The organism is Actinosynnema pretiosum, from assembly GCF_024171695.1.
Taxonomy (GTDB): Bacteria; Actinomycetota; Actinomycetes; order Mycobacteriales; family Pseudonocardiaceae; genus Actinosynnema; species Actinosynnema pretiosum.
The window spans coordinates 1-57,027 of record NZ_JAMTCF010000016.1 but is presented as its reverse complement, the minus strand read 5'-3'; the positions used below and the strand labels follow the sequence as shown (position 1 = coordinate 57,027).

Below are 57,027 nucleotides of genomic sequence, written 5' to 3'. Positions count from 1 at the left end.
GATGCAGGGGACGGCTCCGGGTCCGATCGGCGCGGGGCGCGTCGCGGTGGTGGCCAAGCACCTGGCGGCCCAGGGCGCGGGGATCGGCGGGCGCAACGGTTCCGGCGCGCCGATCGGGCCGAGGGAGCTCGGGGAGGTCCACCTGCGGCCGGCGCACGCGGCGGCGCGGGCCGGGGTCGCCGGGTTCATGGCCGCGTACAACGACGTCGACGGCGTGCCGTGCACCGGCAACCGGGAGCTGCTGACGGGCGTGCTGCGGGAGGACTGGGGCTGGGACGGGATCGTCATGGCCGACGGCACCGCGATCGACCGGCTCCGCGACAGCACCCCCGATCCCGCGGCGGCGGCGGCGCTGGCCCTGCGCGCCGGGGTCGACCTGAGCCTGTGGGACGAGGCGTTCACGCACCTCGGGGAGGCGCTGGACCGGGGGCTGGTGGCGGAGGCCGAGCTGGACCGCGCGGTCGACCGGGTGCTCGCGCTCAAGCGGCGGGTCGGTCTGCTGGACGGGCCCGTGCCGGTGGAGTCCGTGCCGGTGGAGTCCGCGTCGGTCGCGCGTGACGTGGCCCGGCTGGTCGACCGGGCCGCCCGGCAGGCCGTGGTCCTGGTGCGGGACGACGGGGTGCTGCCGCTCGACCCGTCCGGCGTGGTCGCGCTGATCGGCCCGAACGCCGACGACCTCGACTCGCAGCTCGGCGACTACACCCCGCCCCGGCCCGCCGACGACCCCGGCGCGTCGACCGTGCGCTCGGCGCTCGTGGCGCGGCTCGGCGAGGAGCGGGTGCTGCACGCGCCCGGATCTCGGGTGCGCAGCGCGCTCGGACCGGACGCGCTCGCGGCGGTGGAAAACGCGATCGACCGCGCCGACGTCTGCGTGCTGGTGCTCGGCGGCACGAGCAGGCGCAGCTACGGCGACGAGTTCGCCGACAACGGCGCGGTCGCGGAGTCGGCGGCGGACACGACCAACGGCGAGGGCGTCGACCTGGCCTCGATCGCGCTTCCCCTGCCGCAGCTGGAACTCGCGCGCGTGGCCCGGTCGAGCGGCAAGCCGGTCGTGGCCGTGGTGGTCGACGGCCGACCGCGCGCGCTCACCGAGCTGGCCGGGCTGGTGGACGCGCTGCTCGTCGTGCCCTTCCCCGGCCCCAGCGGGGGCGCGGCGGTCGTGGGCGCGCTGCTCGACGGCGCCGCCTCGGGTCGGCTGCCCGCGTCGTTCCCGGTGGCGGACGGGGTCTTCCCGGTGGCGCACGACGAGCGCGTGGAGACCGCGCGCGGGTACGCCGACCAGCGGCGCCCGGTGGGCATCCCCTTCGGCAGCGGTTCGCCGCCCTCGGTCACCACGCGGGTCCGAGGGGGCGAGCACCGGATCTCCGCCGACGCGCTGGAGAACGGCGGTTCGCTGCGGGTCGCGGTGGAGGTGGTGAGCACCGGCGGGCCGCGATCCGTGGCCGTGCCGCTCTACGGCCGCCGCCACGAGCTCGGCGTGCGCCCGCGCCGCCGGACCCTGCTGGCCGTGCGGCGCGTGCTGTGCGAGCCGGGCGAATCCGTGGTGGAGTTCGTGCTGGGTTTGGACGAGCTGGGTTCGTGGGCCACCGGGCGGCCGGTCGCGCTCCCGGTCGAGGTCGGCGCGTGGAGCGGCGACGAGGTGGACGAACCGGCTGGCGCGGTGCGGATCAGCGTCACCGACGAGGGAGGGAGCACGCCGTGGCGACGGTGAGCGAGACGATCGGCGCGGCGGCGGACCGCGTGCGGGCGACGTCCGGCGAGCGGATCGGCGCGATGGTGGAGGCCGCGCTGCTGCGCACGCTGCGGGACACGATCACGATCGGCGCGGACGGCAGCGCGTTCGTCATCACCGGCGACATCCCCGCCATGTGGATGCGCGACTCCACCACGCAGCTGACGCCGTACCTGCGGTTCCTCGCCGACTGCCCGCCGCTGGCCGAGCTGGTGACCGCCGTGGTGCGCAGGCAGTTCGCGTGCCTGGAGCACGACCCGTACGCGAACGCGTTCAACGACGGCCCGACCGGCGCCCGCTACGAGCCGGAGGACCTGTGCGCGGACCCGCGCGTGTGGGAGCAGAAGTACGAGATCGACAGCCTGGCCTACCCGGTGACCCTGGCGCACGCGCTGTGGCGGGCGACCGGGGAGGCCGGGGTGTTCGACGAGCGCGCGCGCCACGTGCTGCGCACGATCGTCGCGCAGCTGCGTCTTGAGCAGCGGCACGACGAGTCCCCGTACCGCTTCGAGCGGCCGGGCGCGAAGTCGACCGAGACCCTGGCGCGCGGCGGTCGCGGCACGCCGGTGGCCGTGACGGGCCTGACGTGGAGCGGTTTCCGGCCGTCGGACGACGCTTGCACCTACGGGTACAACATCCCGGCGAACCTGTTCGCGGCGCAGGCGCTGCGGGCGATCGCCGAGATCGCCGAGGAGGTCTGGGCCGACGCCGACCTGGCCGCCGACGCCCGCGCCCTCTGCGCCGAGCTGGTCGCCGCCGTGGAGGCGCACGGGATCGTCGAGCACGGCGGCGAGCGGATCTACGCGTACGAGGTCGACGGCCTCGGCGGGGTGCTGCTGATGGACGACGCGAACACCCCGTCGCTGCTCTCGCTGCCCCTGCACGCGCCCGACGTGGTCGACGCGGGGGTGTGGCGGGCGACGCGGGCGTTCGCGCTGAGCGACGCGAACCCGTACTACTCCAGGGGTTCGGTGGCGAGCGGCATCGGCAGCCCGCACACCAGAGCGGGCCGGGTGTGGCCGATCGCGCTGGCCGTGGAGGGCCTGACCGGCACGGCGGCGGACCGGCGACGGCTGCTCCGGCTGATCGCCGACACCGACGCGGGCACCGGCCACGTGCACGAGAGCTTCGACCCGTCCGACCCGACGGCGTTCTCCCGGCCGTGGTTCTCCTGGGCGGACTCGATGTTCTGCGAGCTGGCGCTGGCGGTGGCGGACGACGGGGCGCGGGGCGACGGGGCGCCCGCCTGACCGGTCAGCCCGCGTCCTCGCGGGGTTCCAGCGCGGGCAGCCAGTTCTCGACGACGGCGTCCAGCTCGGGCCTGGTGAGCGGGTCGCCGAGCGGGGTCGTGGCCGGGGCGCGGAGGCCGTCGAGGACGAGGGTGAGGTAGCGGGTGTGCAGGCCGGGGCGGACCGGGTCGGTGTGCAGGCCCAGTTCGCTGATCATGGCCATGACGACCGGCAGGTCCTCGGCGGTGACGTCGGGGCGCAGGCTGCCCTCGGTCCTGGCCCGCTCGACCAGGTCGCGCAGCAGGGGCTCCATGCGGTCGCCGAACTCGCGGAACGCCTCGGGGCGGTGGCCGCGCGCCAGGGCGACGTCGCGCAGGCCCTGGTCGGAGGCGTGCAGGCGGGCGGCGGTGGTCAGGACGTCGACCAGGCCGTCCCAGCCGGTCGGGGCGCGCAGGGCGGCCTCGACGGTGGCGACCAGGCCAGCCAGGTGCCGCTGGTAGACGGCCTCCACCAGCTGCTCCTTGGTCGGGAAGCGGCGGTAGACGGTGCCGAGGCCGACGCCCGCCTCGTCCGCGACGTTGTGGAACGTGCCCGCGAGGCCGCGCCGGGCGAAGACCTCCCCGGCCGCGCTGACGATGCGGTCCCGGTTGAGCTGCGCGTCTCGGCGCAGCGGTCGGTCCTGGGCGGTGGCCACGCCCGCGATCCTAGCGAAGTGGACCAGGGCGGTCAGCTTCTGTGATCAACTCCACCAAGTGGACCACGATGGTCCGCTTGTCCGTACGGTGAAAAAAGCGGACCTACCTGGTCCACTTTCCGGTGCGGGCAGAGGAGAACACCCATGACCAAGCGGGCTCTTGTCGTCGGACTCGGCATCACCGGCCTGGCCACCGCCGTGCGGCTCCGGCAGATCGGCTGGGAGCCGGTGATCGTGGAGCGGGCGGCGGACCGGCGCAGCGGCGGGTACTTCATCATGCTGTTCGGCGCGGGCAAGGCCGCCGCCGAGCGGCTCGGCGCGCTTGAGGAGATCGGCACCCGCAGCGGGCCGGAGGCCACGTCCTTCGCGGTCGACCGCGACGGCGCGCGCACGCCCGCGCTGATGCCGTCGAACCTGCCCGGCGAGCCCAGGATGCTGCTGCGCGGCGACATCGAGCGGGCGCTGTTCTCCGTGCTGCCGGACGACGTGGAGATCCGCTACTCGACCGTGCCCGAGGCCGTCGAGCAGGACGCCGACGGCGTGCGGGTCACCTTGCGCGACACCGCGGCGGGCACCACGGGGGTGGAGCGGTTCGACCTGGTCGTCGGGGCGGACGGGATGCGCTCGACGGTGCGGCGGCTGGTCTTCGGCGCGGACTTCCTGCACCCGCTGAACTTCATGATCGGCGCCTGCCTGCTGGACCGGCCGCTCACCGGCTTCACGATGTCCGAGGGCCTGTGGCTGACCGAGCCGGGGCGCTCGGCGATCGCGTTCTCCTTCACCGACCGCCCGTCGAGCCTGCTGTTCACGTACCGCGCCGACGACCCCGACACCGAGTTCACCCGCGCCCCGGTCGACGCCCTGCGCGCGGCGTTCGGCCCGGAGCCCGAGGGTCCCGTGCTGGGCGAGCTGCTCGACCGGTACGCGGAAGCGCCGGAGGCCCTGTTCGACTCGGTCCAGCAGGTGCGGATGCCCAGGTGGAGCGAGGGCCGGGTGGTGCTGGCCGGTGACGCGGCCTGGTGCCTGACGCTGTACTCCGGGATGGGCGCGTCCACCGGCATGGCGGGCGCGGACCTGCTCGGCACGCTGCTCCAGCGCCACCCGGACGACGTCGGCGCCGCGCTGGCCGAGTGGGAGGCGCGGCTGCGGCCGTACGTGGAGGGGCAGCAGGAGGCGGCGCTGGGCGACCGGCTGCTGTTCGTGGCCGGGGACGAGCGGGAGCACGCGCTGCGGGCGGGGATGATGAGCGGGGCGGCGGGCGGTTCCGGCGCGCCCGCGCAGGCGCTCGCCGGGTTCGCGGAGAAGAACCGCGACATCGCCGCGCCCTGAAAGCCAGGGTTCTCGCCGGGCAACCCCCAGCAGTGGTGCGCGTCTTCCTCTCCCGCGCTGGAGCGACAGCCGGGCGTGGTGACGGCCAGTCCGATGTGGACCCGACCCGTTCACACGGCGGAGGGCGAATGATCACCCGATGCGCTGCTGTTCCCCCGCTCCGGTTGCCGCTCCCCTCGGGACGTCTGGAGGGTTGGCGAGGACGACGTGGTCAGCGATCGGAAGGAAAACCCGTGGCAAGCATGGACCTGCTCGCGCAGAAGCTCGGCTCCGACTTCGACGCCCTCGACGCGAACGGCGACGGCTTCCTCTCCCCCGAGGACCTCACCCAGCGCGTGGAGGCGACCCGCATCGCCCTCGGCGACATGGCCGACCCGTCGAAGTACGGCGCACTGCAGTCGGCGACCATGCGGTGGTGGGACCAGATGTCCGGCATGAGCGGCGCGGTGCCCGGCCAGCGGGTCAGCCGCGAGGAGTACATCAGCGCCCACGTCGAGGCCGACCGGGACGTGATGGACGCCGTGCTGATCGAGTTCGTGGACGCGCTGTTCGACTACGTCGACCTCGACGGAAACCAGCAGCTCACCGCCGAGGAGTTCCACGCGTTCGCGAGCGCCTGGGGCATCGAGGACCCGCAGGGCGCGTTCGACGCGCTCGACGCGGACGGCTCCGGCTCGCTGACCAAGCAGGAGTTCCAGGGGTTCGTGCGGGACTTCTACACCAGCACCGACCCGAACGCGCGCGGCAACAACCTCATGGGCCCCATGTGACCGTCCAGGCAGGCCCACCGGCAGGCCCGCACCAGCGCGGAGGAGGGCAGCCGGTGGGCACTGCCCCCGAACGTCGTACTTGAAATTTCATCGATTTCCCCCATAGTGGGAAGCGCCGCCGCGGACGACATCCGACAGGAGTGTCATGCGGAACCGCTTCACCCGACTGCTGGCCGCCTCCGGCGCGGCGCTCGTGCTCTCCGCCCTGGCCACGGCCCCCGCGCACGCCCTGGTCGACTGCGCGCCCGACCCCTGGGAGGTCGACGACGTCCCAGGCGCGGCGGCGGCTCCGATCGCGCCCGGCGAGACCGCGCACCGCGCGATCTGCCAGGAGCGCGACCCGCTGCCCGGCAAGACCGGGGCGCGGGACGTCGACTGGTTCGAGTTCACCGCCACCGAGGGGCAGGCCTACACCGCGGAGGCGGTGGACGTCGGCGCGGGGCTGGTCAACAACGCCGACCGGGGCGGGCTCGGCGTCGGGTTCCACCGGGTCGAGGCGGACGGCTCGCTGTCCTCGGTCGAGCAGAACACGAGCCCCAACGGCGACCGCTCCACCAGCGTCCCGCTGAGCGCGGGAACCTACCGGATCGGGGCCGCCACCGCCGACCAGCAGGTGTACCCGAAGGACAACGTGCTCGCGACGAAGACCGTCCAGGGCGCGGACGGACTCTACGGCGTCCGCCTGACCGCGACCGCTCCCCCGCCGGTGCTGTCGTCGCTGACGATCACGCCGAACGCCGTCAAGGGCGGCGACACGGCCACCGCCACCCTGGTGTTCAGCGGCCCGGTGCTGAAGGGCGGCACGTACTTCTCCCTCTCCAGCGACGACCTGTACGTCGCGAACCCGATCGGCAGCCGGGTGGCGCCGGAGGGCACGACCACCGTGAAGGTCCCGGTGAACACCCGCCGCGTCTCGGCCGACACCCCGGTGACGTTCACCGGCCAGGTGGTGTGGGTCGGCGACCGGCTGACCGACGTGCTGACCGTGCACGGGGGCTGACCGGCTCGCTGCGGGCGCGGTCGCGCGCAGGCGCGCCCGCAGCGCGCTCGGTCCACAGAGGACTGTGTCAAGCCCGGACCACGAAGTCCCGACTCCCCTTGTGCCACTTCGGCGATCCCGCCCGTGCACCCCGTCGCGGGTCTGCCCCGCACGGGATCACGTGGGTAGCGTCAGACGCATGGCGACCACTTCCAAGCTGTGCTTCGTGTCGTGCGTCAACACCAACCGCCCCCTGGTGGAACTGCTGGTGCGCAACCTGCGGCAGGCCGCACCGGGGCACGACGTCGTGCTGTACAACGGCGGTGGACCGGAGTTCGACCTGTCGGGGATCGGCGTCGACGTCAACCCGCGCAGTCGGAAGATGCGGTACTCCTACCTGACCGGGATGCTGGCCGACACCGCGCGCTGGCTGGTCGAGACCTCTCGGGTGCCCGACTACCTCGTGCTGGTCGAACCCGACATGATGCTGATCAAGCCGGGACTCGCCGAGCACCTCGACCGGATCATGGGCGACGCGTCCTACCTCGGCGCGAACTTCCACAAGGTGCGGCCCGGCTGGGCCGACAACCCCATCGGGCGCCGGGCGCGGTGGAAGTGGGACGAGGGGTGGCGGGACCTGACCGGCAGCCCCGCGCCTTACCACAGCTTCAACCCCGGCCAGATCTTCGGGCGCGAGTACGTGGAGAAGCTGGCCGCGCTGCCGCACCTGGACCGGATCGTGGCGCGGGCCGAGGCGTCCCGGCTCGAGGTGCTGGAGGAGATCCTCTATCCGACGCTGGCGGTGAGCATGGGCTGCCGGGCGCTGTCCAACCCCGGTTCGCACGCGCTGACCCTGCGCTGGTACGCGCCCACCGAGCTGCAGGAGTTCCTGGAGGACGACAGCGTGTACCTGGTGCACCGCGTCTCGGGCGATCCGGGGGCGGGCGACCGGAGGATGATCCAGGACTCGCTGGACGGCAGGCTGCGGCCCGTGGCGGAGTACGACGACGCGCACGTGCCGTCGGACCTGAGGCGCAGGACGAAGATCCTGGCCGAGCGCTTCGTGCGGCGCAGGAAGCTCGACCTGATCGCCAAGTTCAGGAGCGAGGTGCCCAGGAGCTTCTCGACCAAGGGCGGCTGGTGAGCGCGACCGGTGTGCCGCGCGGTCGCGGGCGGACGCCGCTGCTGGGCGCGCTGCTGGTCGACTCGGTGGGCAGCGGGTTGTACGTGCCGCTCTCGCTGATCTACTTCGTCGAGCTGGCCGGGGTGCCGCAGACGACGCTGGGCGTGCTCGTCAGCGTCGCCGGGGTGGTCACCTTCCCGCTGCCGGTCCTGGTCGGGTACCTCGCCGACCGGTTCGGGGCGTTCCCGCTCGTGATCGGATCGCACGCGCTGCAGGCCGTCGGGTTCCTCGGGTACGGGGCGGCGACGGGGGCCTGGTCGGTGCTGCTCGTGGTGACGCTGGTGACCGCGGGCGTCCGGGTGTTCTGGTCGGTGGTGTTCACGGCGGTGGCGGACTTCGCCGACGGGAGCGGGTCCGCGGTGGGCAAGGACCAGTGGTTCGCGTGGGTGAGCACGTTCCGGCTGGTGGGGTTCGGGATCGGGGTGCTGATCAGCGGGGTCGCGCTGTCGGCGGGCACGAGTTCGGCCTACCTGCTGGTGTCCAACGGCGCGGCCGGTTGCTACGCGCTGTCCGCGCTGGCGCTGGCGCTGTTCGTGCGCGTGCCGAGGCGGGCGGGCGTGGCGGACGGCGGGCCCACCGGGTACGGGGGCGTGCTGCGGGACCGGCGGTTCCTCGGGTTCACCGCGCTGAACACGGTGTTCGCGCTGACCGGGCGGATGCTCGCGCTCGGTCTGCCGACCGCGGTGCTCTACCTGCTGCACCGGCCGGGTTGGCTCGCCTCGGCGGCGCTGCTGGGCAACGCGGTGCTGCTGGCGCTGTGCACGGCGCCGGTCACCGCGCTGGTGCGGCGGTGGCGCAGGGCGCGGGTGGTGGCGCTGGCCGGTGCGCTGTGGGCGGGGTGGGGGGTGCTGTTCGCGTTCCTGTCCCCCGGTCAGCCGGACTGGCTCGTGGTGGCGCTGGTCGGCGGCGGGACCCTGCTGTTCACGGTGGCGGGCGCGCTGCACGGGCCCTCGTCGACGGCGCTGGTGCACGATCTCGCGCCTCCCGCCGCGCGGGGACGCTACCTGGCGGCGTTCCAGTACTCGTTCGCGGCGTCGGGGATCGTGGCGCCGGTGTTCTTCACCGCGCTGTTCGACGTCGCGCCCGCACTTCCCTGGCTGGCGCTGGGGCTGCTGAACCTGGGCGCGGTCGTGGGCGCGCGGGTGGTGGGACGCGCGGCGGAGCCGGCTTCCCGATAGCGGTCCCGGTCCGGCGGGCGCGTCCCCCCGGACCGGGACGGGGCTCACTGCACCCAGGCGCTGTTGGCCGCGATGTTCAGCTCGGACTGGCTGGAGCCCGCGTCGACCGGGTACGGGTGGCCGGTGCAGTCGTCGGTGAGGAACAGCGCCATGGTCTTGGTGGAGGTGTTGACCGCCGAGCGGGCCCGCTCGCCCCAGCCGTGCTCGACCAGGTCGACGCAGGTGGCGGTGCCGGGAGGGAACGGGGAGACGGTGAAGCGGGCCCCGGTGAAGCCGGTCCGGTCCCACAGGCAGAGCGTGCTGGAGAACTCGCAGGTCGCCTCCGCCCGCACCTCCGCCGCGCCCGCAGTGGGAGCGGCGGCCAGCGCGAGCAGCGCGGCGGTCAGCGCGGTGATCCGCTTGGTCGTGGTCATGGCTTCTCCTCGTGGTCGGTGTGCGACACCGCTTGGTGGGCGCGGTGCTCGACGGCCTTGGCGAAGTCCTGCCACAGGCGCGCGTACTGGCGGGACAGCTCCGCGACCAGCGGGGCGCAGTGCGGCGGGACGGCGGAGGTCACGAGGTTGTCGGCGTCGAGGCTCAGCAGGTGGAAGTCGAGCCAGCGCAGGAGCTTTCGGCCGTCCTCGGTGAACCTGAGCGAGGGGTCCTTCTTCAGGGAGCCCAACGTGGAGGTGAGGTCCGTGAGCGTCGTGCGCCTGGTCTGCACCGGGATCGCACCCCTCGGCGCGGGCCGTCCCTCCCGGTCGGCCCGGCCGCACGATCCCGGCACGGCGTCCAGGCCTCTGCGCACGCGTTCACGCACGTCGCGAGCCGTGGCGACGGCGATCCCGGCTTCCCTGGCGATCTCGCGCAGCGAGGCGTCGGGACGCTCGGCCAGCACCGCCTCGGCGCGCCTGCGGCCCTGGCTGGGATCCACCGGTCGGACGCGGCCGTCCCTGCCCACCCGCGCGCCGGGCTCCGCGTCCTGGTCGAGGGCTCGGCACCGGACGGCCGCGACCGTGTCCGGGGACAGGCCGACCAGGCTCGCGATCACGCGGTCGGACCACTCGGGGCGTCGGGCGAGAACGCGCTGCGCGGCGGCCCTGCGGTCGTTCAGGGACAGCGGGAGTCCGTGGCGCAGGTTCGAGCGCACGGCGAGCAGGTATGCGCTTTCCTCGTCGCCGTCGAAGTACTGCACGGCGATCATCACCTGACCGCGCAGGGTGGCGGCGCGCAGGCGGTGCACGCCGTCGATGACGCGCATGGTGCTCCGGTGCACGAGGATCGGCGGCAGCGGCGCACCGACCTCGGCGAGCAGTCTGGTGTGCTCGGGGTTCTCGCCGCCCACGCGCGGCGAGTCCGCTACTTCGATGCGGTCGACGGGCACGAGTGCCGACTCCAGCGCTTCACCGCTCACGGGCATCGGCTAATCCGTGCGAATCGACCCCGATGTCGATGGGCATGTCATCCCCTTGACGCCGACGTGAATGCTCGGCAGTACGCGCGAACAAGCGCGCAGTCCGGCCCGCATTTGCAGGCTGAGGACGGCGCGCGATTTCGCTCCCCAGTTTTCAAGTTTTCCCGGAACCCAGCATACGCAGATGGTCAAGATCGCCTCAACAAGAGCGCGCGGCGAACATCGGCAAGGCGAACCGACGAACGGCCGGCGGACTGGCGCACGCATAGCGGCAGTGGCACGATCCGCGCAACTCGAACGGCTCCGAGCAGCAACAACACTGTTCAATCACCGAAAATCGACGGTTGCACACCCGGCGAAGACCACTTTGGACATAACCTCGCGCACCACCGGGTAATCGCCCCACCGCAATCCCACGTCACCCGATCAGCCGACTGACCGGTATGACCCGTGTGCTATTTTCGATTCTCGCCGACGGCTCCGGGTATTGCACGGAGACTTTCCCGAATTCCCACTCTTTTGTGCTGGTCAATTTTCACGTTTCGTCGCGCTGGAGGGGCTATGCTGGTGAACCGGTCGCCGAAGAGCGTGACCACACCCGCCCTCGGCCGCCGGGTGACCGATCCGCGCCCGCTGGCAACGGGCGTGCCACCGGCGCTGGGCGGTCTCGCGGGCAGGTCGGTGGTCTCGGTGTCCGACGTCGGCCGCGACGAGCTGCTGGGGCTGTTCTCCGTGGCCGCGGGTCTGCAGTCCGGGACTCTCGTGGCTCCCTCCGCGCTGGCGGGCAAGGTCGTGCTCACCGCGTTCTTCGAGCCCAGCACGCGCACCAGGCTGTCGTTCGAGTCGGCGGCCCACAGGCTGGGCGCCTCGGTGATCAGCATCCCGGACGCGCGCTTCACTAGCGTCCACAAGGGCGAGTCGCTGGCCGACACCGGCATGATGCTCGACTCCTACGCCGACGTGGTGGTGCTGCGGCACACGGACGAGGGCTCGGTCGACCGGATCCGCGCGGCGGGCGCGGCGGTGCCGCTGGTCAACGGCGGCAACGGGTGCGGCGAGCACCCGACGCAGGCCATGGCCGACTGGTACGCGCTGCTGAAGTGGCGGCCGGAACTGGCGGCGCCCGCGCGGGGCGGCGGGATCTCGCTGTGCGTGCTCGGCACGCCGAGCCGGATGCGCTCGATGCGCAGCTTCCTGCTCATGGCCGCCACCCGGTTCCCCGGCGCGGTCGGGGAACTGGCGGTGATCTCCGACGACCCGGACCCGCTGGACGGCAGGCTGACCTCGGCGCTCGCCCGCGCGGGCGTGGAGGTGCGCTGCGACGTGGACTTCGAGGCGCGCGCGCCGGAGTTCGACGTGGTGTACCAGAACTCGCTGACCCTGGTGGACCAGGAGTACCAGGTGCTCGGCTCGAAGATCCGCTTGGACGCCTCGACCCCGCTCAAGCGCGACGCGGTCGTGCTGCACCCGCTGGCCAGGCAGGACGAGCTGTCCACCGACCTCGACGACACGCCGCACAACCTGTACTTCGACCAGGCGGCGGGCGCGGTGTTCGTGCGCCAGGCGCTGCTGCTCGCCGTCACCGGGCGACTGGGCGCGCTCACCGGGAACGGGGGCTGACGCGGTGTGCGGCATCACGGGTTTCCTGACCTGCGAGCGGCTCGCGCCGAACGCGCGGCGCGCGCTGGAGCGGATGCTGGGCGTGCTGGCCCACCGGGGGCCGGACGGGCCCGGTGCGCTGGTGCGCCCCGAGTCGGGGCTGGCCATGGGGCACACCAGGCTCGCCATCAACGACCTCGGCGACGGTGGCGCGCAGCCGCTGACCAGCGCGGACGGTTCGGTGACGGCGACCGTGGCAGGCGAGTTCTACGGATTCCGGCGGGTGCGGGCGGAGCTGACCGCCAGGGGTGAGCGGTTCGCCACCAAGTCCGACAGCGAACTCGTGCTGCCGCTGTACCGGCGGCACGGGCTGGACTTCGCGCGGCTCCTGCGCGGCGAGTTCGCGGTCGCGCTGTTCGACGCGGAGCGGGACCGGCTCGTGCTGGTCAGGGACCGGTTCGGCGTGCGACCGCTGTTCTTCCACCTCCGCGACGGGTTGCTGGCGTGGGCGTCGGAGGCGAAGGCGCTGCTGGAGCACCCGTCGGTGCCGCGCAGGCTGTCGCCGCGGGCCTCGGTCAACCAGCTGGTGCAGGTCATGGTGCCCGGCACGACGGCGTTCGAGGGCGTCGAGGCGCTGCTGCCCGGTCACCTGCTGGTCGTGGACCGGGAGGGCGACGTGCTGCGTGCGCGCACCCACAAGTACTGGGACCTGGAGTTCCCGCACGAGGGCGAGTGGGACGGCGGCGACCCGCAGGACCACGTGGACGCGGTGCGCTCGGTGGTGACCGACGCGCTGGCGGCGCGCGTGGAGGCCGACGTGCCGGTCGGGCTGTACCTGTCCGGCGGCATGGACAGCGGGGCGCTGCTCGGGATGAGCGCGGCGCTGGCGCAGCGCCCGCCGGAGGCGTTCACCATCGCCTTCACCGACCCCGCCTACGACGAATCGGGCATCGCGGCGAAGGTCGCGGAGCACGCGGGCGCCGAGCTGACCACGTGCCGGGTCGGTGACGAGGAGCTGTACGACGAGCACTACGCGCGGGCCGTGTGGCACAGCGAGCGCACCTTCTACAACACGCTCGGCGTGGCGAAGATGCACCTGAGCGGCGCGGTGTCGCGGCGGGGCTTCCGGGCCGTGCTGTCCGGCGAGGGCGCCGACGAGCTGTTCGCGGGCTACCCGGCATTCGCGCTCGACCACACCTCGGGCGGGCCGACCGGGGCGGACGAGCTGTTCGTCGGCGCGATCCTGCCCGCGCGGGCGCAGCAGCACGCCGGGTTCGAGCGGGCGGTGGGGTTCACGCCGGGGTGGGTGCAGCCGTGGGTGTCGACCTGGGGGCTGGTCAGGCCGCTGCTGGCCGACGGCCTGCTCGCCGGGCTCGGTGACTACGACCCCCTGGAAGCGGTGGCGGAGCGGCTCGACCGGGGAGCGATGGAGCACCGGGGACGGTTGGACCGGGCGCAGTACAGCTGGGTCAAGACCATGCTGGACGGGCAGATCCTGAGCTGGGGCGGCGACCGGGTCGACATGGCCAACGCGGTGGAGACCCGACCGGTGCTGCTGGACCACCACGTCGCCGAGACCGCGGTGCGGGTGCCACCGGACCTGCGGATCCGCGAGGGCACCGAGAAGTGGGTGCTGCGCGAGGCGCTGCGGCACGCGATGCCCGACTTCCTCTACGAGCGCAGGAAGTTCGCGTTCATGGCGCCTCCCGCGCACCGCTCGGCCGAGCGGGCGCGCAGGCTCGCGCGCCTGACCGGGAAGTACCTGACCCGCGCGCGGATCGCCGAGGTCGGCGTCTGCGACCCGGATCGCGTGCTGCGGTTTCTGGCCGAGGCGCCTGCGGACAACGCGAGCGCGAACGAGCGCGACAAGGTCCACAACCACCTGCTGGGCCTGCACGTCCTGCACGACCTGTTCATCCGATGAAGGGGAGCGAGTCCATGACCAGGAACCTGACCAGGCCCGCGCCGCGGATCACCGGGCTGCCCACGAGGGCGAGCGAGGCGGGCCCCGGCGACCTCGCGGGCTACGGCGGGCTGCCGCTGGTGATCGAGGGCGTCGCCGACAAGTGGGAGGCGGTCGGCAAGTGGACCGCCGAGCACCTGGTGCAGCGGTGCGGCGACGAGGAGGTGTCCGCGTTCGTCACGGACAAGTCGTTGCAGGGCACCGTTCTCCAGCAGATCAACCAGAAGGTCACCACGAGCTTCGGCTCGGTCGTCAAGCACATCTTCGGCGTTGAGCGCGAGGACCCCGACCGCTCCTACTACCTGCGAGTGGAGCCGGGCTCGTCGGTCTACGAGGACCTGTCCGCGGACTTCGAGATCCCGGACACCGGCTTCGAGTACAACCCGGCGTGGACGGGCATCTGGATGGGGCAGACCGGCAACGCGACGCCGTTCCACAACGACCAGTGGCACGGGCTGCTGTTCCAGGTGTCCGGGCACAAGCGCTACCTGATGGTGCACCCGTTCGACGCGCCCACGCTCCAGCGGGACTGGCCCGCCGAGGCCCGCTACGACCTGTCGCGCGCCGACATCGTGCCGGAGGACGCGCCGGTGCTGGGCGAGCTGGAGCAGGTGTACCAGGGCGTGCTGGGGCCGGGCGAGGTGCTGTACGTGCCACCGTTCTGGATGCACCAGGTGGTCACGCTGGACGACGGCAACATCTCCATGCCCATCCGGTTCAACACCTCCCAGTCCCCCGACGTGTCGCTGTTCCAGCTCAGCCAGCGCTCGGAGCTGCGGAACCTGACCAACCAGCCGGTGCGCGACGTGGAGGAGATCGTGGGCTTCCTGCGCCGCAACCGCGCGAACTTCGAGGGGCTGGAGAAGGAGTTCGTGGAAGCGCTGGTGCGGGTGCGGGGGCTCGACGTGACGCCCGAGCAGCTGCTGGCCTCGGTTGCGGAGCGGGGGTAGCGGCATGGGCTCGCTCGTCGAGGACTGCATCGAGGCGACGGGGCCCGCGTGGACCCGCTACGAGAACCACCCCTGGTTCGAGGCGCTGGAGAAGGGGACGCTGCCGGTCGAGCGGTTCGTGCGCTTCCAGCTGGAGGACGCGCCGTTCATCCCGTACCTGCACCAGACGATCGCGCTCGCGCTGGCCAAGGCCCCGGTCGGATCGGACTGGTCGCGCGCGGCGACGCAGCTGCTCAAGGACGTGTTCGTGGCCAAGGAGCTGGCCGCGAAGAAGGAGATCATCGAGTCGCTGGGCGTGCCGGACCCGAGGTTCGACCGCTGGGCGCTGTCGCCTCGCCGGGAGGCGTACGCGAACCACCTGCTGCGGGCGGCGCTGGAGGGCACGGCCGGTGACACCGCGGCGGCGCTGCTGCCGTGCACGTTCTTCACCAGGGTTGTGGGACGCCGGTTCGAGTCGGTGGACATCCAGGGCCCGGAGGCCTACCGGCGGTGGGCGCGGATCTACGCCGACAAGCAGATGTACAACATGCTGGAGGCGCACATCGGCCTGATGGAGCAGGAGGTCGAGCGCGACCCCGGCAGGCGGGACCACCTGATCGCGCTGTTCGTGCGCAGCGCCCAGCACCAGGTGGCGGTGTTCGACGACGCGCTGGAGCCGGGTCCGGCGTGGCCGCGCGTGGCGCACCCGGACTTCCAACCGCAGGAGATCGTGCTGTGAGCGGCCCGCTCTGGTTCGCCGAGGGCGCCGAGCGGTGCCTCTCGGCGCGGTTCGGCGGTCCGGTGCGCCTCGACCCGCCCGAGGTGGACTGGGACCGGCGCGCCGTGTGCAGGGCGGAGCTGCCCGACGGGCGGCGGGCGGTGGTCAAGATCGACACCGATGAGGTCAGGCACCGCAGGGAGAGCGCGGGGCTGCTGGCGGCGGCCGACGCGGGCGCCCCGGTGCCGCGCGTGCTGTGGCACGGCCGGGACGGGTTCTGGTTCCTGGTGCTGGAGGAGGTGCCGACGCGGCGGTCGATGGCGGACGGCGGCGGGCCGTGGCGGGCGGCGGGCGCCGCGGCGCGCGCGCTGCACGACACGCCCGTCCCGCCGGGTCTGGCGATGTTCTGCGACGGCGTCGGCGAGTGGGAGCAGCACGTCGACCACCGCGTCGCCGTGGAGTGCGCCGAGGCGGCGCGGCGCGGGCTGCTGACCGAGGCCGAGTCCGACGCGGTGCGCCGGTACGCGCTGCGGCTGCTCGCCGAGGCCGGTCCCGCGCCGCGCGCCCTGGTGCACGGGGACCTGCAGGCCAGGCACCTGCTGGTGGACGGCGGGCAGGTGGTGCTGGTGGACTTCGGCGACGTCGGCTGGGGCGACCCGGTGCTGGACCTGGTGGTGCTGACGCACTTCGAGCCCGAGCACCGCGCCGAGGTCCTGGACGGCTACCGCGCCGACGCCGCGCTGCGCGCGCGGGTCGCGCTTCTGGCGCCGCTGTACTCGTTGTGGCGCAACCTGTTCGTGTCGCGCTGGTACCACGAGAACGAGTTCGAGCAGCGGCGCAACACCGAGACGGCGCGCCGGGTGCTGGAGACCGAGGTGCTGCCGTCCGCGCGGGTGCGGTCGGTGCGGTTGGAGTGCGACGCGGCGCTGCTGGACTTCGACGGGCTGCTGATCGACACCGAGTACGCGGGCTGGCGGTCGTGGAACGAGCTGTACGCGCGCTACGGGCGGGCGCTGGACGCGACGTCGTGGGCGCTGCGCGCGGGCGGGGACGACCCGCTGTCGCCCTGGGAGGAGCTGGAGGGCTTCGCGGGCGCCCCGCTGGACCGCGAGGGGTTGGAGCAGGCGCGGCGGGTGAGCCGGGACGGGATGCTGACGGTGCTGCCCGGCGTGCGGCGGTTCCTGGAGCGCTGCTGGGCGGACGGGATCACGCTGTGCCTGGTCAGCAACTCGCCGATGAAGTGGATCCAGCGGCAGATGTCCGCGCTGGGCCTGGACCCCGACGTGTTCGACCTGATCGTGCCGGGTGGGGAGCACCCGGCCAAGCCGGCGCCGGACGGGTACCTGCTGGCGCTGGCCAAGCTCGGGGTGGCCCCGGAGCGGGCGGTCGCGTTCGAGGACTCGGCGCGCGGGGTGAGCGCGGCCAAGGCGGCGGGACTGCGGTGCGTCGCGGTGCCGAACCGGATCACCGCGCACAACGACTTCTCGCACGCCGACCTGGTCGTGGGCGGACTGGACGAGGTGGCCGCGGTGTCCAGGAGCGGGGTGCGGTCGTGACGGTGGCGCTGGTGAGCGAGGACGAGCGGATCAGGGCGAGGCTGGGCCTGGGCGGCACGGCGCCCGGCGGTGGTGCGGTCGGCAGCGACGTGGACGGGCCGCGAGTCCGGGTGGTGTCGGTGGACTCGGCGGAGTTCTCCGGGGCGTCGGCGCACGAGCCGCTGTTCGTGACCGACGCGGCCGGGGCGGGGCTGGACCGACTGCGCGACCTGGTCGGGTTGACCAGGCGGATCACCCCGAGCCGAGCCGAGTTCGCGATGCACGCCGCCTACGGCGCGGCGCTGCGCTCGGCGGCGCTGCGCGGCGGCGTCGGGGCGGCGCTGGTGGACGGCAGCGGGGACGTCGTGGCGCTCGGCGCGGTCGAGGTCCCCCGGTGGGGCGGGCAGTACTGGGACGGCGACGAGGACGACGCCCGCGACGTCGTCTTCGGCGTGGACGCCGCCTCGCGTGCGCGCACGGTGACCGTGGAGCGGCTGCTGGAGCTGCTGGCGGGCATGGGGACCACGCTGCCCGCGCCGCCGGAGCGGTTGGTGGGCGGGCTGCTCGAGGCGTTCGACAGCAGCCAGGGCTCCTACGGCGTCGGCCACGGCGGCGCGCCCGCGCAGAGCTTCGAGTCGCTGGGGCGCGTGGTGCACGCCGAGATGGCGGCGCTGGTGTGCGCGGCGCGCTCCGGTGTCCCCGTCGCGGGGCTGACGATGTTCGTGACCGCCCAGCCGTGCCGCCAGTGCCTGCGCCACCTGGTGTGCGCGGGTCTGGCACGGGTGGTCCACCTGGGGCCAGCGCAGGAGGCGGCGCCCTGGTTCCACGCCGACTCGGTCACCGTGCGCGAGGACGAGGCGGGCAGGATGCCGCTGACGCCGTTCACCGGAGTCGGCCCCGGCGCCTACGAGTTGCTGTTCGGCAGGCAGATGCGACACACCTTCACCACACCGGGAGAGACATGAGCACGATCGGCAACGACGCCGCCGCCGACACCGCGGCCCGGCGGCTCGGCCTGCGCACGGTCTTCGTGGCGGGCCCGTTCTTCAAGCTCGTCGACCCGGAGACCGGGGCGATGCGGGCGCGGGACCGGGAGCGCTTCGAGGAGCTGATCGGCTACTTCGAGGGCAGCGGCTGCCACGTGCACAACGCGCACCGGCGCGAGCGGTGGGGCGAGGCGTTCCTGGAGCCGGACGACTTCACCAAGCTCGACCACGACGAGATCGCCGCCTCCGACGTGCTCGTCGCGGTGCCCGGACCACCCGCGTCGCTGGGCACGCACATCGAGCTCGGCTGGGCGTCGGCGCTGGGCAAGCCGATCGTGCTGCTGCTGGAGAAGGGCGAGGAGTACGCGCTGATGGTCTACGGCCTGCGGCACATCACGCGCACCGCCGTCGTCGAGACGGTCGGCGGGCGCTACGAACTGGCGGCGTTCGAGGACGCCCTCGCGGCGGTCTGCGCGCCGTGAGCGCGGGGAGCACGAGGCTGGCCGACGCGGTGACGGCCGAGGAGGTCGAGGCCGTGCTGGCCGAGCTGTGCCCGACGGCGGTGGTGTCGTCGGTGCGGGCGGGGCCGCACAGCTACAGCAACCGGCTGTGGCTGGCCGGGACCGACGAGGGCGAGCTGCTGGTGCGGGTGCCCGGCCGCACCACCGATCCGGAGTACGTCGGGGCGACGCTGGTCGCCACGGACCTGGCGGCGGACGCGGGCATCCCCGTGGTGCGGTTCCGGGCGTTCTCGTCCAGCACCGGTCTCGGGCTCCCCGTGGTGGTGCAGGAGTACCGACCGGGCGAGAGCGCGACCGCGGCGCTGCGCGGGGAGCGCTCGGACCTGGCGCGAGTGGCGGGCGTGCTCGGCGGGTGGGTCGGCGCGCTGCACGGCGTGCGGCGCGCCGGGTTCGGCCCGGTGACCTCGGCCGGGGACGCGCGGTCGTGGGCCGAGGTCGCCGACGGCCAGGTGCGGGGCGCGCTGTCCAGGCTGCCGGGGGAGATGCTGCCCGCGGGGCGCGCCCCGGTGGAGGCGGCGTTCGGGCGGGTGCTCGACGAGCTGGGGTCCGCGGGTGAGCCGTCACTGGCGCACGGCGACCTGTACCTGGACAACGTGCTGGTGGACGGTGGACGGCCGACCGCGCTGCTGGACTTCGAGCACGCGGGCTTCCGGGACCGGTTCGCGGACTTCGGCAAGCTGACCGAGCTGCTGTTCGAGTGGTGGCCGGGCAGCGAGGAGCCGTTCCTGGAGGCCTACCGGGAGCGGTTCCCCGCCGAGGCGTCCGACGCGGTGCGGCGGCGGTTGGGCACGGGGCTGTACGCGCTGGCGCAGCTGGAGTACTTCGCGCGCTGGCAGCCGGACCTGGTCCAGTTCTACCGGGACCGGTTGGGCGAGTGGGTGGCGGGGCGATGACGGCTGCGGGAGGACGGATGACCGGCACGGCGACGACGGCGCACTCCTACGGCGCCTTCCAGGAGGCGTACCTGGCCCTGCTGCGCAGGATCAGGGACGAGCCGGAGTTCCGCAACGCCCCGCGCGGGTTCCGCAGCAGGGAGATCCTGGGAGTGTCCTACCGGCTGGCCGACCCGCGCGAGCGCGTCGTGCGGGTGCCGGGCAGGCGCACGAACCTGGTGTTCAACTTCGCCGAGGCGCTGTGGTACCTGTCCGGCAGCGACTCGCTGGAGTTCATGAGCTTCTACGCGCCGTCGATCACCCGGTACTCGGCGGACGGGCGCACGCTGCGCGGCACGGCGTACGGGCCGAGGATCTTCAACTTCGGCGGCGCGGGCTTCAACCAGTGGGACAGCGTCGTGAGCACGCTGCGCGCCGACCCGGACTCGAAGCGGGCGGTGATCCAGATCTTCGCCCCGGAGGAGCTGCTGATCGCCGACAACCCGGACGTGGCCTGCACGATCGGCCTCCAGTTCGTCGTGCGCGAGGGCAGGCTGCACGCGGTGGCGTTCATGCGCGCCAACGACGCCTACCGGGGCACGGCGAGCGACGTGTTCTCGTTCACGCTGCTGCAGGAGGTGCTGGCGCACCAGTTGGGCCTGGAGCTGGGCACCTACACCCACGTCGCCGGTTCGTACCACCTGTACGAGTCGGACAGCGCCTTCGCCGACCGGGTGCTCGCGGACCGGGTCGCGGCGGTGCACACCGACCCGTTCCCCGCGATGCCTCCCGGCGACAACTGGCCCGCGATCCGCGAGGTCGCGCGGCTGGAGCAGCGGGTGCGCGCGGGCGGGGTCGCCATGGGCCGGGCCGACGTGGAGCGGGTCGGGCTGCCGCGCTACTGGGAGCAGGTGCTGGCGCTGCTGTGCCTGCACGCCCGCCGCGTGCACGAGCAGACCGTGGACGCGGACCTGCTGGCCCTGCTCGACCCGCTGTACGCCGGTCTCGTCGAGAACTGCTGGCGCGATCGGGTCCCCGCGACGTTCTGAGGCGCCCCACCGCCTTCCCCGACACGACTCCCCTCCCCCACCACGAAGAGGAGACCCCGGTGCCACCGAGACTGAGCGTCGTCATCCCGACGCGGGACCGCCCGAGATCCCTGGCCGAGTCGCTGTCCAGCCTGGTCACGCAGGAGCTGGGCGACGCGCTGGAGGTGATCGTGGTCAACGACGGCGGCGCGCTCGTCGACGAGGTCGTCGCGCCCTTCCGCGACCGGCTGGCGATCGAGCTGATCGGCTACCCGAGCGGCGCGGGGCCGTCGACGGCGCGCAACACGGCGATCGAGGCGGCGAGCGGGGAGTACCTGGGTTTCCTGGACGACGACGACGTGGTGCTGCCCGGCCACTTCGCCGCGACGATGGCCGCGCTGGACGAGGACAGGGCGGACTTCGTCTACACCACGACGATGGTGTCCACCACGCGCGCGCCGGTCGGCATGACGCACGAGTCGGGCGGCTGGCCCGCGTTCGACGTGCCGTTCGACGCGGAGTTCCTGCACGTCACCAACTTCATCCCGCCGGTGGGCGTGACGATGCGGGCTCCGGGGCCGCGCGGGGCGCGCTTCGACGAGTCGCTGACCGTGGTGGAGGACTGGGACTTCTGGCTGGCGCTGCTCAACCGGCACTCCTACCGGTTCCTGCACCTGGAGCGCGCCAGCGGCGTCTACCACCGGCTGCCCCGCTACGACAGCGCGCCCGACCCGCCCGCGGAGACCGCGCGGGTGCTTCGCATGTTCTACGAGTCGCACGTGGCGCAGTTCTCCCGCTGGCCGCTGCCGGAGGGCAGCAGGGCCGAGGTCTCGCGCGAGCACGTCAAGCACACCTACGAGCTGGCGCTTGCCCGGCTCGGGCGCGGGAAGCCGCTGCCCGCCTACTGGTACGAGCGGATGGTCAGGCTGCTGCACGGCGAGCTGACCGGGAGCGTGCCGACCGGGCAGCTGCGCGAGCGGCTCGACCGGGCGATGAACGGCTGATCGTGGCGCGCACCAGGGTGGGGCTGACGATCGGGTCGTCCGACTCCGGCGGCGGCGCGGGCATCCAGGGCGACGTCAAGGCGATGGCGTCCGTCGGGTGCTACGCGTCGACGGTGCTGGTGGGCGTGACGGCGCAGAGCACCACCGGGGTGACCGGGCGGTTCACCGTGCCGGTGGACTTCGTGCTGGCGCAGCTGGACGCGGTGCTGCCGGACATCGGCGCGGACGCGGTGAAGGTCGGCATGACGTGGAGCGCGGAGCACGTCGAGGCGGTCGCGACCCGGCTGTCCACTGTGGACGCCCCGGTGGTGGTGGACCCGGTGATGGTGACGGCGGCGGGTGCGAGCCTGGCCGGTGCGGACGTGGTCGGGGTGGTGCGCGCCCTGCTCCTCCCGCTGGCCGCGGTGGTGACGCCGAACCGGGCGGAGGCGGAGCTGCTCACCGGGTTGCCCGGCGCGCCGCCGCGCGAGCTGGCGGAGCGGTTGGTGGCGCTGGGCGCGCGGGCGGCGGTGGTGACGTGCGGCGGCGCGGAGGGCGGCGAGTGGTACGCGGACTCGGGGCTGTCGCGCGGTGTTCCGCGCCCCGGCCACCGCACCGGCGCGGAGCACGGCGCGGGGTGCGCGCACTCGGCACTGGTCACCGGTCTGCTCGCGCACGGGTTCGGGGTGCGCGAGGCGGTGGCGCGGGCGACCGCGCTGGCCGCGGACGGGGTGCGCGACGGGTTGGTGACGGTCGGCGGCGGCGTGCACCCGGTGGACCTGCTGGGGCTGGGACGGCGGGCGCCCTCGGGATCGGGCAATGCCTTCGACGCTCCCGGCGATCTCCGGTAGGGTCACCAACCGCTACGCACCGGTCATGTCGCGTGGCGCAACGTGACGAACCCGCGGAAGTCGAGGACTGGGGACCCATGCCGTTGACGCGGAGCAGGGGCGGCGGCGTGCTGATCCCGGCGCTGGTGGTCGACTCGGTGGGCAACGGCATGTTCATGCCGCTGGCCCTGCTGTTCTTCGCCAGGCTCACCGAGGTGCCGCTCACCCTGATCGGGGTGCTGGTGAGCCTGGCGAACGCGCTGACCCTGCCGATCCCGGTGCTGGTCGGCTGGCTGGCCGACCGGGTCGGGCCCCTGCCGCTGGTGGTGGGCGCGCAGTTCGCGCAGGGCCTGGGGTACCTGGCCTACACGTGGGTGGACGGCCCGGTCGGGATCTTCCTCAGCTCCGGGCTGGTGGCGCTGGGCGTGCGGTTCTTCTGGTCGAGCGTGTTCACCGCGATCGCGGACTTCGCCGACGGCAGCGACTCGACGATGAGCAAGGACCAGTGGTTCGCCTGGGCCAACATGGCCCGCACGGCGGGGCTGGGCATCGGCGGGCTGGTGACGGCGGCCGTGGTCACCTCCGACCAGGACGTCGTCTACCGGGGCGTCGCGATCGGCTCGGCGGCGTGCTTCCTGCTCGCGGGACTGGCGATCGGCGCGTTCGTGCGCGCGCCGAGGCGAGCGCACGGGGCCTCCGACGCTGGTGACGGCGGGTACCGGGCGATGCTGCGCGACCGGCCGTTCCTGTCGTTCACCGGGATCAACGCGGTGTTCGCGACCACCAGCATGATGCTGGCGCTCGGTCTGCCGATCTTCGTGGTGGACGCGCTGCGCGCGCCCGCGTGGCTGGCCCCGGTGGTGCTGGTGGGCAACACGGTGGCGCTGTCGCTGCTGGCGGCCCCCGTGGTGAAGCGGCTGGCCCCGTTCCGGCGCACCAGGGTGATCGTGGCCGCCGCCGGGCTGTGGGCGGTGTGGTGCCTGCTGTTCGCGGCGCTCGGGCCGGGCAGCCTGGTGTGGGTGCTCCCGGTGCTGCTGGTGGCGACGGCGCTGTTCACTGCGGCGGAGCTCATCCACGCGCCGGTGTCGATGGCGCTGGCCACCGCGCTGGCCCCGCCGTCCGCGCGGGGGCGCTACCTGGCGTCGTTCCAGTACTCGTTCACGGTGGCCGGGATCGTGGGGCCCGCGTTCTTCACCTCGCTGTTCGAGGTGCGGCACTGGTTGCCGTGGCTGGCGCTGGCGGTGGTGAACGCGCTGGCGCTGCTGGCGATGCTGCGGCTGGAGCGGGTGGTGCCCGCGTCGGCGCAGCGCGCGCGGGACGAGGGCGCGGTCGCGCAGGGGTGACGCCGGGCGGGTCGAGCCCGGCCCGGCGGCACGCCCGTCAGCTCCCGGCGCGCTCGCCCAGCAGGTCGACGAACTCCGCCGCCGTCGCGGCGCCGGTCGACCAGCCCAGCTCCCGGCTCAGCCTGAGCAGCTGCGGGGCCCTGCCGCCCTGCCTGGCGAACACCATCAGCGGCGGGCCGTCCATGGTGATCCTCCCGCTCTCCAGCAGCAGCACCCGGTCGAAGCGCTCGACGCAGAAGTCCAGGTCGTGGGTGATCGCGAGGACGGTCCGCCCCCCGGCGGCCAGTGCGTCGACCAGGTCTCCGAGCGCGTCCAGCGCGGTGCGGTCCTGGCCTGCGGTGGGTTCGTCGAGCACCACGACCGGGGTGTCCATGGCCAGCACCGAGGCGATCGCGACGAGCTTGCGGCGGGCGGGCGAGAGGTGGTGCGGGTGGACGTCAGCCTGGCCTTCCAGTCCGGTGGCGGCCAGCGCCCGCTCGACCAGGACCTGGGCGCGCTCCGGCGGGAAGCCGAGGTTCTTCGGTCCGAAGTGGACCTCCACGCCGATGGTGCGGGCGTGCAGCTGGTCGTCCGGGTTCTGGAAGACGAAGCCGACCTCGGCGGCCATCCTGGAGATCGGGTGCTCGGAGGTGTCGAGGCCGTTGACGAGGACCCGGCCCGAGGTCGGGCGGAGCATCCCGTTGAGGTGCCTGGCGAGGGTGGACTTGCCCGCGCCGTTGGGGCCGACGAGCGCGACCTTCTCTCCGGGGGCGATCGACAGCGAGACGCGGTCCAGCGCGGTGGTCCCGGCGCCGTAGCGGAAGACGACGTCCTCGATCAGGATGGTCACGGCAGCTCCCGTGCGGTCGGGGTGAGCGCGCGCGCGAAGCCCAGCGCGGCGTCGGGCAGCAGGACGGGGGGCGGGGTCGCCACTGGCCACAGCGACCGCTCGGCGGCGAGCAGGGCGGCGTCGGTGTAGCGGGTGCCGGTGACGCCGAGCGCGGCCAGGCCGGGGTGGGCCAGGACCTCGGTGGGCGGGCCGTCCAGGGCGATCGCGCCGCCGCCCAGCACGACGACCCGGTCGGCCAGCTCGGCCAGCTGCTCGACCCTGTGCTCGACGAGCAGGGTGGTGACGCCCTCCTGCCCCAGCGCGCGCAGCGCGTCGAAGACCAGGGCGACGCCGTCCGGGTCGAGCTGGGAGGTCGGCTCGTCCAGCACCAGGACCTCAGGCCGCATCACCAGGACCGAGCCGATGACGACCATCTGCCGTTGCCCGCCGGACAGCTCGAACGGCGGGCGGTCGGTGAGCGCCCCCAGGCGGAGCAGGTCCACGACGCGGTCGACGCGGTCGACCATCTCCGGGCGCGGGACGCCCAGGTTCTCCAGGCCGAAGGCCAGTTCCTCCAGGACGGTGAACTTCGCGCCGGACAGCTGGCTGAACGGGTTCTGCGTCACCAGGCCGACCTCGGCGGCGCCTGCGGAGGCGCGACGCGCGACGCGGACCGCACCGGTCAGCTCACCGCCGGTGATGGCGGGCGCCACTCCGGCGACCAGGCAGGCCAGGGTGGACTTGCCCGAGCCGTTCGCGCCGACGACCCCGCACACCTGGCCATCGGGCACCGACAGGGACAGCCCGGTCAGCGCGGGCACGTGCGCGGTCGGATAGGTGAACGTGACGTTCTCAAGCTCGATCACCGCAGCACCCCCAGGACGTTGACGACGAGCGCGGTCACAGCGACCGCGCCGAGCGCGAGGCGCGCGAGCCGCTGGGCCCGCGAGTCCGGCACGACGATGAGCGCGGTGGGCCTGCGGTTCGAGCCGAACGCTCGCGCCTCCATGGCGACGGCGCGCTCGTCCAGGTCGGCGAGCGCGCCCAGCAGCAGCGGCCCGGCCAGCGGCAGGACCGCGCCCGCGCGCTTGCGCAGGGTGCCGGTGTCCAGGCCGCGCGCCTGCTGCGCGCGCAGCACGCCCTGGGCGCGCGCCCGGAACGCGGGCACGATCTGCAGGGTCGCGGAGATGACGTAGCTGGTCTTGGGCGACAGGCCGCGCTGCACCAGCGCGCCCATCAGCGCACCGGGGTGGGTGGTGAGCGCCAGCAGCAGGGTCGCCCCGACCAGCACGAGCACCCGGCCCGCGGTGAGCGTCGCGAACTCGAGCCCCTCCTCGGTGACCGAGACGGGCCCCCAGCTCAGCAGGACGGTGACGCCGTCCGGGTAGAACATGCCCTGCAGGAGGAAGACCAGCACGGCGAGCGGGCCGACGAGCACCACCAGCAGCCGCAGGAAGCGCCCGATCACCCCGGCCAGTGCCGCGACCGGGAGCAGGACGAGCAGCAGGAGCGGCGGCCACCACGGGAGCGGCAGGCAGAAGGCGACCACGACGGTGGTCAGCGCGGCGGCGAGGCGGGTCAGCGGGTTGAGGCGGGTCCACGAGTTCACCGGATCGCCGCCTCGCGCCGGGTGAAGACCGCGTGGCGCCGGACGAACGGGTAGCGCTGCGCCAGGCGCGCGGGCAGGCCGGACAGCACGCTCCAGGCGACCAGGCAGCTGATGGCCTTGTCCAGCGGGTCGGCGATGAGGCCCTGGATGCTGGCGGCGGCGAGCATGCTGTTGCCGTAGGCCTGGAGGGTCGCGATCAGCACGGAGTGGCCGATGCCGCTGCCCGCGTTGCCGAACACGAACGCGGTGATCGGCGCGGAGACGACGCCTGCGAACACGCCGACCAAGACGCCCGCGAGGACGGTCGTGGTGGGGCGGCGGAAGAAGCCGAGCCTGGCGAAGAGGCCGGTGAGGAAGCCGATCGCGGCGGCGGTGACGGCGTACGGGAGCTGGCCGGGGTTGATGGTCATGCCGACGGTCACCGCGGCCAGCGCGCCGGTCGCCGCACCTGCGGCGGGGCCCGCGAGGACCCCGACGAGGACGGTGCCGATGGAGTCCAGGTAGAGGGGCAGGCCGATGATGCGGACGAGCTGGCCGACGACGATGTTGATGGCGATGGCGACGGGGAAGAGCGTGATGGCCGAGGTGGACAGCCGGGCCATGGCGCCGCTGATGATCAGGGCGGCGCCGGTGAGGTAGCCGAGCAGCGCGAGGAGCGCGAAGGAGCCGCCGACGCCGTGCGGGGAGGTCGGTTTGGTGGCGATGAGGACGAAGTAGGTGGCGACGACGACGAGGCCACCGGTGGTGGTGCGCGCCCACGGGGGAAAGCGGTCCGGCGGGGGTTCCGGGGTGGGGGTGTCGGGCATGGGAGCCTCCTCGGACGCGCGACCTTCTCGGCGATTTCCCTTGGTGGACAAGGGGATCGTGGAGTTCTGCGGCGACTTCGGAAGCTAGCAGCGCGGACGGCGCCGGGCGGTGGCGCGAGGTGGGGCCGAAGTGGGGGTGGTGCGGAGGTCGGGGAGGTGGTGTTGACGGCGGGCGCGGGGTGGGGTGTGCTGGCGGGTTGGGCGCGCCCGCGAGGGCGCCCCAACCGTCCACAGCGGACTTCCCCAGGCGCGGACCGGCTGCGCCTGCGGGCTTGGGTCAGGCGGTGCTGCCGCCGTCCTCGAGCAGGGTGCTGCCGGTCATGAAGGCGGCCAGGTCCGAGGCGCAGAACAGGGCCACGCGGGCGATGTCGTCCGGCACGCCGGGGCGGCCGATCGGGCCGTTGAGCATGAGCGGGGTCGGGGGCTGGTCGGCGGGGTGGGGTGCGGCGGCGGCTGCGAGGTTGCCCTCGGTGGGGACGTGGCTGGGGGCGACGCCGAGCACGCGGATGCCCAGCGGGGCCAGTTCCAGGGCCAGTTCGCGGGTCAGGCCGCGGACGGCGTGCTTGGAGCCGACGTAGGCGGCCAGGCCCGGCGCGCTGCCGCGGAAGCCCGCCGTGGACACGATGTTCACGATCGCGCCGCCCGCCGTCATCCGCCGGGCGGCCTCGCGGGCGCCGACGAAGGAGCCGCGCGCGTTCACCGCGAAGACCCGGTCCCAGGTCTCGTCGCTCATGTCCAGCACGGGTTCGGCGGGGAAGACGCCCGCGTTGTTGACCCAGACCTCCAGGCCGCCCAGCTCGTCGACCGCGCGGTCGGCGGCGGCGGCGACCGAGGCGCTGTCGGTGACGTCCATGGCGCAGCCGAGGGCGCGCACCCCGTGCAGGCGGGCGACGTCCTCGGCGGCGGTGGTGGCGAGGTCGGCGTCGACGTCGCCGATCACCAGGTCGGCGCCCGCCTCGGCCAGGCGCAGGGCGATGGCCTTGCCGAGCCCGCGCCCGCCGCCGGTGACGACGGCGCGGCGCCCGGCGAGGGAGATCAGGTCGGCCAGCGGTCGGGCGGACACGTCGGCGGTGGTCATGGGGGGGGTTCCTCTCGGTGGGTCCGGGGACGGTAACCGCTGCGGTCAGCAAAAGGCAACACTGTGGTGCCATTTGCCGGGCGGCTAGGCTCTGCCGGTGACCGAGCCGAGCAGGCGCACCAGGGGTGTGCAGCACGGGCCGCGCAGCCGCCAGGTGGTGGAGGCGGTGCGCGCCGCGACCCTGGCCGAGCTGGCCAGGGCTGGTTTCACCGGCGTCACCATGGACGGCGTGGCCAGGGCGGCGGGCGTGAACCGCACGACCCTCTACCGGCGGTGGCCGACGAAGGCCGCGCTGCTGGCGGACGTGGTGGAACCGCTGCTGGCGCGCTACGACGCCGATCCGGGCACCGGGTCGCTGCGCGGCGACCTGCTGGCGCTGATGACCGCGATCCGGGACAACGCGGCCCGCCCCGAGGGGCGGGCGCTGATCGCGGCGGCGGCGACCGGGGCGCCGGAGCTGGACGAGCTGGTGCGGGCGGCGAACGCGCGCACGCTGGGGGCGTTCCACCGGGCGCTGGCGAGCGCGGGTGAGCGGGGCGAGCCGGTGGGGGACGCGGGGGTGATCGCGCACTTGGTGTTCCACGGGGTGGTGATGTGGGAGCAGGCCCACGGCGCGCCGCCGGGGGACGCGGACCTCGGACGGATTCTGGAGGCGCTGCTGCCGGGGCGGGGCTGAGCGGGCGCCCGCACCGGTCCTTGTCAGCCTCGAAAACCCTGCGCTACGGTCGGCCGGGAACGCTCCCGGCGCAGCTCCCGGACCGCGCCCGGTGGCGCCACGAGTCCTGCTCGCGAGGAGGCGAAGCGTGGATCGACGTGCCGATCAGGTTTCCGGGTCCCCCACGGCAGCACCCAGACCGCTCGCGCTGGTGGTGGCCGCGCTCACCGCGCTGGCCTGCCTGGCCGCGCCAGCGCCCGAGGCCCGCGCCGCGACCAACCAGTTCCGGGGCGTGAACTGGGCCGTGCTGGGCGACAACTTCAGCACCACCGCGCTCGTCCCGCAGGGGCTCAGCCGGTCCGACAGCAACGCGACCGTGCGCGCCAAGGCGAACGCCCTGTACGACGACCTGGCGGGCACGCTGGGCGTCAACACCGTGCGGCTCCCGGTGAACACCCACACCGTGGCCGACACGACCTGGTGGAACGCCTACCGGGGCGCCGTCGACGCGGCCACCGCGCGCGGGTTCAAGGTGATCCTCGCCTACTGGGAGGACGGCGCGGCCTCCGGCGGGCGGATCACGAACACCTCGGCGTGGAACAGCATGTGGGCCACCGTGGTCGGCGCGTACTCGTCGAACGGCGGCGTGTACTTCGAGCCGATGAACGAGCCGCACGGCTACACCTCGGCGCAGTGGCGCGACGTCGCGGCGGGCTGGCTCGCCACCCACTCCGCCGCCCCGCCCGGCCGGGTGCTGATCGGCGGCACCGGGTACAGCCAGGACCTGCGGGACGTGTGCGACGACAGCAGGTTCGGCTCCACGCTGCTGTCCTTCCACCACTACGCGTTCTTCTACGAGGCGATGACCTACGACGCCTTCCGGGGGCACATCCAGACCCGCCTGGGGAACTGCGCCTCGCGCGCGGTCGCCACCGAGTTCGGCGCGCCGATGTCCACCGGGCTGGACTACGGCAACGCGGGCAGCACGGACAACTTCGTGCGCCACATCCGCGCGATGGCGCAGGTGATGCGGGACAACGGGATGGGCGGCACGTACTGGCCCGCGCTGGGCGGCAAGCCGACCGGGAACCTCGGGTACGACTCGTACTCGCTGTACGCGCTCAGCGGCAGCGGGACCGACCTGAACCTGAGCGTCCGCAACGCTTCCGGCGCGGACCGGCTGCGGTACGCGTGGGGCGACGGGTCCGCTCCGCCGACCAGCTACTACCGGGTCGACGCGCGGCACAGCGGCAAGTCCATGGACGTGCAGCAGCCGAACACCGACAACGGGGCGCGGGTCGGGCAGTACGCGTACGGCGGGAACCCCTGGCAGCAGTGGCAGTTCCAGGACGCGGGCGGGGGCCACTGGCGGATCATCAGCAGGCACAGCGGGCGGTGCCTGGACGTGGTGAGCGCGTCGACGGCGGACGGGGCGGAGCTGGTGCAGTACACCTGCGGGACCGGGACCAACCAGGAGTTCCAGATGGTCGCGTCGGGGAGCTACTTCCAGCTGAAGGCCAGGCACAGCGGCAAGTGCGTGGACGTTCCGTCGTCGTCCACTTCGGACGGTGCGGTGCTCAAGCAGTACCCGTGCAACGGCGGCGCGAACCAGCAGTGGTCGCGCACCGCCGTGACCGGCTGAGCGGCTTGACCCTCCCCCTGGGGGAGGCTCCACCGTTCCCGGCATGAGCGAAACGGGCAGGGGTGACCTGGTGGGGCGGTTGGCCGTCGTGGCCGGTGGCAGCAGGGGGACGGGGGCGGCCGTGGCGCGGCGGCTCGCCGACGAGGGGGCGCGCGTGGTGACCATCGCCCGCGCGCCCGCAGGCGACGGGCCGCTCGCGGTGCGCGCCGACCTCGGCACGCCGGAGGGCGTCGCGGCGGCGGCCGGGGCGGTGGCCGCGATCGGCGTGCCGGACGTCCTGGTGCACGTCGTGGGCGGGTCGCGGACGCCGTCGGGCGGGTACGCGGTGATCGACGACGGGTTGTGGGACGAGGAGCTGGCGCTGAACCTGCTGGCGGCGGTGCGGCTGGACCGGGCGCTGCTGCCCGGCATGGTGGCGCGCGGGTCGGGGTCGGTCGTGCACGTCACGTCGATCCAGCGCCGGTTGCCGCTGCACGGGTCGACGCTGGCCTACGCCTCGGCCAAGGCCGCGCTCGCCACGTACAGCAAGGGCCTGGCGAACGAGGTCGCGCCGAGCGGGGTCAGGGTGAACTCGGTCGCGCCGGGGTGGATCCGCACGGACGGGTCCGAGGCGCTGCTGGCCCGCCGGGAGCGCGAGGGCGGGCTCACCCGCGAGGCGGCGATCGCCGAGCTGGCGCAGGTGCTCGGCGGCGTGCCGCTCGGCAGGCCCGCCGAACCGGAGGAGGTGGCCGAGGTGATCGGCTTCCTCGCCTCGGACCGCGCGGGATCGGTGGTGGGCGCGGAGTTCGTGGTCGACGGTGGCACCATTCCGACCGTCTGAGCACCGGGAGGGGGATGTGGTGGCGCGGTTGACGATCGGGGAGTTCTCCCGCATCACGCACCTGAGCGTCCGCACGTTGCGGCGGTACCACGAGCAGGGGCTGCTCGTGCCCGCCGACGTGGACCCGGCGAGCGGGTACCGGCACTACCTGCCCGAGCAGGTCCGCCCGGCGCTGACGATCCGGCGGTTGCGGGAGCTGGACCTGCCCCTGGCCGACGTCCGCCGCTTCCTGGCGGCGGAATCGGGACAGGACGGGTCGGTGCAGGAAGGGTCGGGGCAGGGCTCGGGGCAGGGCGAGATCGTCGCCGCGCACCTGCGCAGGCTGGAGGACCGGCTCGGCCGCACGCAGCGCGCGGTCCAGGCGCTGCGCGAGCTGCTCGACCCCGGCGCCCTGCGGGACGTCGCGCTGGAGACCCTGCCGGGCGCGCGGGTGCTGGCCGTCTCGCTGGACGTGCCGCCCGGCGCCGGGACGGGCTGGTACGACGACGCCATGCGCGAGCTCGACGTGGCGGCGGGCGACCTGCCGGTGCTGCCGCCCGGCGGCCGGTACGCGCACGAGCTGTTCACCGGCGGCGGCGGGCGCGCCACCGTCTACCTGCCCACCGAGGTGGAACCGCCGCGGGCCACCGGGACGAGCGCCGTGCGCGCGCTGCGCCTGCCCGAGCGCACGGCCGTCGTCGCGGTCCACCCCGGCCCGCACGACGACCTGGACCTCACCTACGGCGCGGTCGGCTCGTTCGCGGCCCGGCGCGGGCTGGTGTCGCAGGGGCTGGTGGAGGAGGTGTACCTGGTCGGGCCGCGCGACACCGACCAGCCCGACCGCTGGCGCACGCTCGTCGCGTGGCTGGTCGAGCCGCAGGCGGGGTGAGGGTCACCCCCGGCCTTCCCCGCGCGCCGCGACGAGCGCCGAGGCGACCAGCGCGACGGCCGGGTCGGCGTCGGCGGTCAGCGCGCGGAGGGCGGCGCGGGCGGCGGGGCCGGACAGCTCCACCAGCGCCTGGGTGAGGCGGATGCGGGCGGCGGGGTCGGCGGTGGCGAGCCAGTCGACCAGCTCCCCGGTGATCCGCTCCGCCTGGGCCGGGTCCTCGGAGAGCGCGCCGAGGGCCTCGGCCGCGTCCACGTCGTTGTGGCCCGCCACCACCGCGCGGACCAGGTGCGGCACGGCCTCCGGCGCGCCGCGGGCGCCCAGCGTCAGCGCTGCCTGGACGCCGACCTGGGGGTCGGGGTCGGCCAGCGCGTCGGCGAGGAGCGCGGTCGTGCCCGGCACGTCCGGCAGTTCGCCGATCGCCCGCACGGCCCGGCGCCGCACCTCCGGGTCGGCCGAGCGCGCCCCCGCAGCCAGGGTCGGCACGCCGTCACCGCCGGAGTGGGCCAGCGCCCAGTGCAGCGCGCCCGCGACGTTCGGGTCGGCTTCGGCCAGCAGCGCGTTCGCCAGCAGCTCGGCGGGGGCGTCGGCGACCTCGGCGCGGGACAGGACAGCCTGCTGCCTGCGCGCGGGGGTCGGCGAGTCAAGGCCCCGCACCAGTTCCACCACGCGCAGGACGTCCCGCCAGCTGTCCGGCGCGGAGGTCTCGATCACGCGCAGCCGGTCCAGCAGCTCCCGCGCGCGGGCCGCTCGCGCCTCCGCCTCCTCGATCAGGTCGCCGACCAGGCCGGACGGGGTGAACGCCGGGTCCTCCAGCGCCCTGCGGACCTGCTTGAGCGTCAGCCCCAGGGAGCGCAGGCCCTCCACGTGGAAGATCCGGCGCAGGTCGTCGGCCGAGTACTCGCGGTACCCGCCGGTGGTGCGGCCGGTCGGGCTGACCAGGCCGAGGGCGTCGTAGTGCCGCAGCATCCGGGTGCTCACGCCCGAGTGGCGGGCCACGTCGCCGATCAGCACTCCGGGCTCGCCGGGCCGGGGAGCGCGGTCCGCCGCACGGCGTCCCACGCGCCGTCGAACCCGGCGCCGGGGTCGTCCAGGAGCACCTCGGTGACGCCCGCGTGGACCGCGACCTCCGGGTCGGGGTGGCGCGCGGGCGCGGCCAGGAGCGGCCTGACCACCTCGCCGAGCCCGACGAGCGCCCGGCTCAGGCTGAGCCTGGTGTCCCGGTCGCCCCGGCCCAGGTGCCGCAGCAGCTCACCTGCCAGCCGCTCCCGCTCCCCGTCGGGCACGAGGACCACGGCGGCGCGCCACGCGGTCCTGGCCACCTCGGTCTCGGGGTCGTGCAGCAGCTCCGGGGTGATCCAGGGCCACGCGCTCGGGTCCCCGACCTTGGACAGGGTGTGCAGCGCCTGGCTCCTGGCCTGGGCGAGCGGGGAGGTCAGCTCGCGGCGGAGGCGGGGCAGGACGAGCCGGGCGGGGAGCCTGGTGAGGGCCCAGGTGAGGGCCTCGCGGACGAAGAAGTCCGGTTCGGCGGCGCAGCGCCCGACAAGGACGTCCAGCAGGGCGGGGTCGGGGCTCGTCCCCGCCGCCACGGCCGCCCTGAGCCGCACCGAGGCGTCCTCGGCCGCCAGCGCCCTGGTGAGCTGCCCGGTGCGGGTGGTCGCGCTCGTGGTCATGGGCCACCTCCTGACCGCAGTGAACAGCTTGTCACGGTGTCAGGGTCAAGCGCGGGCGCTCCACTCCGGCGACGGGGCGCTGTTCGACGCCCTCTCCCCGCCCGACGCGGTCTCGAACTTCTCCGGGGCGCCGTTGACCGGTGAGGAGCAGACCCTGTCCGGCCGCTGATGGACGCCGCCGAGCAGGCGGACGCCAGGAGATCCTCGCCGCGGCGGGGGATTCAACCGTCCACTGAGGACGGACGAGCGCGCGCCCCTCCCCGGTCAGCGGCCTCCCCTCGGTCGCGGGGAGGCGGCGCGCTCTCCGCGCGGTGCGCGGCGGGCAACCGGACGCTCACAGCAAGTCACGAACGCCGGTGCGGTTCGCTACTCTTCGCCCATGCGCTTCGGCATTCTGGGGCCGTTGGCGGTGCACGCCACGGACGGGCGATCGGTCACGGTTCCCCAGGTGAAGGTCAGGGCGCTGCTGGCCGACCTGCTCGTCCACGAGGAGGCGGTCGTCTCGACCGACCGCCTGGTCGAGGACCTGTGGGGCGACGCGCCGCCGTCGAGCCCGAGCGCGCTGCACACCAAGGTGTGGCGGCTGCGCAGGGCCTTCGAGGAGGCGGAACCGGGATCGGGCGCGCTCCTGGTGTCCAGGGCGCCCGGCTACCTGCTGGCCGCGCAGCCGGAAACCGTTGACGCGCGGCGGTTCCTGGCGCTGGTGCGGCAGTCGGCGCGGAGCAGCCCGCCGCGCACCAAGGCCGCGCTGCTCGGCGACGCGCTGGCGCTGTGGCGCGGCGCGGCGCTGACCGACTTCGCCGACCAGGAGTTCGCGCGGCCCACCATCGCCCGCCTGGAGGAGCAGCGGCTGGCCGCGTGGGAGCAGTACGCGGAGATCCGCCTGGAGCTGGGCGAGCACGCGCAGCTGGTCGGCGAGCTGGACGACCTGGTGCGGGCCAACCCGCTGCGGGAGCGGTTGCGCGCGGCCCACATGCGGGCGCTGTACCTGTCCGGCAGGCAGAGCGAGGCGCTGGGCAGCTTCGACGACATGCGGGCCACCCTGTCCAGGGAGCTGGGCCTGCGCCCCGGCCCCGAGCTGGCCGAGCTGCGGCAGGCGGTGCTGGAGCGGCGGCTGGAGCCCGCCTCGCGCGCGGAGTCGATCACCGCGCGGGCCTCGGCGGGGCCCGGCACGAACCTGCCGGGGCAGCTGACCGACCTGATCGGCCGCGACGGGGCGAAGGTCCAGGTGCGCTCGCTGCTGGAGGCCGGGCGGCTGGTGACGCTCAGCGGCATCGGCGGCGTCGGCAAGACCCGCGTGGCGCTGGCCGTCGGCGGGGCGATGGCGGACACGTTCTCCGACGGCGTGTGGCTGGCCGAGCTGGGCACGGTGCCGCCGCCCACCTGCTCCGACGACGAGGACGTGCGCTTCCACGAGCTGTGCGAGCTGGTCGCCGCCGCGCTGGGCGTGCGCGACGCGCCCACCGCGACCGGCGCGCACGCGGGCGGGCCGGTCAGCCTCGCCGACCGGCTCACCGATTCGTTGCGCAGCAAGCAGATGCTCCTGGTGCTGGACAACTGCGAGCACCTGGTGGGCCCGGCCGCCCGGCTCGCCGAGACCCTGCTGCGGGCCGCCCCCGGCCTGCGGGTGCTGACCACCAGCCGCGAGCCGCTGGGCATCACCGGCGAGCGGGTGTGGTCGCTGCCGCCGCTGGCCCTGCCGCGCCAGGACGCGGACCTGGCCGAGCTGTCCCGGTCGGACGCGGTGCGGCTGTTCCTGGCGCGCGCCGTGGAGGCCGCGCCGGACTTCGCGCTGGACGAGCGCAACGCCGAGGCCGTGCGCACGATCTGCCTGCGGCTAGACGGGATCCCGTTCGCGCTGGAGCTGGCGGCCAAGCGGGTGCGCGCGCTGGGCGTCGACGAGATCGCCGCCAGGCTGGCCGACCGGTTCACCCTGCTGGCCTCGGGGGCGCGGGGGGCGCCGACCAGGCAGCAGACGCTGCGCGGCGCGCTGGACTGGAGCTGGGACCTGCTGACCGAGCCCGAGCGGGCCGTGCTGCGCAGGATGTCGGTGATGCGCGGCGGGTGCGCGCTGGACGCGGTCGAGCGGGTGTGCGCGGGCGCGGACCTGGACGCGGCGCGGGTCACGGACGTGCTGGCGCGGCTGGTGGACCGCTCGCTCGTGGCGATGGCGGACACCCCGTCGGGCAGGCGCTACCACCTGCTGGAGTCCGTGGCCGCCTACGGCGCCGAGCGCCTGGACGAGGCGGGCGAGACCGAGGACACCCAGCACGCGCACCTGGTGCACCACGTCGAGCTGCTGGAGCGGGCCCTCCCGGTGCTGCGGGGCACCGGCCAGCGCGACCGCCTCCAGGCGCTGGACCGGGAGTCGGCGAACACCAGGCACGCGCTGGGCACGGCGGTGCGGCAGGGCAGGGCGGCGCTGGCGCTGCGGCTGGTGAACTCCGCCGCCTGGTACTGGTTCCTGCGCGGCAGGCTGGACGAGGCGGTCCGCTCGCTGTCGGCGGCGCTGGGCGCGGCCGGGGACGCGGAGCCGGACGACCGGGCCGTGGCGGTGGCGTGGCAGACCGGGTTCGCGCTGCGCACCGGGGACCCGACGTTCCCGCCGGAGCGCGGCGACGAGGTGCTGCGGTCGCTGGAGTCCGTCGCCGACCCGAACCGCAGGGCGCTGGCGACCTGGTTCGTCGGGTTCGCGCAGACCGGTTTCGGCGAGCACGCCACGACCGTGGAGAGCGTGCTGCGCGGGCTGCGGCTGTTCCGCGAGACCGGCGACGAGTGGGGGGTCGCCGCCGCGCTGGGGACCCTGGCGACGCTGGCGATCCTGCAGGGCGACCTCGCGGCGCTGGAGCAGCACGCCCAGCGCAGCGCGAGCCTGTTCGAGAGCCTCGGCGACGCGTGGGGGCTGCTGTACGCGACCGGCCCGCTGGCCCAGCTCGCGGAGACCAAGGGCGACTACGCGCTGGCCGCCCGGCTGCACGGCGAGGGGTTGCGGCTGGCCGAGGCGTTCGGGTTGCGCACGGAGGCCTCGCTCAAGCTGTCGGGGCTCGGCCGGATCGCGCTGCTCACCGAGGAGCACGACCGGGCGCGCGAGCTGCACGAGCGGGCCGCGCGGCTCGCGTCCGAGGACGGCTACCGGTACGGCGTGCAGTTCGCCGAGGTCGGGCTCGGCCTGGTGCACCGCAGGGCGGGCGACCTCGACGCGGCGGAGCCGCACCTGCGCCGGTGGCTGGAGTGGTGCCGGAAGCTGGGCGGCGACGTCGGCGCGGCGCTGATCCTGGCGGAGCTGGGGTTCATCGCGGAGCTGCGCGGTGACGCCGAGTCGGCCCTGCGGCTGCACGAGGAGGGGTTCGCCGCGGCGCGCAGCGCGGGCGACCCGAGGGCCGTGGCCCTCGCGCTGGAGGGTCTGGCGGGCGCGTGCGCCGCGTCGGGCCGCGCCGGGGTCGCGGCGGTGCTCCTGGGCGCGGCGGCGACGCTCCGCGAGGACGTGGGGGCCGTGCTGCCCCGAGCCGAGCGCGGCGACGTGGACCGGGTGAGCGCGTCCGCGAGCGCCGCGCTGGGTCCCGAGGCCTTTCAGGCGCTGCTCGCGGAAGGCCGCGACCTGGACGCCGAAGAAGCCCGACAACGCGCTGTGAGTATGGTGTCACCGTCGGTGGAACCAGGCCGCTGAGCCGCCCTGTCGGATTTCCGCTGATTTCTTCGGAATAACTCGGCCGCGCCCCCGCGACGCAGCGTGACTCCCCGGCCGCCCACTGCTCCGTCATTCTCCGGTAATCGTCCCCGGAGTGAACTCGCGACGGGGTCGACCGGCACGGGGGGTGTGACGGCGCCGGAACGCGGGGAAGAAGCCTCCGGCAGCGCCCGTGCCTGCGCGCCGCACGTGTGGTGGCGCTCAGGACGGGACGCGCATCCCGGCCGCGACGGGCTTCCAGCCTTTCGCCCCGCCACGGGGAGCACTTTCCCGAGCGCGGCCACGTCATCGACGAAACAGGCAGCACCGCCGCAGTGACGGCTGGATCGAGGAGGACGGATGACCACGACGGAAACCACGTTCACCTAGGTGCTCGACACCGTGAGGGGCATCGTCCCCACCTTGCGGAAGAACGGCAAGAAGTCAGGAACAGCGGTGGATCGTCGCCGGGAACCTTGAGCTGATGGCCAAGGCCGGTGTGTTCAAGGCCTCCACGCCCGCCCGCCTCATCGCCGACGGCTGGGACACCTGCGGCGCCGCGCGGACGTCTCGGGCACCGGCAGGCGCTACGGCCTGTTCCCGGTCGTGATGACCGAGTGCGCCGCGGCGTGCGTCGGCATCGCGAAGGCCGCGTACGAGCTGTTCCTGGAGCGGGTGGTCAACCGGCCGATCACCTGCACGTCGTGGGAGGACCAGCGCGAGCACCCGCTCACGCAGATCCAGGTCGCCACGGCCGCCAACAAGATCACCGCGGCGGGCTGGGACGGGCTCATGGCCTACATGCCGCAGGGCGGGATGCTGGCCCTGCTGCAGAAGATCATGGCCGACGCCAAGGCCGACCTGCTGCTCAACAGCCCGGTCAAGAGCGTCACCCAGGAGCTGAACGGGGTGCGCGTGGTCACCGCGTCGGGGACGAGCTACACCGCTCCCGTCGCCGTGGTCGCGATCCCGACGAACATGTGGCGCACCATCTCGTTCTCGCCGGGGCTGCCGTCGGTGCACGCCGCCGCGACCAACGAGGGCCTCGCGGTCGTCAACTCCACGAAGCTGTGGCTGCGGCTGCGCCCCGACATGGGCAAGGTGATCGCCACCGGCGCCGAGGGCCAGGGCCTGTCGCTGATGCTGCCGCAGAAGCAGCTGTCGAACGGGGACATCCTGGCCGTGGCGTTCAGCGAGAACGCGTCGCTCAACACCGCCAGCCTCGTGTCGGTGCAGGGGGCCACGGCCCAGATCGCGCCGGGCGTCCAGGTGGTCGAGCACGTGGCGCAGCCGTGGGGCAGCGACCCGTACTCGATGGGCGGGTGGGGGATGCGCAGGCCGAACCGGCTCCTGGCGCAGTACCCGGCGATCCAGCAGCCCAGCGGGCGGGTGGTGTTCGCGACCGGTGACATCTCCACGGGCTGGAACGGCGCGTTCATCGACGGCGCCATCGAGTCCGGGACCACGGCCGCGCAGCAGGCGCTGAACATGTTCTGACCGTTCGGCGGGCTACCGCTCTCACGTCCCCGACCAGGGCAAGTCGTCGATCTGGACGGATCGGTGAGGTCGCGGAGAGCCTGCGGAGATCCCCCGTCCCTAGCGTTCTCGGCAACAGGGGAACGGCGCGGTCGCGCCGCCCCGGTCAACCGATCCGCACGACCTAGACAGAACAGGCAGGAAGCACAGTGAGCAGGTTTGAGGGCAAGAAGGCGGTTGTCTCGGGCGGCACGCACGGCATGGGCCTGGCCGTGGTCAAGGCCCTGGTCGAGGGTGGCGCCGAGGTGCTGCTGACCGGTCGCGACGAGACCAAGCTCGCCGCCGCCAAGGAGCTCGGCCCGAGGGTCCACGCGGTCCGCTGCGACGTGACCAAGCTCGACGAGCTGCGCTCGCTGGCCGACACGGTCAAGACGACCCTCGGCGAGGTGGACTTCGTCCACGTGAACACCGGCTACGCCAAGCTGCTGCCGATGGAGCTGACCACCGAGGAGTCCTTCGACTGGACCTTCGGCGTGAACACCAAGGGCGCGTACTTCACCACGCAGGTGCTGGCCCCGCTGGTGCGCGAGGGCGGCTCGATCGTCTTCACGACGTCGGTCGCGAACATCACCGGCATCCCCGGCATGAGCGCGTACGCGGGCTCGAAGGCCGCCGTGCGCTCGTTCGTCAAGGTGTTCGCCGCCGAGCTGCTGCCCAGGGGCATCCGGGTCAACGCGGTGAGCCCCGGCTTCATCGACACCCCCAGCATGGGCGTGGACGCCTCCGCCGAGGAGCGCGTGCAGTTCCAGCAGGTCGGTGACGACACCACCCCGATGAAGCGCCACGGCTCGCCCGAGGAGGTCGCGGCGGCGGTGCTGTTCATGGGCTTCGACGCCACGTTCACCACCGCCGAGGAGCTCATCATCGACGGCGGCCTGGCCGAGCTGGGCTGACCGGACCGGGCTGACCGGGCCGCGCGCACCCGGCGGCGCCCCGTGCCCCGGAGGCCGCGCGTCCCCTCTCCCGCGCTTCGCCCCGCCGCCCACCAGGGCGGCGGGGCGAAGCGCTGCTCGGGCCGATCCGGCGGCGGGAACTCGCAAGAATGCGACAGGAATCGATTCCGAAGCATTTCAGTCGGATTGCCGACATATTATGAGCACGTGTCGCAATCTGCCCCGGCACAACCCCCGAAACCGAAGCTCCGGACGCCGGGACCGCAGTCCGGAGGTTTCGGCCGCACCCCCGAAGGCAGCCCCACCGGACTCTTGACCGCCTGAACAGCCCGGACCTACCGTCTTCTGCGTCGAATTTTCGACCGCATGGGGGATCAATGTCTGGCATGCAATTGTGGAAAACAAGTCTGGGGCTCCTGTTCGACCGCAGGGCGCGAATCGGCAAACCGATGTTCTTCCGGATGAGCCGTCCCATGGACGTCGACCCGTCGGGTCAGTCCATCGTCGACCTCCCGGCGCTCGCGGAGATCGTCCGGAACACGGCGGGCGCCCTGCACGCGGCGGGCGTGCGGGCAGGCGACCGGGTCGCGGTGTACAAGGAGAACCACTTCGACTGCCTCCTGATCGCCGCCGCGGCGGTCCGGGTGGGCGCGATCCCGGTGATGCTGTCGGGCCTGCTGCCGCCGGACACCGCGCGCCCGCTGCTCCAGCGCGCGGAGCCGTCGCTGCTGATCGGCACGCGGCGGCTGCTGGAGGAGAAGGACTCGAACGGCGACCTGGTCTCCGCGTTCGCCGAGCGGACGCTGTGCCTGGACGGGGAGGTGCCCGGCGCGCTGCGCCTGACCGACCTGCTCGGCGGACCGACGCCCGAGTTCGTGCCGCGCGGCGACGACGAGCTGATGATGCTCACCCACACCTCGGGCACGACGGGCATCCCGAAGCTGATCATGTACACCCCGGAGAAGCTGCAGGGGCAGATGGCGCGGCTGGAGTGCCGCAAGCTGCCGCCGCTCACCTTCACCCGCGACGACGTCGCCGCGATGTTCCTGCCGTACGTGCACGCCCGCGCGTTCACCTGGATCTACTCGGTGCTCACGCTCTCGCCCGCGACGACCCTGCTGGTGAGCGAGAACGACCCCGAGGTGGTCGGCCCGCTGCTGCGGCAGCACCGGCCCACGGTGATCGAGGCGCTGCCGATCGACTTCCAGCGGATGGTGCCGCTCGCCGACGAGAACGGCGGCGACGCGTTCGCCGCCGTGCGCATGTTCATCGGCAACTTCGACGCCATGCGCTGGTCGGTGATCCGGGTGTTCCTGAACGCCTCGAAGCACCGGTTCCCGGTGTGGCGCGAGGGCTACGGGCAGTCGGAGACCGGCGGCATGGGGATGACCATGATCACCCGCTACCGGGCGAACAAGCGGCGCGACGAGAACCCCGGACCGCGCAAGGTCGGGCGGCCCATGCCGGGGTTCGTGGAGCTGAAGGTCGTGGACCCGAAGACGTTCCGGCCGGTGCCGACCGGGCAGCCGGGGGTGGTGCTGGCCAAGACGAAGGCCCGCTGCGTCGGCTACTACAAGGAACCCGAGCGGTGGCGCGAGAAGGCCGTCGGGGACTGGTGGAACACCGGCGACATCGGCCTGATGACCAGGACCGGCGCGCTCATGCTGCTGGACCGGGAGGTGAACCACACGCCGGGCGGCAGCTGCCTGGAGCACGAGGACGTGATCGTGGAGCGCCTGCCGAGGGGCCACGACGTGGCGCTGCTGCCGGTGCCGGACGGCCCGCCGGTTCCGGTCGTGGCAGCGCCGGGCGGCGAGCTGGACCGGGAGCGATGGCGCGCCGCGGTGCGCGGGATGCCCGAGCTGGCGGAGCCCGTCGTGATCGACTTCGAGGACATGCCCAGGACCGGCACCGGCAAGATCCTGCGGCAGGAGCTGCGCAGGCGGCACCTGGACGGCGCGGGCAGCCCCGGCCACGGGCGGTGGACGTGAGCGTCGCGCCCGAGCCGGACCGGCGGGGCGCGTTCACCGTCGAGCCGTTCACCGAGGAGTCGCGGCTGATCTGGGAGCGGCGCGAGCACGTGGTGTTCGGCGTGAGCCCCGGCAACAGCTACTTCCAGGTGCCCAGGATGGCGGAGCTGTTCGGGTGGCTGCGCGGCGAGTCCGACCGGATCGACGTGGTCATCCCGGACTCGGCGCTGGTGCACACCTACCTCGCGCTGGGCTACGAGGAGCAGCGGGCCGAGCGCAAGGCGCGCGCGGAGATCAACGTGCTGCGCAACCGGGTCAGCCGGGCATGGGAGGAGGCCGGTGGTCCCCGGCCCGGCGACGGGCTGAACCTGATGTCGGAGCTGGCGGACGGCGAGGTGTACCGGGCGCGGCTCGCCGAGTGCGAGCGGGCGCTGCGCGAGGACGAGGTGCTGCGGGGCACCAGCGCCGAGATGAGCCGGGAAGTCCTGGCCCTCAAGGGGTACCGGGGCATGGCGAGCGACGAGCAGGTCGAGCGCGCCATGCGGTACCTGCTCGCCGAGCTGCCGTTCTTCCTGGCGTCCAGCGAGATCTTCGACGTGCCGACGTCGGTGAACTTCTACCACCGCAAGCTCCCGCTGGCCGAGGTGGTCTTCTCCGGTGAGTCCCTGCTGCGGGCGTCCCCGCGCCAGGCGTACGCCACCATCCGCCCGGCGGGCTGACGCCCTCCCGGCACGACGAGCACTGTGGTTCCACGAACGCGGACTGGGGGTTCCATGACGCAGTACGACTCGCTGGCCGAGAAGCTCGGCGACATCGAGAAGGCGATCCACTTCTACCGGGAGCACGTGGAGTTCCCGTCGTTCTTCCGCGCGCTGGGCCCGGTGGAGGGCAAGCGGGTGCTGGACGTCGGTTGCGGGGACGGGATCTACGCCCGGCTGGTCGCCGAGCGCGGCGCGACCGAGGTCGTGGGCACCGACTCCTCGGCGGGGATGATCCGGTTGGCCGAGGCCGCGGAGGCGGCGCGACCGCTGGGGGTGCGCTACCACGTGCACGACGCGGCGACGATGCCCGCGCTCGGCGAGTTCGACGTGGTGGTCGCGGTGAACGTGCTGCACTACGCGGGCAGCAGGGAGGCGCTGGACGGCATGTGCGCGCAGATCGCCTCGAACCTGGCCCCCGGCGGGCGGTTGCTGGCGTACGTGGGGAACGCGGACTGCGACAACGAGGCGGCCCGCGACTTCGGGTTCTTCGTGGACCGGCCGGTGGGGCTGCTGGAGGGCGACCCGTTCACCGTGACGATCCACGCGGACCCGCCCGCGTCGGTGCGGGTGCACTACTGGACGGCGGCGACCCTGGCGGGCGCGGTGCAGGCGGCCGGGTTGACGCGGGTCACGTGGGAGGAGATGACGCACTCCCCCGTGTCCGAGGACGACGCGGTCCGGCTGGGGCGGTTGCTGGAGAACCCGCCAGGGCTGCTGCTCAGCGCCTACAAGGAGTAAGCGCTTTCCGGTGCGGTCGTGGGGGCCGCTCGCGGTCGGCGCTCCGCGCGCCGGTCGCGGGCGGCCCCGCGCTTCAGGTGAGCTTGTCGGCGGTCTGCCTCGCCCGGTACCCCTCCGGCACGCCCGCGACGATGACGGCGGTGGCCCGCGAGTGGGCGGTGCGCAGCGGGAGGATCTCCCGGTAGGCCGGGGACGCGTACCACTCGTGGGCGAGGTCGGCGCTGGGGAAGCCGATGATCACCAGGTCGCCGGGCAGCTCGCCCTCCAGCACGTCGTGCGGCTGCCCGTGCACGACCCACCACCCGCCGAACGGTTCGAACGTCGACTCGATCCGGGTGATGTACTCCAGCACCTCGGGCCCGATCTCGACGTCGGTGAGGTGGGCGATCGCGTAGCCGGTCATGTCCGGTCCCTCTCGTCTCGGTGTCGCCGACGACTCTGTCCGCTCGGGTCGCGGCGCGCCATGACCTGGCAGGTCATGGCCCTAGGCTGGTGGTCGTGGACGAGCCGGTGGGGGTGCTGCTGCGCGCGTGGCGGCGGCGGAAGTCGTTGAGCCAGCAGGGTTTGGCTGAGGTCGCGGGGGTGTCGGCGCGGCACGTGAGCCGGGTGGAGACGGGGCTGGCGCGCCCGACGCCGGAGATGGTCCTGCGCCTGGCCGAGCACCTGGACGTGCCCGCGCCCGAGCGCGACCGCTTGCTGCTGGCGGGCGGGTACGCGCCGCGCGGGCCGGTGGCGGCCGAGGCTGCGGACCCGGTGGTGCTGGCGGGCGTGCGGGACCTGCTGGACGCGCACCTGCCGCACCCGGCGCTGCTGCTGGACGACCGCTGGGACCTGATCGACGCGAACGCCGCCGCGGCCGAGCTGATGGTGGGCTGCGCGCCGCACCTGCTGGAGCCGCCGGTGAACGTGCTGCGCCTGTCCACGCACCCGGAGGGCCTGGCCCGCCGCGTCCGGAACCTGCCGCAGTGGGCGGGACACCTGCGCGAGCAGCTCCGGCACCGCGCCGAGCGCACCGGCGACGCCGCGCAGGTGGCGCTGCTGGCGGAGATCACGGGTCACCTGGCCGATCTGGGGGTGCCGCCCGCCCCCGTGGCTGGACCGGTGCTGGTGCTGGAGCTGGAGTCGGACGACGGGGTGCTGCGGTTCGTCAGCACGTCGACGCGGCTGACCGGTCCGGCGGACCGGGCCGTGGCGGGGCTGCACCTGGAGACGCTGCTCCCCGCCGACGAGCGCACGCGGGCGCGGTTCGCGCGGGTGGGCCTGGGCGGGTAGCGGCGCGGTCCCGGCTCAGCTCGGTCCCGGCTCAGCTCGGTCCCGGCTCAGCGCGGTCCCGGCTCAGCGCGGCCACCTCGGCGCGCGGGTCGTGGTGAGCAGGACGTCCAGGAGCGCCTGCGCCGGACCGGGCAGCGGGGGCGCCCCGTGGGTGGCCACCGAGACGCGGCGGTGGTCGTCCGGCAGGCGGGTGGCGCGGACGCCCTGGTCGCGGTGGGCCAGCAGCGCCAGGCCCGGCAGGGTGCTCACGCCCAGGCCCGCCGCGACGAGGGCCTGCACGGCCACGTGGTCGTCGGTCTCGAAGTCGACCCTGGGGGTGAAGCCCGCGCGCTCGCAGGTGGCGACCAGGTGGGCGCGGCAGCGCGGGCAGCCCGCGATCCAGCGGCGGTCGGCGTGGTCGGCTGGGGTGCGGCCCGCGCGGTCGGTCTTGCGGGTCACCAGGTAGAGCGGTTCGCGCAGCAGCGGGTGCAGGGTGGTGTTGCGGGGCCGGTCGGGGGTGTCCGCGTGGTCGAAGACCAGGGCGAGGTCGACCTCGCCGTGGCGCAGCGCGGTGAGGGCCTGCTCGGGTTCGGCCTCGGTCAGCGCCAGCTCCACGCCGGGGTGGGCCTCGGCGAGCTTGGCGGCGGCCTGCGGCACGAGGGTGGCCAGGGCCGAGGGGAACGCGGCCAGGCGGACCCGGCCCGCGCGCAGCCCGGCGTGGGCGGACAGCTCGGCGCGCACCGCCTCCACCCGGCCCAGGATCTCGCGCGCCCGGTCGACCAGCAGGTCACCGGCCTCGGTCAGCCGCACGCCCCGGCCGACCCGCCGCACCAGGGCGACCCCGGTCTCCGCCTCCAGCTTGGCCAGGTGGTGGCTGACCGAGGGCTGCGCGTAGTGCAGCGCCTCGGCCGCCGCCGTGACCGAGCCCTCGTCGGCGATGGCGACCAGCACGCGCAACCGGGTCAGATCCATAGACCCAGGCTATCGTTCCGACGAAAATCGCACCTGGTCCTATGGGTTCGCCGCTGTCACCGTGGAGGCGTGCGAATCCCCACCTTCCCCGACCTGCTGCGCGCCCGGCGGACCGTGCGCGCCCACCTCCCGCCGACGCCGCTGCGCCCCGCGCCCGGCCTCGGGCCCGGTGTGCTGATCAAGCACGAGAACGTGCAGCCGACCGGCGCGTTCAAGGTGCGCGGCGGGCTGAACCTGCTGGCCGGGCTGGACGCCGAGGCCCGGCGGCGCGGGGTGGTCGGCTACTCCACCGGCAACCACGCGCAGTCGCTCGCCCACGCGGCGGCGCTGTTCGACGTGCCTTGCGCGATCGTGATGCCGGTCGACCCGAACCCGCTGAAGGCCGCCGCCGTGCGCGCGCTGGGCGCGGAGCTGGTGGAGGCGGGCGAAACGTTCGACCAGGCGCGGGAGCACGCCGTCGAGCTCGCCCGCGAGCGCGGGATGCGGCTGGTCAGCGCGGCGGACGAGCCGGAGATCATCGCGGGCGTGGCCACCGCCTACCTGGAGCTGTTCGAGCAGCGGCCCGACCTGGACGTGGTGATCGTGCCGGTGGGCAGCGGAAGCGGGGCCGCCGCCGCCTGCCTGGTCGCCGCCGCGCTCGCCCCGGACTGCGAGGTCGTCGCCGTGCAGACCTCGGCGTCACCGGCCGCGCACGACTCGTGGCGCGCGGGCGAGCTCGTCGCGCGGCCCAACCGCACGGCGGTCGAGGGGTTGGCGACCGGCAGCGGGTTCGCCTTGCCGCAACGGGTGCTGCGGGCGCGCCTGAGCGACTTCCTGCTCGTGGACGACGCGGCGGTCCGGCACGCCCAGTGGGTGATGCTGCGGGACGGCCAGACCCTCGCCGAGGGCGCCGGGGCCGCCCCGCTGGCCGCCTACCTGGCCGAACCCGAGCGGTTCGCCAGGCGCAGCGTCGCGCTGGTGTGCACCGGGGCCAACGCGGGCGAGGCGGAGATCCGGGCCGCCGTCGGGGCGGGCTGACCGGGGTCGGGGCCGCGCCCGGCCGCAGGGGCGCGCCGGACAGAAACCCGGACATCCGTTGACGGTCTTCTCCGCGCGCCCCTAGCTTCCGAAGACATGCGTCGTGTCGTCGTAGCCGCGGTGGTAGCGCTCTCACTCCTGACGCCCGCGACCGCGCGGGCCCGACCGGCCGACCCCGTGGACGCGCTCGCGTACCTGGAGGACCCCCGGATGACCGGGGAGAACCAGGAGCCGCCGCACCCGGACCTGAAGCCCGAGCAGCGGCTCAGCCTGAACGGCGAGTGGCGGATCAGGATGTTCGACAAGCCGGAGGACGTGCGCGAGACGGCGGACGGCTGGCGCACGGTCTCGGTGCCGCACACCTGGCAGACCGACTTCCTGGACCACCCGATGTTCCGCAACATCCCCACGGAGATGTACCCGGACGCCCCGCCGTCCGTGCCGCGCGACGTGAACCCGACCGGCGTGTACGAGAAGGAGTTCGACCTCCCGCCGGAGTGGGACCGCACGCTGCTCCGGTTCGAGGGGGTGACCAGCGGCTACTTCGTGTGGGTCAACGGGGAGTACGTCGGGTACGACCAGGGCGGGTACACGCCCGCCGAGTTCGACGTGACCAGCAGGCTCAAGCCGGGGCGCAACGCGGTCCGGGTGCAGGTGCACCGCTGGGGTTCCGGGTCGCACCTGGAGGACTTCGACCAGTGGCGGTTCTCCGGGATCTTCCGCGAGGTGTGGCTGTACTCCACGCCGAGGACCTACCTGGCGGACGTGACGATCAGGACGGACCTGGACGCGGACTACCGGGACGCGACGCTCAGCGCGGACGTGGTGCTCGGCGGTCCGACCGAGGGGCACTCGGTGCGGACCAGGCTGTTCGACCCGAGCGGGACCGAGGTGCCGGTCGTGGACGGGCGGGTTGCGAACCCCTTGAAGTGGACCGACGAGACGCCGAACGTGCACGAGCTGCGCATGGAGCTGCTGCGGGACGGGCAGGTGGTCCAGACCGGCAGGCAGCCCGTGGGGTTCCGGGAGATCGAGATCGTGGACCGGCAGCTCAAGGTCAACGGGAAGCGGGTGCTGTTCCGGGGGGTCAACCGCGCGGAGACGAGCGTGCGCGGCAGCAGGCACGTGACCCGCGAGGAGCAGGAGGAGGACGTCGAGCTGATGAAGCGGTTCAACGTCAACGCGGTGCGCACCTCGCACTACCCCAGCGACCCGCACTTCTACGAGCTGGCCGACCGCAACGGGTTGATGATCGCCGACGAGGTCGACACCGAGACGCACCACCACGACAACTGCCCGAACGACTGCCTGGCCGAGCGGCCCGAGTGGCAGGACGCGTTCCTGGACCGGTTCACCGGCATGATGCAGCGGGACAAGAACCACCCGAGCGTGGTCATGTGGGACACCGGGAACGAGGCAGGGCTCGGCAGGGCGCACCACGCGATGGCCGAGCTGGCGCGGGCCCGCGACACCCGGCCGCTCTACCACCAGCCGAACGTGCCGGACGGCGACGCGCCGTTCGCGGACGTGGCGGGGCCGCGCTACCCGTCGCCGTCGAGCCTGGAGGCGAAGGCGCGCACCACGACCAAGCCGATCATCATGGGCGAGTACGCGCACGCGATGGGCAACAGCCTGGGGAACTTCAAGGAGTTCTGGGACGTCGTGCGCGCCTACCCGCAGGTGCAGGGCGGGTTCATCTGGGACTGGGCGGAGCAGAACATCGCCCTGCCCCTGCACACGACCCCGGACGACGCGAGCGGAATCCTGGCGTGGCTGTCCGGCAAACCGTCCCGAGTGGACGGACCGCGCGGGAAGGCGCTGCACCTGAGCGGGTTGGACGACTTCGTCGAGGTCTACCGGGACCGGAGGTTCGACGAGGTGCGGGACGGGCTGACCCTGGACGCCTGGGTCAGGCCCGGCGCGTGGACCGGTGACTTCACGGTCATCTCCAAGGGCGATCACCAGTACGCGCTGAAGATGTCTGACGCCACCACGCTGGAGTTCTTCGTGCACAGCGGGACCTGGCGCACCGTCCGGGCGAAGGTGCCCGCCGACTGGACCGGGAACTGGCACCGCGTCACCGGCACGTTCGACGGCGCGGCGCTGCGGCTGCTGATCGACGGGGAGCAGGTCGCGGAGACCGCCTTCACCGGGACGGTCGACCCGTCGCACTGGCCGGTGAACATCGGGCGCAACTCCGAGACCATGCAGGAGAACGTGCGCACCCGGATGGCGCACGGCGCGATCGACCAGGTGCGGATCTACCACCGGGCGCTGACCGGGTCCGAGCTGGCGGCCGACCCCAAGGGCTCGGCGGTGCTGGCGCTGGACTTCGAGACCGTGGAGGACGAGGGGAGGCAGCAGTCCTACGGCGCGGGCACCGGCGGCGTCGACGGGCTGGTCTGGGCGGACCGCAGGCCGCAGCCGGAGACCACCGAGCTGATGGCGGTGCACTCCCCCATCCGGTTCTCGTTCGCGGACAACCGGTTGACGATCGTGAGCGAGCGGCAGTTCACCGGAACCGACGACCTGGAGCTGCGCTGGGAGGTCACGGACAACGGGCGCGTGGTGGACGACCACCGGGGTCCGCTCGTGCCGGGCGTGGTCGAGCTGCCGGACCGGTCGGCGGTCACCGAGCGCCTGCTGACCGTGCGCGCGACCGACCGGGCGGGCGACGACGTCGGCATCGCCCAGTTCCCGCTCGGCGGCGACCGGATCGCCGGGCTGCACACGGGCCTGCGGTCCGGCAGCACCACCACGACGCAGGACGGGAACGAGGTCGTGGTGTCCGGCCAAGGCTTCCGCTACGCGATCAGCAAGAGGACCGGGACGCTCACGTCGATGCGCGTGCGCGGGGACGAGCTGCTCACCGCCGGGCCGGAGCTGGACGCGTGGCGCGCGCCGCTGTCCAACGAGTTCATGAGCGAGGACGGCTCCTGGTACCGCAACGGTTTGGACCGGTTGACCACCACGCCGTCGAGCGTGGAGGTGGGCCGGGACTCGGCGGACGCGGTCGTCACCGTGAGGTCGACCGCGCAGGCGGTGGCGGGGTCGTCGTTCGGGCAGACCTTCACCTACCGGATCACCGGCGACGGCGAGATCCACGTCGGGCACCGGGTCGCCGCGCAGGGCGCGATGCGGGACCTGAGCTACCTGCCGGGCATCGGTTTCACGCTGAGGGTTCCTGAGCGGTACCGGCAGTTCACCTGGTACGGGCGCGGGCCTGGCGAGAACTACGACGACCGCAAGTCGGGCGACCCGATCGGTCTGTACAAGTCCACTGTGGACGAGCAGTTCCACGACTACTACAAGCCGCAGGACTTCGGGAACCACGCGGACACCCGGTGGGCGACGCTGTCCGACGGGCGCTCCGGCCTGCTGGTGGCGGGCGACCTGGACGTGCGGGTGTCGCGGCACGACGACCTGGACCGGGCCGCCTACCCGTTCGCGCTCAAGCAGAACGACGGCTGGACCACGCTGCACGCCGCGCACCGGGTCACCGGTGTGGGCGAGACGTTCCACGAGCCGCTCCAGCCGTACCAGGTCGAGGCCGGGACCGAGTACGCGTACTCGGTGCTGCTGCGCCCGCTCACCCCGGCCGAGGCGGTCACGGGCGAGCTGGGCGGTCAGGTGGACTGCGTGCCCGCCGTGGAGCTGAACGCCGCCGACACCGCGCTGGAGCCGGGTGGCCGGGTGGAGGCCGAGCTGGTGGTGACCCGGCCGTGCCCGTCGCCCGCGCGGGCCAGGGTGGGCGTGCCGGACGGCTGGACGGCGACGCCCGCGTCGGTGGACCTGTCCGGTGGGTCGGCGCGGGTGGTGCTCACCCGCGAGGGCGGGCCGACCGGGACCAGGCCGGTGTTCGTGGACGTGGTGGCGGGCAAGGGGACCACGACGCTGAGCCGGGACTTCACCGCCGTGCCGAGCGCGCCGCGCGGTGAGGCTCGGGTGTCCGCGCTGGAGTTCCTGGACGAGCGCAACGGGTGGGGTCCGATCGAGCGCGACCGCAGCAACGGCGAGGACTCGGGCGGTGACGGCAACCCGATCCGCTTGCGGGGCACCGGGTTCGACGTCGGTGTCGGGGTGCACGCGGACTCGGAGTTCCGGGTGCACACCGGCGGGAGGTGCGCGCGGTTGACCGCCGTGGTCGGGGTGGACGACGAGACCGGGGGCACCGGCAGCGTCCGGTTCGAGGTGCTCGCGGACGGGCGGCAGGTCTACCTGAGCCCGGTGCTGACCGGGCGGAGCGCGGCCGAGGCGATCAGCGTCGACACGTCCGGGGCGCGGGTGCTGTCGTTCCGGGTGACCGACGGCGGTGACGGCAACGCGCACGACCACGCCGACTGGGCGAACCCGGTGCTCAGCTGCGGGTGAGCCCCCGCGCCGCCCGGACCCCGCGTCCGGGCGGCGCGGGCGCGGCGCGTGCTCAGCAGAGGCGGACGTTGCCGGTGGCCGGGTCGCCGCCGCCGATCCGCTGCACCCAGAAGGTGACGCAGGTGCTGCCGGGCGCGTAGACCTGCGGCGTCCAGTGCGAGCCGCCGCTGCCGGTCTGGTAGCCGCCCACGGCCGAGCCGCCCCAGTCGGAGCGGATCAGCATGTAGACCGTGCCGCTGAGGGCGGGGACGCGGACCCAGTTGGTGCCGCAGGCCGCCGAGTAGCGGATCTCGTAGTTGATGCCGCCGACCGAGCCCGAGCGGATGGTGCTCGCGCCGGAGGCGCACCCGGTGCCGAGCGGGTCGGTGTTGTGGTGCTCGGGTCCGGCGGTGGCGGCGCCGGTGGTCAGCGCGAGCAGTGCGGCGGTGGTTCCGAGCAGTGCCGCGATCTTCCCGGTGGTGCGCATGGGGCCTCCGTGTCCTCGCTGCGGCTGGTGCCTCCCATGCTGGTCGGCGGCCGGGCGGCCCGGTATCGCTCGCGGGGTGAGGCGGGGCGGGGCGGCGCGTGCCCCCGGCGGGTCACTGCACGCGCCGCCGCACGTCGGCGGCCACCTGCTCCCGGTCGGTCATGCCGTACTTGGCGAGGACGTGCTTCACGTGCGTCTTGACGGTGTGCACGCTCAGCCCCAGCTCGGCGGCCATCTCCCGGTTGCCCAGGCCGCGCGCGAGGAGCAGCGCCGCCGTGCGCTCGGCCGGGGTGAGCGCGTCGAACCGGGCGGCGGGGCCGGTGTCGGCGCGGGCGGTGAGGTCGATCAGCTCGTACTGGACGCGCTCGCAGCCCGCCATGACCTCGGCGAGCGCCGCGCGGAGGTCGGCGTCGGGGTCCTCCAGCGCGTCGAGCGCGGTCCGCCGGATGCCGCCGACCCGGCCGGACAGGTACTCGACCACCCGGTGCGAGGTGAGCGCGCCCGCCGCGTCCGCGCCCGGTCCGGCCAGGTCCGCCAGCGCGGCGCGGTCCTCGTCCTGGCGCACCAGCACCCGCGCCAGCACGCCGGTCAGCCACTCGCAGGCGCGCACGGCCTCGTCGTCGTAGACGTCCGGGGTGTAGCTGTGCAGGGACACCATGCCGATGACCGAGTCCGGGGCGTCGCGCTCGGGCCGCAGCATGGGCGCGGTGACGACGTCGGCGGACCGGCGGGTGACGTCGCCGAACGAGGTCCCGGCGCGCAGCACGGCCCCGCCGTCGTAGCGGTGCAGGTAGGTCTGGCGGTGCCGCAGCAGCCAGGCGACGGGCCCGCGCGGGCCGTAGGCGTGCAGCACGGGGTCGTCGAACCGCTGGTCCTCGGTGCCGTAGACGTAGCGGACCTTGTGGCCGTGCAGCAGGCCGATGTAGGAGGAGTCGACGTGCGCGACCTTGGCCAGGGTGCGGATGACCTGGTCGTAGACGGCGAACCGGTCGTCGCCGAAGGCGAGGATCTTGTGGTGGGCCTCGCGCAGGATCGCGGTGGTGGCGGGCCCCATCCTCGGTGGCAGCTCGGACATCCGACCCCTCCGCGCTCGGTGCCCCAGGATGTCCGGCGGTGGCGCGGGGGCGACAGACTCCATTGGGGCGACCGCGCTTCTCGAACGGGCATTCCGGTCAATCGTCGCCCCACCGCAAGTCGACGGTGTTCTGAAACCGCAGCGCTTCAGGATCGCGGCCGGGTTGTTTACCCTCGGACCGTGGAGAAAACCGAACAAGGCCAGGTGAACGTCCCGAGTTCTGAGCTCGGCCGATTGCTCCGACCAGGGCCACTCGATCTGACCAGCCGCCCCTTCCAGCTCGGTCGCCAAGGTCACAATAGCGTCAGCCAGCTCCCGCTGAAGCCGCTTGAGCCCATCGGAGCCCAACTTCTTGGCGACTTCGGGCTCGTTGTGGGCGGACCTCTTGGCTTCGGAATGAGTGGAGTCGTCGGTGACGGATCAGTGCGCAGGCCAGGTTGAGGAAGTCTTGGTGCAGGCCGGCCCGGTGGTCCCAGCGGGCACGGAGGCGTCGGTACTGGCGCAGCCAGGACAGGGTGCGTTCGACCCCCAGCGCAGCGCGCCCAGGCCCGAACCGTGGGTTTGTCCGCGTCGGGCGATCAGCGGGACGATCACCCGCTGGTGCAGGGTGTTCCGGTTGGCCTGGCTGCCCTAGCTGCGGTCGGTGAGCAGCACCTGCGGCCGCCACCTCGGATGTACGGGTGTGCCCGCGACGCGGGGCGGGGCGTCGACCATCTCGCCTAGTGTGCCGGTGTCGTGGGTGTTGGCCGCGCTGACGGCGATGGTCAGTGGGTGACCGGCACCGTCGACGACCAAGTGGTGTTTCGCCCCGGTCTTGCGGCGGTCGACCGGGCTCGGACCCGTGAAGTGCCCCTTTTAGTGCCCTGTCGTGGGAGGAGTCGATCGCCGCGCGTGACCAGTCGATCCTGTTGGCAGCGTGCAACTCGGTCAGCATCACCTCGTGCAGGCGCTGCCAGACCCCTGCCTCGACCCATTCGAGCATTCTGCGGCGGTAGGTCGAACCGGAGCCGAAGCCGAGCTCGGTGGGCAGGTCGGCCCACCCGATGCCGGTGTGCAGTACGAACAGGATGCCCTGCAGGCACTCGCGGGCGGGCAGCCGTTTGCGGCCGGGGTGGCGGAAGTGCCTGGTCGGGACCGGGATCAATGGCTCGACCAGGTCCCACAGCTCGTTACCGACAATCCATGGCGCAGCCATATCCTACCGGGTTTCCCACCAGCCAAAACCCCAACCAACTCATTCCGAAAGGAGGTCTAAGTGGCTGTTTGGGAACTGCTGCTCTGTGGTGCGGAGACGGGGGAACTCATGGTAGATCGGGTGTTGTCTAGGCATCCGCTCCACCAGGAGTTCCGTTGTTATCCTGCCCGACCCCGGCGGGCGCTGTCACCGGCGACACCCCGTGCTGCCGCCTGGCGTCCACCCACCAACCCGTCGTGCGGACACGTCGTTACCCAACCGACCTGACCGACGCCCAGTGGGCGGTGGTCGACCCGCTGTTGCCCGCCCCGCCCTGGCTCACAAGGCTGGGCGGGCGTCCGGAGAAACACTGCCGACGCCAGGTCGTCGACGCGATCCTCCACACGGTCGACAACGGCATCAAGTGGCGCGCCCTGCCCACGTACTTCCCACCCTGGAACACCGTCTACCAGCGCTTCGCCGCCTGGGAGCTGACCGGCGCCAGCCAACGCCTGCTCGACACGCTCCGCGACCGGGCCCGGTTGAGGACCGGGCGCGTGTCGGCGCCCTCGGCCGGGATGATCGACTCCCAGTCACTACACGCCGCCCCGACCGTCAACCGCGACAGCCGCGGCTACGACGCGGCCAAAAAGGTCCAGGGCCGCAAACGCCACATCGTCGTGGACACCCTCGGGCTGCTGATCGCGGTGCTGGTCACCCCGGCTAGCATCCACGACAAACGCGCCGCCCTGTCCCTGCTCCGACGGGTCCGGGATCGCGCCAGCGCCCGATTGTCACTGGTCTGGGCGGACACCGGCTACCACGGCGCCTTTCCTAGCTGGGCCCACACCACCCTCGGATTGAGGGTGGAGGTGGTGTCCCGACCACGCAAAACCCTGTTCCAGGTGCTACCAAGGCGTTGGGTAGTGGAACGGTCCCTGGCCTGGATCACCGGCCACCGTCGCTGCGCCCGCGACTACGAACGCCCCCCACGCCACCACGCAGCCCACGTCCGCTGGGCGATGATCCGCATCATCCTCCGCCGACTCGCATGACAGATCAGAGTCCCCAAAAAGCCACTTAGCGCGCACCACAACCTGCAACATCACGATAAAAATTGCGCTGCTATTATTGAATGTCAAGCGCGGGTCACAGAAAATTGCCATTCTGGCATTTCTTTAATTTATTTGACAAACTTAACGCAAAAATTTTATTTACAGTACACCCACTATGTCATGACCGCAATTGTCCGCGCGCCATAAATACATAAGCTAGATCGGCATTTTTTCCGAAAAAGGTAAAACTCTTACGGCGATTGATAATATTTACAATGACATTTCCCAACTCTAGGACAACGGCCGCACTAAAGGCAGGAACGGAGATCGCGCTTTTGTCGGCTATGATTCCCGCTGCCGCGATTGCCCCGGCCCCAGCGGCCGACTTTGAATTCAAAAACAACTGCAGTGTACCTGTTGCAGTTTCAAATCCGTGTTTCTTCCGTGCCAGTTCATAGTCGTCCAGCTTCTTTGATATATAATCTTCAACAAAGCTAAAATTTTTGTCTCGCAATTTTTCGTCGAACAAGAGTCGCATGTCACGCAGGGCGCGTACCGATTCATTGTCTTTCTTGAAATCGTAAACCTGCTCCCAGGGGGCGAGCTCCGTATTTACCACATTCATGCGATGCAATTGCACTTCCACCATGTTATTTGTTTTAATTGAAGGATACCGTGGAGGCTCTAGTTCGCCATTTTGTCTACCATGAGACTCATACCACTCACGCCTCTCTTCGTAGTACGAATATTGCAACAACCTGTCATCTTCAGCCCACCTGTGAGACCTGCTAGTGAAAGTGAAGCAATCTACCCCCCTCAAGGAAAGGGCGCGTGCGGCGGCGTACACCGTGTCATCAGCCGTCCATGAGGTCTCGTCATCGTATTCGTAATCCGGCGTATGAATGGAGCGAACAAATGCTTCCCACTCGGACTCGCCGATATTTGGAACATATTCCGAAGCCAGTTGCCGATATGTAGGCTTCAGGGTCTCGAAGTCTATGCGAAACTCAGCGGGAACCTCGTCGTATCCCGCACAGGGCATTATTTTGTCGCAGTATAGTGTCGCCTGCTTAATATCCTGCCATACTACGCCTACCGGAAAGTCCATGACCCCAATTGTAGCGTTCCTGTTACAAATGCGGCAAATCGTCTTCATGTAGCTCGACCGATTTACTTACTTAGTGGCTATTTGGGAACTGCTGGCGGGTTAATTTCTTTGGTGCGGAGACAGGGGAACTCCTTCCAGATCGGACGGTGTCGAAGCGCCGTTCCACCAGGAGTTCCGTTGTTATCCTGCCCGATCCCGGCGGGAGCTGTCACCGGCGACACTCCGTGTTGTCATCTGGCCGCCACCCACGAACCGGCCGTTCGTCGGCGTCGTTACCCGACTGATCTGACCGACACCCAGTGGGCTCTCGTCGACCCGTTGCTGCCCGACCCGCCCTGGCTCGCAGGCCAGAGCGGTCGCCCCGAGAAGCACTGCCGCCGCATGGTCGTGGACGCGATCCTGCACACGGTCGACAACGGCGCCAAGTGGCGTGCCCTGCCCGCCGATTTCCCGCCCTGGAACACCGTCTACCAGCGCTTCGCCGCCTGGGAGTTGGCCGGCGCGAGTCAACGCCTGCTCGACATCGTCCGCGACCGGGTCCGATTGAGGACCGGGCGCGTGGCGGCGCCCTCGGCCGGGGTGATCGGCTCCCAGTCGCTGCGCGCCGCCCCGACCGTCGGCCGCGACAGTCGGGGCTGGGACGCGGCCAAGAAGGTCCAGGGCCGCAAGCGCCACATCGTGGTGGACACGATGGGGCTGCTGATCGCGGTGCTGGTCACCCCGGCGAGCATCCACGACAAACGGGCCGCCCGGTCCCTGCTCCGACGGGTCTGCGACCGGGCGGGCGGCCGCCTCTCGCTCGTGTGGGCCGGCACCGGCTACCGCCGCTGCGCCCGCGACTACGAACGTCTCCCACACCACCACGAGGCCATCGTCCGCTGGGCGATGATCCGCACCACCATCCGCCGACTCACACCACAAACCTAGTGGCTTGTCACGCAGCCCTGGCCGGGTAATCGGTCCAGGTGCGGATGGGTGAGTCGGTGGCGAAGCCGGTCTTGGGTCGGGCTCGGGCGTTGCGCCAGCGGATGAACGAGGCGATGGCAGCGTTCTGTTCGGTGTGGCTGCGGTGGTCGGTGCCGTTGAGGGCGAAGTAGCGCAGGGCGGCGAACTCGGACTCGATCCAGTTCAACCAGCTGGAGTAGATCGGCAGGAACACCAGTTCGGTGTTGTTGTCGGCGGCCCAGGCGCGGACATCGGGGTGCCGGTGCGGGGAGAAGTTG

General features: G+C 72.9%; 51 protein-coding genes and 1 pseudogene (1 of these 52 only partly in view). 35 read left to right on the top strand and 17 right to left on the bottom strand.

The features are described from left to right. On the top strand, positions 1-1,711 hold the 3' portion of the coding sequence (locus tag LV78_RS29000; RefSeq protein WP_253848868.1) for a glycoside hydrolase family 3 N-terminal domain-containing protein. Its footprint begins 551 nt before the window's first position; 1,711 of the gene's 2,262 nt are visible here — the last part of the coding sequence; the start codon falls outside the window, past its left edge; it ends in the stop codon at positions 1,709-1,711. Continuing rightward, positions 1,699-2,982, top strand: coding sequence for a glycoside hydrolase family 125 protein (locus LV78_RS28995; RefSeq protein WP_253848865.1), 1,284 nt, complete (start codon positions 1,699-1,701; stop codon positions 2,980-2,982). Before LV78_RS29000 ends, LV78_RS28995 begins: the two co-directional genes overlap by 13 nt. A gap of 4 nt (positions 2,983-2,986) precedes the next feature. On the opposite strand, the gene LV78_RS28990 is transcribed toward LV78_RS28995, so the two are convergent. Further along, positions 2,987-3,655: a TetR/AcrR family transcriptional regulator gene (locus tag LV78_RS28990; protein ID WP_253848863.1), complete on the bottom strand. Its 669-nt coding sequence runs from the start codon at positions 3,653-3,655 to the stop codon at positions 2,987-2,989. A gap of 144 nt (positions 3,656-3,799) precedes the next feature. Between LV78_RS28990 and LV78_RS28985 the strand changes: the two genes are divergently transcribed. From LV78_RS28985 to LV78_RS28965, 5 genes are all read left to right on the top strand, one after another. After that, positions 3,800-4,984 carry an FAD-dependent monooxygenase gene (locus tag LV78_RS28985; RefSeq protein ID WP_253848861.1) on the top strand — a complete coding sequence of 395 codons (1,185 nt, stop codon included), beginning with the start codon at positions 3,800-3,802 and terminating at the stop codon, positions 4,982-4,984. A 242-nt stretch (positions 4,985-5,226) separates the two neighbouring features. Further along, positions 5,227-5,754, top strand: a complete 528-nt coding sequence (locus LV78_RS28980; protein ID WP_253849109.1) for an EF-hand domain-containing protein — start codon at positions 5,227-5,229, stop codon at positions 5,752-5,754. Between the two features lie 145 nt (positions 5,755-5,899). Then, the gene (locus LV78_RS28975; protein ID WP_253848860.1) at positions 5,900-6,754 is read left to right on the top strand and encodes a hypothetical protein; all 855 of its coding nucleotides are present in this window, start codon (positions 5,900-5,902) and stop codon (positions 6,752-6,754) included. 178 nt (positions 6,755-6,932) lie between these two features. After that, positions 6,933-7,877, top strand: coding sequence for a hypothetical protein (locus tag LV78_RS28970; protein WP_253848858.1), 945 nt, complete (start codon positions 6,933-6,935; stop codon positions 7,875-7,877). Continuing rightward, positions 7,874-9,094 carry an MFS transporter gene (locus LV78_RS28965; RefSeq protein WP_253848856.1) on the top strand — a complete coding sequence of 407 codons (1,221 nt, stop codon included), beginning with the start codon at positions 7,874-7,876 and terminating at the stop codon, positions 9,092-9,094. Before LV78_RS28970 ends, LV78_RS28965 begins: the two co-directional genes overlap by 4 nt. Before the next feature lie 44 nt (positions 9,095-9,138). On the opposite strand, the gene LV78_RS28960 is transcribed toward LV78_RS28965, so the two are convergent. Further along, positions 9,139-9,507 carry a peptidase inhibitor family I36 protein gene (locus LV78_RS28960; RefSeq protein WP_253848854.1) on the bottom strand — a complete coding sequence of 123 codons (369 nt, stop codon included), beginning with the start codon at positions 9,505-9,507 and terminating at the stop codon, positions 9,139-9,141. Next, entirely contained in the window at positions 9,504-10,487 is a 984-nt protein-coding gene (locus LV78_RS28955; RefSeq protein ID WP_253848852.1) for a ParB/RepB/Spo0J family partition protein, read from the bottom strand. The genes LV78_RS28960 and LV78_RS28955 overlap by 4 nt, the downstream gene beginning before the upstream one ends. A 561-nt stretch (positions 10,488-11,048) precedes the next feature. Between LV78_RS28955 and LV78_RS28950 the strand changes: the two genes are divergently transcribed. The 12 genes from LV78_RS28950 to LV78_RS28895 all read left to right on the top strand — a co-directional run bounded on the left by LV78_RS28950 (position 11,049) and on the right by LV78_RS28895 (position 23,794). Next, positions 11,049-12,107 carry an aspartate/ornithine carbamoyltransferase family protein gene (locus tag LV78_RS28950; protein ID WP_253848850.1) on the top strand — a complete coding sequence of 353 codons (1,059 nt, stop codon included), beginning with the start codon at positions 11,049-11,051 and terminating at the stop codon, positions 12,105-12,107. 4 nt (positions 12,108-12,111) lie between these two features. Beyond that, positions 12,112-14,010, top strand: a complete 1,899-nt coding sequence (gene asnB, locus LV78_RS28945; RefSeq protein WP_253848849.1) for an asparagine synthase (glutamine-hydrolyzing) — start codon at positions 12,112-12,114, stop codon at positions 14,008-14,010. A 14-nt stretch (positions 14,011-14,024) separates the two neighbouring features. Beyond that, positions 14,025-14,999, top strand: coding sequence for a cupin-like domain-containing protein (locus LV78_RS28940; protein ID WP_253848847.1), 975 nt, complete (start codon positions 14,025-14,027; stop codon positions 14,997-14,999). Between the two features lie 4 nt (positions 15,000-15,003). Then, positions 15,004-15,717, top strand: a complete 714-nt coding sequence (locus tag LV78_RS28935; RefSeq protein ID WP_253848846.1) for a TenA family protein — start codon at positions 15,004-15,006, stop codon at positions 15,715-15,717. After that, positions 15,714-17,252 carry an HAD-IA family hydrolase gene (locus LV78_RS28930; protein ID WP_253848844.1) on the top strand — a complete coding sequence of 513 codons (1,539 nt, stop codon included), beginning with the start codon at positions 15,714-15,716 and terminating at the stop codon, positions 17,250-17,252. The genes LV78_RS28935 and LV78_RS28930 overlap by 4 nt, the downstream gene beginning before the upstream one ends. Next, a complete protein-coding gene (locus LV78_RS28925; protein ID WP_253848842.1) occupies positions 17,249-18,196 on the top strand; it encodes a deaminase in 948 nt (315 codons plus the stop codon). The genes LV78_RS28930 and LV78_RS28925 overlap by 4 nt, the downstream gene beginning before the upstream one ends. Continuing rightward, positions 18,193-18,699, top strand: a complete 507-nt coding sequence (locus LV78_RS28920; RefSeq protein WP_253848840.1) for a nucleoside 2-deoxyribosyltransferase — start codon at positions 18,193-18,195, stop codon at positions 18,697-18,699. The genes LV78_RS28925 and LV78_RS28920 overlap by 4 nt, the downstream gene beginning before the upstream one ends. Further along, the gene (locus LV78_RS28915; protein WP_253848839.1) at positions 18,696-19,631 is read left to right on the top strand and encodes a phosphotransferase family protein; all 936 of its coding nucleotides are present in this window, start codon (positions 18,696-18,698) and stop codon (positions 19,629-19,631) included. Before LV78_RS28920 ends, LV78_RS28915 begins: the two co-directional genes overlap by 4 nt. A 17-nt stretch (positions 19,632-19,648) precedes the next feature. Next, entirely contained in the window at positions 19,649-20,659 is a 1,011-nt protein-coding gene (locus LV78_RS28910) for a thymidylate synthase (protein WP_253848838.1), read from the top strand. Between the two features lie 59 nt (positions 20,660-20,718). Beyond that, positions 20,719-21,642, top strand: a complete 924-nt coding sequence (locus LV78_RS28905; RefSeq protein WP_253848837.1) for a glycosyltransferase family 2 protein — start codon at positions 20,719-20,721, stop codon at positions 21,640-21,642. 2 nt (positions 21,643-21,644) lie between these two features. Further along, on the top strand, positions 21,645-22,472 hold the full coding sequence (thiD, locus tag LV78_RS28900; protein ID WP_253848836.1) for a bifunctional hydroxymethylpyrimidine kinase/phosphomethylpyrimidine kinase: 828 nt from the start codon (positions 21,645-21,647) through the stop codon (positions 22,470-22,472). Positions 22,473-22,549: 77 nt separating this feature from the next. Beyond that, entirely contained in the window at positions 22,550-23,794 is a 1,245-nt protein-coding gene (locus tag LV78_RS28895) for an MFS transporter (protein ID WP_253848835.1), read from the top strand. 37 nt (positions 23,795-23,831) lie between these two features. On the opposite strand, the gene LV78_RS28890 is transcribed toward LV78_RS28895, so the two are convergent. The 5 genes from LV78_RS28890 to LV78_RS28870 all read right to left on the bottom strand — a co-directional run bounded on the left by LV78_RS28890 (position 23,832) and on the right by LV78_RS28870 (position 28,095). Beyond that, positions 23,832-24,623 carry an energy-coupling factor ABC transporter ATP-binding protein gene (locus LV78_RS28890; protein WP_253848834.1) on the bottom strand — a complete coding sequence of 264 codons (792 nt, stop codon included), beginning with the start codon at positions 24,621-24,623 and terminating at the stop codon, positions 23,832-23,834. Then, positions 24,620-25,468: an energy-coupling factor ABC transporter ATP-binding protein gene (locus tag LV78_RS28885; RefSeq protein WP_253848833.1), complete on the bottom strand. Its 849-nt coding sequence runs from the start codon at positions 25,466-25,468 to the stop codon at positions 24,620-24,622. Before LV78_RS28885 ends, LV78_RS28890 begins: the two co-directional genes overlap by 4 nt. Continuing rightward, positions 25,465-26,211 (bottom strand): energy-coupling factor transporter transmembrane component T family protein, encoded by a 747-nt coding sequence (locus tag LV78_RS28880; RefSeq protein WP_253848832.1) that lies wholly within the window; start codon positions 26,209-26,211, stop codon positions 25,465-25,467. The genes LV78_RS28885 and LV78_RS28880 overlap by 4 nt, the downstream gene beginning before the upstream one ends. Then, the gene (locus LV78_RS28875; protein ID WP_253848831.1) at positions 26,208-27,017 is read right to left on the bottom strand and encodes a hypothetical protein; all 810 of its coding nucleotides are present in this window, start codon (positions 27,015-27,017) and stop codon (positions 26,208-26,210) included. The genes LV78_RS28880 and LV78_RS28875 overlap by 4 nt, the downstream gene beginning before the upstream one ends. Positions 27,018-27,294: 277 nt before the next feature. Continuing rightward, positions 27,295-28,095, bottom strand: coding sequence for an SDR family NAD(P)-dependent oxidoreductase (locus LV78_RS28870; RefSeq protein ID WP_253848830.1), 801 nt, complete (start codon positions 28,093-28,095; stop codon positions 27,295-27,297). A 97-nt stretch (positions 28,096-28,192) separates the two neighbouring features. Between LV78_RS28870 and LV78_RS28865 the strand changes: the two genes are divergently transcribed. From LV78_RS28865 to LV78_RS28850, 4 genes are all read left to right on the top strand, one after another. Next, positions 28,193-28,771, top strand: a complete 579-nt coding sequence (locus LV78_RS28865; RefSeq protein WP_253848829.1) for a TetR/AcrR family transcriptional regulator — start codon at positions 28,193-28,195, stop codon at positions 28,769-28,771. Between the two features lie 127 nt (positions 28,772-28,898). Beyond that, on the top strand, positions 28,899-30,392 hold the full coding sequence (locus LV78_RS28860; protein WP_253848828.1) for an RICIN domain-containing protein: 1,494 nt from the start codon (positions 28,899-28,901) through the stop codon (positions 30,390-30,392). Between the two features lie 43 nt (positions 30,393-30,435). Beyond that, on the top strand, positions 30,436-31,212 hold the full coding sequence (locus tag LV78_RS28855; RefSeq protein ID WP_253848827.1) for an SDR family oxidoreductase: 777 nt from the start codon (positions 30,436-30,438) through the stop codon (positions 31,210-31,212). Between the two features lie 19 nt (positions 31,213-31,231). Next, on the top strand, positions 31,232-32,080 hold the full coding sequence (locus LV78_RS28850; protein WP_253848826.1) for a MerR family transcriptional regulator: 849 nt from the start codon (positions 31,232-31,234) through the stop codon (positions 32,078-32,080). A gap of 3 nt (positions 32,081-32,083) precedes the next feature. On the opposite strand, the gene LV78_RS28845 is transcribed toward LV78_RS28850, so the two are convergent. Both LV78_RS28845 and LV78_RS28840 read right to left on the bottom strand, forming a co-directional pair. Further along, on the bottom strand, positions 32,084-33,091 hold the full coding sequence (locus LV78_RS28845) for a HEAT repeat domain-containing protein (protein WP_253849107.1): 1,008 nt from the start codon (positions 33,089-33,091) through the stop codon (positions 32,084-32,086). Further along, complete coding sequence (locus LV78_RS28840) at positions 33,085-33,750, bottom strand: HEAT repeat domain-containing protein (RefSeq protein WP_253848825.1); 666 nt, start codon at positions 33,748-33,750, stop codon at positions 33,085-33,087. Before LV78_RS28840 ends, LV78_RS28845 begins: the two co-directional genes overlap by 7 nt. 28 nt (positions 33,751-33,778) lie before the next feature. On the opposite strand from LV78_RS28840, the gene LV78_RS28835 reads away from it, so the two are divergent. The 7 genes from LV78_RS28835 (at position 33,779) to LV78_RS28800 (ending at position 43,315) form a co-directional block, all read left to right on the top strand. After that, complete coding sequence (locus tag LV78_RS28835; RefSeq protein WP_253848824.1) at positions 33,779-33,919, top strand: hypothetical protein; 141 nt, start codon at positions 33,779-33,781, stop codon at positions 33,917-33,919. 210 nt (positions 33,920-34,129) lie between these two features. Then, positions 34,130-37,417 (top strand): AfsR/SARP family transcriptional regulator, encoded by a 3,288-nt coding sequence (locus tag LV78_RS41120; protein WP_301307538.1) that lies wholly within the window; start codon positions 34,130-34,132, stop codon positions 37,415-37,417. Between the two features lie 609 nt (positions 37,418-38,026). Then, complete coding sequence (locus LV78_RS28820) at positions 38,027-38,914, top strand: FAD-dependent oxidoreductase (protein WP_253848823.1); 888 nt, start codon at positions 38,027-38,029, stop codon at positions 38,912-38,914. 188 nt (positions 38,915-39,102) lie between these two features. Then, positions 39,103-39,846: an SDR family NAD(P)-dependent oxidoreductase gene (locus tag LV78_RS28815; protein ID WP_253848822.1), complete on the top strand. Its 744-nt coding sequence runs from the start codon at positions 39,103-39,105 to the stop codon at positions 39,844-39,846. Positions 39,847-40,307: 461 nt separating this feature from the next. Beyond that, positions 40,308-41,837, top strand: coding sequence for a class I adenylate-forming enzyme family protein (locus LV78_RS28810; RefSeq protein WP_253848821.1), 1,530 nt, complete (start codon positions 40,308-40,310; stop codon positions 41,835-41,837). After that, positions 41,834-42,535: a tRNA-dependent cyclodipeptide synthase gene (locus LV78_RS28805; protein WP_253848820.1), complete on the top strand. Its 702-nt coding sequence runs from the start codon at positions 41,834-41,836 to the stop codon at positions 42,533-42,535. The genes LV78_RS28810 and LV78_RS28805 overlap by 4 nt, the downstream gene beginning before the upstream one ends. A gap of 54 nt (positions 42,536-42,589) precedes the next feature. Beyond that, entirely contained in the window at positions 42,590-43,315 is a 726-nt protein-coding gene (locus LV78_RS28800; protein ID WP_253848819.1) for a class I SAM-dependent methyltransferase, read from the top strand. Positions 43,316-43,388: 73 nt separating this feature from the next. Here the strand turns inward: LV78_RS28800 and LV78_RS28795 are convergent, their stop codons facing one another. Further along, the gene (locus tag LV78_RS28795; RefSeq protein WP_253848818.1) at positions 43,389-43,718 is read right to left on the bottom strand and encodes a DUF1330 domain-containing protein; all 330 of its coding nucleotides are present in this window, start codon (positions 43,716-43,718) and stop codon (positions 43,389-43,391) included. Positions 43,719-43,813: 95 nt separating this feature from the next. Here LV78_RS28795 and LV78_RS28790 point away from each other — a divergent pair, with 95 nt between their 5' ends. Beyond that, on the top strand, positions 43,814-44,587 hold the full coding sequence (locus LV78_RS28790; protein WP_253848817.1) for a helix-turn-helix domain-containing protein: 774 nt from the start codon (positions 43,814-43,816) through the stop codon (positions 44,585-44,587). 63 nt (positions 44,588-44,650) lie between these two features. Here LV78_RS28790 and LV78_RS28785 read toward each other — a convergent pair whose 3' ends face one another. After that, positions 44,651-45,538 (bottom strand): LysR family transcriptional regulator, encoded by an 888-nt coding sequence (locus LV78_RS28785; protein ID WP_253848816.1) that lies wholly within the window; start codon positions 45,536-45,538, stop codon positions 44,651-44,653. Between the two features lie 69 nt (positions 45,539-45,607). On the opposite strand from LV78_RS28785, the gene LV78_RS28780 reads away from it, so the two are divergent. Next, complete coding sequence (locus LV78_RS28780) at positions 45,608-46,555, top strand: threonine ammonia-lyase (RefSeq protein ID WP_253848815.1); 948 nt, start codon at positions 45,608-45,610, stop codon at positions 46,553-46,555. A 96-nt stretch (positions 46,556-46,651) separates the two neighbouring features. Then, positions 46,652-50,926 (top strand): glycoside hydrolase family 2 TIM barrel-domain containing protein, encoded by a 4,275-nt coding sequence (locus LV78_RS28775; RefSeq protein ID WP_253848814.1) that lies wholly within the window; start codon positions 46,652-46,654, stop codon positions 50,924-50,926. Between the two features lie 52 nt (positions 50,927-50,978). Here LV78_RS28775 and LV78_RS28770 read toward each other — a convergent pair whose 3' ends face one another. The 3 genes and pseudogenes from LV78_RS28770 to LV78_RS28760 form a co-directional block, all read right to left on the bottom strand. After that, positions 50,979-51,392, bottom strand: a complete 414-nt coding sequence (locus LV78_RS28770) for a DUF2690 domain-containing protein (RefSeq protein WP_253848813.1) — start codon at positions 51,390-51,392, stop codon at positions 50,979-50,981. Positions 51,393-51,504: 112 nt separating this feature from the next. Beyond that, a complete protein-coding gene (locus tag LV78_RS28765; protein ID WP_253848812.1) occupies positions 51,505-52,467 on the bottom strand; it encodes a helix-turn-helix transcriptional regulator in 963 nt (320 codons plus the stop codon). 418 nt (positions 52,468-52,885) lie between these two features. Further along, positions 52,886-53,662: pseudogene (locus LV78_RS28760) on the bottom strand (IS5 family transposase); the annotation flags it as partial. Between the two features lie 236 nt (positions 53,663-53,898). Between LV78_RS28760 and LV78_RS28755 the strand changes: the two are divergent. After that, positions 53,899-54,696, top strand: coding sequence for an IS5 family transposase (locus tag LV78_RS28755; RefSeq protein ID WP_253848811.1), 798 nt, complete (start codon positions 53,899-53,901; stop codon positions 54,694-54,696). Positions 54,697-54,874: 178 nt separating this feature from the next. Here LV78_RS28755 and LV78_RS28750 read toward each other — a convergent pair whose 3' ends face one another. Further along, positions 54,875-55,804: a hypothetical protein gene (locus tag LV78_RS28750; protein WP_253848810.1), complete on the bottom strand. Its 930-nt coding sequence runs from the start codon at positions 55,802-55,804 to the stop codon at positions 54,875-54,877. Between the two features lie 111 nt (positions 55,805-55,915). On the opposite strand from LV78_RS28750, the gene LV78_RS28745 reads away from it, so the two are divergent. Next, complete coding sequence (locus LV78_RS28745; protein WP_308208770.1) at positions 55,916-56,731, top strand: IS5 family transposase; 816 nt, start codon at positions 55,916-55,918, stop codon at positions 56,729-56,731. Between the two features lie 7 nt (positions 56,732-56,738). On the opposite strand, the gene LV78_RS28740 is transcribed toward LV78_RS28745, so the two are convergent. Next, positions 56,739-57,027, bottom strand: a 289-nt coding sequence (locus tag LV78_RS28740) for a transposase (protein ID WP_253848808.1), incomplete at its 5' end; no start/stop codon positions are given.

Excerpts from the sequence above, each read along its gene's own strand:
- LV78_RS41120 (WP_301307538.1), top strand. The coding sequence starts at position 34,130 with ATGCGCTTCGGCATTCTGGGGCCGTTGGCGGTGCACGCCACGGACGGG.
- LV78_RS28910 (WP_253848838.1), top strand. The coding sequence starts at position 19,649 with ATGACCGGCACGGCGACGACGGCGCACTCCTACGGCGCCTTCCAGGAG.
- LV78_RS28895 (WP_253848835.1), top strand. The coding sequence starts at position 22,550 with ATGCCGTTGACGCGGAGCAGGGGCGGCGGCGTGCTGATCCCGGCGCTG.
- LV78_RS28785 (WP_253848816.1), bottom strand. The coding sequence starts at position 45,538 with ATGGATCTGACCCGGTTGCGCGTGCTGGTCGCCATCGCCGACGAGGGC.
- LV78_RS28935 (WP_253848846.1), top strand. The coding sequence starts at position 15,004 with ATGGGCTCGCTCGTCGAGGACTGCATCGAGGCGACGGGGCCCGCGTGG.
- LV78_RS28960 (WP_253848854.1), bottom strand. The coding sequence starts at position 9,507 with ATGACCACGACCAAGCGGATCACCGCGCTGACCGCCGCGCTGCTCGCG.
- LV78_RS28970 (WP_253848858.1), top strand. The coding sequence starts at position 6,933 with ATGGCGACCACTTCCAAGCTGTGCTTCGTGTCGTGCGTCAACACCAAC.
- LV78_RS28855 (WP_253848827.1), top strand. The coding sequence starts at position 30,436 with ATGAGCGAAACGGGCAGGGGTGACCTGGTGGGGCGGTTGGCCGTCGTG.
- LV78_RS28820 (WP_253848823.1), top strand. The coding sequence starts at position 38,027 with ATGACCGAGTGCGCCGCGGCGTGCGTCGGCATCGCGAAGGCCGCGTAC.
- LV78_RS28795 (WP_253848818.1), bottom strand. The coding sequence starts at position 43,718 with ATGACCGGCTACGCGATCGCCCACCTCACCGACGTCGAGATCGGGCCC.
- LV78_RS28775 (WP_253848814.1), top strand. The coding sequence starts at position 46,652 with ATGCGTCGTGTCGTCGTAGCCGCGGTGGTAGCGCTCTCACTCCTGACG.
- LV78_RS28800 (WP_253848819.1), top strand. The coding sequence starts at position 42,590 with ATGACGCAGTACGACTCGCTGGCCGAGAAGCTCGGCGACATCGAGAAG.
- LV78_RS28840 (WP_253848825.1), bottom strand. The coding sequence starts at position 33,750 with ATGACCACGAGCGCGACCACCCGCACCGGGCAGCTCACCAGGGCGCTG.
- LV78_RS28975 (WP_253848860.1), top strand. The coding sequence starts at position 5,900 with ATGCGGAACCGCTTCACCCGACTGCTGGCCGCCTCCGGCGCGGCGCTC.
- LV78_RS28770 (WP_253848813.1), bottom strand. The coding sequence starts at position 51,392 with ATGCGCACCACCGGGAAGATCGCGGCACTGCTCGGAACCACCGCCGCA.
- LV78_RS28940 (WP_253848847.1), top strand. The coding sequence starts at position 14,025 with ATGACCAGGAACCTGACCAGGCCCGCGCCGCGGATCACCGGGCTGCCC.
- LV78_RS28980 (WP_253849109.1), top strand. The coding sequence starts at position 5,227 with ATGGACCTGCTCGCGCAGAAGCTCGGCTCCGACTTCGACGCCCTCGAC.
- LV78_RS28810 (WP_253848821.1), top strand. The coding sequence starts at position 40,308 with ATGAGCCGTCCCATGGACGTCGACCCGTCGGGTCAGTCCATCGTCGAC.
- LV78_RS28750 (WP_253848810.1), bottom strand. The coding sequence starts at position 55,804 with ATGGACTTTCCGGTAGGCGTAGTATGGCAGGATATTAAGCAGGCGACA.
- LV78_RS28985 (WP_253848861.1), top strand. The coding sequence starts at position 3,800 with ATGACCAAGCGGGCTCTTGTCGTCGGACTCGGCATCACCGGCCTGGCC.
- LV78_RS28920 (WP_253848840.1), top strand. The coding sequence starts at position 18,193 with ATGAGCACGATCGGCAACGACGCCGCCGCCGACACCGCGGCCCGGCGG.
- LV78_RS28875 (WP_253848831.1), bottom strand. The coding sequence starts at position 27,017 with ATGCCCGACACCCCCACCCCGGAACCCCCGCCGGACCGCTTTCCCCCG.
- LV78_RS28870 (WP_253848830.1), bottom strand. The coding sequence starts at position 28,095 with ATGACCACCGCCGACGTGTCCGCCCGACCGCTGGCCGACCTGATCTCC.
- LV78_RS28765 (WP_253848812.1), bottom strand. The coding sequence starts at position 52,467 with ATGTCCGAGCTGCCACCGAGGATGGGGCCCGCCACCACCGCGATCCTG.
- LV78_RS28950 (WP_253848850.1), top strand. The coding sequence starts at position 11,049 with ATGCTGGTGAACCGGTCGCCGAAGAGCGTGACCACACCCGCCCTCGGC.